Consider the following 47,101-nt stretch of genomic DNA (forward strand, 5'->3'; position numbering starts at 1 on the left):
GCACCCTGGGCCACGACCTGAGCGTCGCCCGGCAACCCACCGTGCTGGCATGGGGCATGACCGCCTATGAGCGGGCAGCACTGACCGAGGCGATGAACAAGCAGACCATGCCCGGCGGCAACACGCTTATGTTGCAGGCCCTGCAAGCCGCGGCCGAAGACATCAAGCCCCTGTCGGGCAAAACGGCGCTGATCATCATCAGCGACGGCATCGGTATCGACCCCCGGCCGGTGGCGGTGATTGACGGTTTGAAGCAGGAACTGGGCGACCGCCTCTGCGTTTACACCGTCCTGGTGGGCAACAACCCGTCCGGCGCCGCATTGATGCAGCGTTTGGCGGGCGCCGCGGCCTGCGGCTTTGCCACCACCGCCGACGAATTAGCCGGTCCGGACCGGATGGCCGACTTTGTCAAGCGGGTCTTCGTCGCCGATTATGTGCCGCCGCCTCCCCCGGCCCCGGCCCCGGCTCCCGCGGCCGATCCCGATTCGGACGGCGACGGCGTGCCCGACCGCCTGGACCGCTGTCCCGGCACCCCCAAGGGTGCACGGGTCAATGCGCAAGGCTGCTGGGTCCTGGCCGACCTGAACTTCGACACCAACAAGGCGGAGATCAAGCCGAACATGATGTCGGTATTGAATGAAGCCGTAACCGTGCTGCAACAGAACCCCACCTTGCGCATCGAAGTGCAGGGCCATACCGACAGTGTAGGCGCCGCCGCCTACAACCAGCAACTTTCGGAACGGCGGGCGGATGCGGTGAAAAACCACTTCGTCCAGAACGGCATTGCCGCCTCGCGGGTGACCGCCAAGGGTTATGGTGAAGAAAAACCCATCGCCGACAATGCCACCGCGCAAGGCCGCGCGCAGAACCGACGGGTGCAGCTGCAACCGATCCAATAGCTGACCCCTGAACGCACACTCAACAATCCACCGGCCGCCGCGCACATGCATGTGGCGGCCGGTTTTTTGCCCTGGCGCGCGCCGGCCTGTGTGATTGCCGGCGGATTGGATTCCCCACCCCCTGGTGCGGAGACAGCGCCCTGTTCAGGGGCGCGTTGCACGCCAAAAGACCGGTCCGGATTCGTTGCGCCATCGAATTCGCTTGCTTTCGCCGCCCGAATGTCGGATCATGGAAAATCAATTAAGCGCCACCCGCCGGGTGGAGCGATTTTTCGCTGAAGGACAAAACCATTATCCGCGGCACCATCCTCCAGTAAAAAATTTTGAACATCCCACAAGAAAGGAGGATATCCACATGCCCAACGGAACAGTCAAATGGTTCAACGACAAAAAAGGGTTCGGCTTCATCGAGCAAGAGAGCGGACCCGACGTTTTTGTCCATCACTCGGCGATCAATGCATCAGGCTTCAAAAGCCTCAAAGAAGGCGACAAGGTCACCTTTGAAATCGAGCAAGGACAAAAAGGCCCTTCCGCCACAAATGTCACTTTAGCCTAATCTGCCCGACAGGGGGGCATCCGCATTGCCGGATTGGCCCCCTGTCTTTTTATGAAGCCAGCGCTTCTGGAAATGAGAGACAATGACGGATGAACTCAAATTCGAAGTGGGAGGGGTCTACAAAAACATGAAAGGCCCCTTTGAGGTCGTTTCGATTCACAGGGACGACATGGTCATTCGCTGGGGCAACGGGACGGAGATCACAACCACCGTCAACCTGCAAAAGCGCATCATCGAAAGAATGGCCCACGAAAAAACCATCAAGCAACAGCAAGCCGAGAAGCTGAAGAAAGCCAAGGCCCCGAAAAAGAAAAAAGCGGCGCCCGCGAAAAAAAAGTAGCCGCCCTCAAGGCCGACGGCCGGCGTCGAGAATGTTCATCTCGCAAATTCTCCTGAAATGGTGCCCGTAGATGGTGAGGGTCACCGCCAAAGGCAACTGCCGGGGTTTGCGCAGCAATGTCCAGAGCAGCAGATACCAGTAGTGCAGCCGCTCCTTTCCCAGCACCCCCAGACGCAAACAGGATCGCCCGAACGCCAGGCAGCGCTGAAGATCCAGGGGGGTCCTGACCCGGGGCGCGCCGAACGCTTTGAGCAGGGTCCGCACCCGCTGGTAATAGTGGCGGGGCGCATATATATGGGCCATGATCGATCGGTAGCCTTCGATCAAGGGGGCCATCCCCATTTTGGGCACGATGTTGGTGGTGCCGTCCACGTTGTCCCCTGAAATCGGCCCCGTCACCCGGTTCTCCCGCAGCAGACGATCGAACAGGCGGGTCCCCGGCGGGGCCTGGAGCAGGCCCACCATGGCGGTGACGATGCCGCTTTGCTGAATGAAATCGATGTGACGCTGGAAAATGGACGGCGTGTCGCAATCGAAACCGACGATGAAACCGCCCGACACCTGCAGGCCCGCCTTTTGAATCCGCCGCACATTCTCCAGCAGGTCTCTGTCCCTGTTCTGTGTTTTGCGGCATTCCGCCAGGCTCTGCGCGTCGGGCGACTCGATGCCGATGAACACCGAATCGAAGCCCGCCCGGACCATCATTTCCATCAGCACCGGATCGTCGGCCAGATTGATGGAAGCCTCCGTAAAAAAGACGCAGCCCCGCTTGCCCTTGCGCCAGTCGATCAGCGCCGGCAGCAATTTTTCCTTGAGGTAGCCCCGGTTGCCGATGAAATTGTCGTCCACAAAGAAAATGTTGCCGCGCCAGCCGGCCCGGTACAAGCTGTCCAACTCGGCCACCACCTGCCGGGGCGACTTCATGCGCACCCGATGGCCGAACAGGGCGGTCACATTGCAAAAATCGCAATTGAACGGGCAACCCCTGGAAAACTGGATGCTCATGGAAGCATAGCGTTTCATGGAAACCAGCCCCCAGTCGGGCACGGGTGTCCGGCCCAAATCGCAGAAACCGGATGACCGGTAAATCTTTCGGGTGTTTCCCTGGGCCAGGTCGGCCAGAAAAGGTGCCAGGGTGAGTTCGGCCTCGTCGAGGACCAGGTGGTCCACATCCGCAAAGGCCTCCGGCTCGGCCGTGAACAGCGGCCCACCCGCGACCACCTTCACGCCGTGGGCGCGGCAGCGCCGGATCACCTGCCGCGCCGACACCCGCTGTACGGCCATCGCCCCGATGAACACCATGTCCGCCCAATCCAGATCGGCGGCCGTGAGGTCGGTCACATTGATATCCACCAGCCGTTTGCGGAAACCTCGCGGCAGCATGGCCGCCACCGTGAGCAGGCCCAAGGGTGGATAGGCCGCCTTCTTGCCGATGAACTGCAGCGCATACTTGAAGCTCCAGAAGGTGTTCGGATAAGCGGGATTGATCAGCAGCACGTTCATTTTGCATCCTCTCGTTGCGGGTGTTTTTCCATTGAGGAAAAGAGGTGCCCAGCGCAGCCAAATCGAATCGAGGATACGGCGAATCGACAGCAGGAAGCAATCAGGGAGGGCAACGGCAATGATCCGCATCCGTTGCTTTATTATTGCAATCAAAGCCGCTGAATGCAACGATCTTTGGTCAAAAGCCGAAAATCAGCCGGATTGACACCCTGCCCCGCGGCTCCGTATGATGTGCGATGGACCGCTATGCAAACTTCGATAACCTCATGCTCAACGCGCGCCGGGGGATCGACTATCGTATCCGGCTGCGCCGCGGCGGTTCGGGCGTCGCCATCCTGAGCATTCACGGCGGGGACATCGAGCCCGGCACCACCGGCATCGCCGACGCCATCGCCGGGCCGGATCACACCTTCTACACCTTCGAGGGCATCAAGCCGGCCGGCAACTTCGCCCTGCACATCACCAGCGCCAACTTCGACGAACCTTCGGCCATGGAGATCATCTGCGCCGCCGAGACCGTCGTCTCCATCCATGGGTCGGCCGGCGCGGCCCCGATGGTCACCCTTGGCGGATTGGATGTGCGACTGCGGGATCGCATCCTGCAGTCGCTGCGGGCGGCCGGGTTTCAAGCCGTTATAGCGACGGGACGACGTTTGGAAGGCATCGACCGCGAAAACATCTGCAACCTCTGCGGCCGGGGCATGGGGGTCCAAATGGAGATCAACCGGGGCTTGCGCGCACGCATGTTTCGTGATCTCACCCCTGCCGGACGACGCTTTCCCACCGCCGTGCTGGATCGCTTCTGCCGGGCGGTGAGAGCCGCCATCACGCCTGATGGCGCTGGGTGAACCGGCCGGTGTGCCATCCCTGCAGCCGTATCCTTCGACACCGCCCGTTGATCGCCCTGTTTGCCACCCCGTGCCACGCCGACAGGCCGAACCTGCGCATCGAACACGGCGCCCCCATCAGGCCCCCGGCCACACCAATGAACCGGCCTATAGCTGCTAGACAGCACCGACGAGCAACCAAAAGGGGATGCAAAACACCAGGATGAACACGATGTTGGCCACCATGCGCACACTGAAATAGCCGATGAAATGTTTCAGGGAGATGTATCCGTACCCGAAGGCCAGCAGTATCAGCGCGTATTCATAGGGCAGAATGATCTGCTCCAATCCTTGGTTCCAGGCATACATGACCGGCACGATGGCCGCTTCCGGATTGGCGCTCACGATGCCGGCAAGGGGCCCTGAAAGACAGGCCACCGCGGCAAGGGGGGTCATTACAAAATTGAGGATCACCGCCATCAGCCAGGATGCGGCCACCGTGTGCACCAATCCGCCGCTGATATAAGGCTGCAGTATTTCGGCGATGAAAATGCCGGCGCCCAGTTGATTGGACACGGCACCAATGGCCATACAGGACGCCACGAAAATCACCAGGGCGTAATTGGCGTCCTTGTAGGAGTGCTCGGTGCCGAGGTTGATACCGGGCAGATAGCAGATAAAAACCGCCGCCACAAAACCCCACCCCACGGCTATCCCGTGATAGGATTCCAAAATCACGAAAAGGGAAAGGGCAAGGGAAAGGACCGCCAGTTTCTTTTCCTTGGCATTCAGCCCGCCCATTTTACGGTATTCTTCCTCGAAGTACACCTTGTAGTTCTCCTTCTGCGCGCCGCCGAACATCAGTTGAATCATCAGAATCGTCACAAAACACCACACCAGGGTGGGAAAACCGTTGTACAGCAGATATTGCAGCCAGGAAATGGAAAAGCCCGCCGCTTTGGCGGCCTCCCAGGCGATCAGTGTCTGGGCGGCGGAGGTGTAATAAATGTAGGACGGTGTCAGCGCGGACATAATTCCGGCCAGCATCACGGCCGAGGCGCGTTTGGATAAAGGCGGAAGCTTGAGGGCCTTGCATATGCCGAAGGAGATGGCCACGAAAAGCACGGCCCTGGAAGCGATATCGGGTAGAATCAGGGCGATGATGATCCCGGAGATCATAAGCCCGTAGAGAAGACCGCTGAAGCTTCCCCCGGTTTTGAGAATGGCCCAGTAGCTGATGCGGCGCAGCAGGCCGGCATCGTCGAAAATGTGGGTCAGGATCATGCCTGCCAGCAGCATCCAGGGGATGTAGTGCCCCCAGGGTGCAAAGGCGGCTGCCGGCGTTGCGATGCCGGTGACCAGATAGAGCACCGGGAGCAGAATGGCCGGTATGACGAAAGGCATCAGCTCAAAGGCCCAGAGAAAAATCACAAACAGGGTGACGGCGAAGAAACATTTCATTTCCTGGGTAAAGGATCCGGTCAAAGGAATGGTCATGATGAGAAGCGGTAAAAACAAGGTTACCGCCCACATGATCGTTTTCCGGGTACTGACGGCGGAGTTGCGCATAATTTTCTCCTTGCCCGAGTGTTAGTTCCCCGGGGTCGCTATTTGAGCGATTCAATATAGCGCGCGGCTGCCTGGGCGGCCAGCGCGCCATCGTTGCATGCCGTAACGATCTGCCGCAGGTTCTTGCTGTTGATGTCGCCGGCTCCGAAAACACCCTCCGCCCTGGTGGCCATCCAGGCATCCGCTTCAATGTATCCGTGCACATTCAGGATGCCCAGGTTGGCGAAGGCCCCGGCTTCGGGCTCCAGACCGATGTATTCAAAAACCCCCTCGGTTTCCACGACGACCTCCGCGCCGGTTTTCGTGGAACGGGCCCGCACGGCCTCCAGGTGATCGCTGCCGATGAATTCAAGAATCTCCTGAAATTCATGGATGGTCACATTGGGCAAGGCCCTTAATTTGTCGCAGGCCCTTGGATCGGCGGTCAGGTCGAAAAGGGTCAACACGGTCAGGTGGTCGGCGATGCTCGCCAGGTAGAGGGATTCCTCCACGGCCGAGTTGCCACCGCCGATCACGACCACCTTTTTGCACCGATACTGGGCGCCGTCGCAGATGGCGCACCAACTGATGCTTTCGCCGGCGAACCGGTCCTCGCCGGGTACGCCGAGCCGCCGGGGATTAGTGCCGGTGGCGATGATCACCGCCTTGGCCTTATATGTCGGGCCTTCCCGGCAGACCACTTCTTTCAGGCCGCCTTTTTCGCGGACCTGTGTCACCGTTGCGTATTCAAAGGGAACGCCCAGTTGCTGTGTCTGCTCGAACATCTGAATGGCAAGCTCGGCGCCGTTGATGGTTCCGGTACCGGGATAGTTCTGAACTTCCAGGGTGTTGATCACCTGGCCCCCCGGTGCCAGTTTGTCCAGCAGCAGCAGGCGCAGGTTGGCCCGGATGGCATAAATGGCCGCCGTCATGCCCGCGGGACCGGCGCCGATGATGACCAGGTCGTATTCATTGGTTTCTGAAAAACCGGTATTGTCCTTTGTCGGGTCGCATTGTGTCATTCTCTTCGTCCCCCTTCTTTTGTTCTGATGCCTGCAAACGAGATCGGACGGATTTCACAAGCGGTCATGGGCAGAAAAAGCTGACGCCGGTATCGAATTTCTTGTCGTTGATGATGATCTTGACGGCAAACTTTCCTTTGAGGCCTTCCTTGCTGATGTTCATTTTGATATCCCGGTCATCGTCTTCCAGAAAGGCGCCGGAGCACATGGCCAGGTGCCAGGAGGCCGAGGTGTTGAGAAAATAATGGTGACTCTCCTTGTCGTTCTCGAGGCAAATCATGGCAAGGGTACCCCGTTCGAACCGACCGTGGAACACCATGCGGTCTTCGTCTTCTTCAATGACGATGTTGTGCCATGCATCGGGCTGGGCATCCACGGGCTCGGCGTCGGGAACCGTATCGAACTCGGGGGTCACATCCAGGCGGCCCAAGAGCTTGCCGGGACCAAAGCAGAGATTTTCGCCATGATGGTAGATGGACAGTTTCTCGGCGCGGTAAAAATTGCCCTCGGTTTCCAGCTCATAGAGAACGGTGCCGTCTTTCTCCTCGACGGTTACGGATCGAAGCGCAACGGCCGGGTCCTTGGCATCCAGGAACGGCCCCAGCATATCGGCGGCATATCCGTCCTTGAAGCCGATACCGCCGGAGTGAACCATGTAGTGGCCCTCTTCATAAAACTCCACATTGCAGATATAAGGTGAGAAAAATTCCTGGCCTCGTTCCTTGCCGTACTGCCAGACCTGTTCGATTTCCATTTTTTCCGTATCGATGCGGTATCGGACCCCCCTCGAGAAGTTGTCACGGTTTTTGATGTAGTTTTCTTTTTTCTTGGCGCGATACTGCCCGTTGTCAAAGCACATCACATCGCCGTTGGGGCATATCAGCGCCGCATGCTGCTCATACTGCCAGTCGAAGTTGGCCACATCCCCCACCGGCGTGAAGAAATATTTTTGCACCATATCCTGCGGCCATCCTTCCGGATCACCGATGATCCAGTTCAGCTTGCCGGAATCGAAATCGATATTGACAATGGCGTCCTGGTGGCGTCCGGAAAAGGTCAGGCTGTGGGTCGCCTTGTCGTACCAGACCGAATTGTTGTGAAACCAGTCGTGGGCGTCCTGTGAGCCCGATCCGGCCACATCCTGGGGCAAGAAGGTGGTGTAATCCCACTGCTTGAGAATTTCGCCGGTATTGCGGTCGATCAGCACACACATGTCTTCCACGGTTTCCCTGTGAAAATCCTGGGTGAGCACCAGCAAATTGCCGTCCTCCATTTCGAATTGATCGTGGTGGTAATTGCCGGGCAGCCGGTATTCCTTGTAGATCTTGCCCAGCATGTCCAGTTCGACCAGGCCGGTGGAGTTGTACGGCATTCTGCAGAACCGGCTGGATCCGGTGAGCAGGTTGCCGTTGGCCGCCCGTTTGATGTCGAACATGGTGTTTTCGGTCAGAAGCCACCGTATATCCCCTTTGTAGTCATACGCCGTGGGCAGATTCTTGCCCGCCGGCGTCAGAAACATGAAGTTGTCCTGCATATAATCGGCCGAGGTCATGATATTCAGGCAACGGCAGACATCCTGCGGCAGCTTTGCGGTCTGGATGACGATTTCCTTCTCGGTGCCGTCGGGCAGGGAGATGATCACCCTGTTGGCAAAATCTTCATACAACCCCAAGACCGGCAGTTTGTGGAAAGTGTCGGCGGCAAAGGTGTGCCTCAGGTCTTCCCTTTCAAAGCGTTTGCCGCAAACGGTGACGGTGGGTGCGGTTTCCCGGGGCGTGTGGAACAGGATCAAGGCGCACAATGGATTGATCAGATAAGGGTTTTGGACCACGAAGGGGTTGTCGATGGTGTATTTGTTTTCTTCGAATTGGGCCAGGAACTCTTTTTCGGCGTTTGCCTGGCGGGTGATCAGATGTTCGGAGCTGGTGTATTTGACTTTCTGGGACATGGGATCCTCCTTGGAATGAAATTATAAAATGTCCTCGATGGCTTTTTTAATGACCGGTTTTTGCTTTAGCCCGGCGAGGCGATCCATCTCCCGGCCGTCCTTCATCAACAGGATGGTGGGGAACCCCTTGACGCCCAAGCGCTCCTTCAATTCCTGGTTTTCATCGTAATCGATGGTGTACATCTTGAAATCCGGCAGCGTTTTGTCGATGTCGCGCAAAACAAACGCCAGCATTTTGCAGGGCCCGCAGGTCTTCGAATAGAATTCCACCAGCATGGGGCCGGATTTGTCGAGTTGATCATAGGTTTGTGTGTCGATTTCCTGAATCATTGGTCTCCCCCCTGTTTGTATTTTGCGGCTGTGTTTGTGCCCGCGGCACGGTTCGCGTTGGGTTGCTTCCGGTGACGCTTTTCCCTCTCGGGAATGTTCAAATCTGGCTTTGATCTGTTGTCCATAAAACAGGGTTTTGAAAAACCGTTCCATGACGGCCGTCATGTACGAACCATTTTTCTTACAATTTTATTCGGAATCGAATTTGAAAAGCCCGCGGAAAATGGACGGCAGGGGGGAATTAGGGCGGTTGTTTCTATGGTGGGGTCAAATCTTGATGGCACCGAACTCCGTATCTTTGAGGGCCGGAGGATCATGGATCCAAATCTTGCCGCGCTGCGTGGAAAGGATGCCCATTTCCCGCAGCAGGCCCATGGTTCTGAGGGTGGATTCCGGGGTGGTGCCCGCTATTTCCGATATTTCCTGGCTGGTAAACAACAGGGGAGAGCCGAATTTCTGGTGCAGTGTGCTCAAAACCCTCAGAATTCGGGTTTCCACCTTTTTTTCCATCAGGTCGAGCAGGCGGGAGTTGGCACTATCAAGGCTTTTGCCGATCCATTGGAGGATGTTGTGGACGATTGCAGGGTGCTGTTCCACGAACTTGAGATAGTCGCGGTCGCGGATTTTCAGGCAGCGGGTTTTCTCAAGTGCCTGGGCCTCAAGGAATCGGGAGCGGTTTAAATAGGGCCCCAGCAGGTTGTAAGGTTCTGCCTCTTTGACCAACAGGAAGGTGATCCGCCGTCCGCTGGCAGAGCAGACACTTACGCGCAAAAGACCTGAAATAACGAATAAAACAGTGCCGAAATTGTCTCCGATCGAAGAGATGAGGGTGTCTTTTGCAAAGGTTGCGCAATCGCCCACGGCAAAAAGGCGCTCTACGGTCTGCCTGGCAAGCCCCTTGAAAAAGGGTGCCCTGCAAAAAGTATCCATATCGTTTTTGTCAAAGTCCGCCATAACCCCATGAGGACACCACACAGACGTGTGTGATATCAACCGTTATCGGATCCGGCCCCCAAGTGATCACGATCTTCAAGCGCCTTCCGGTTGCCCATACAGTTGGTTGATCGCTGCCTGGTAATTTTCGATCACCACGCCACGTTTGAGCTTGAGTGTCTGCGTGAGCATGTTGTTTTCCACCGAAAAGTCATTTTCGAGGAAAATGAACTTTTTAGGCACCTCGTAGCCGCCGAAGGTCTTTTTCAGGTGCGCAGTAATGTCACGCGCCATCATAGCGGTGAACGCTTCATTGGCGACAAGGTCCGCCGGCCGTGCCGAAACGCCATTTGCCGCGGCCCAGCGTGCAGCCACCTCGTAGTCGGGATAAACAAGGCTCACGTTGTAGGCTTTGCCGTCTCCGTACACCATGGCGTTGGTCACATGGGGCATAAGCTTCATTTCTTCTTCTATTACGGCGGGGAACACGTACTTTCCGTTTTGGAGCTTGTACTGTTCCTTTATGCGGCCGGTGATCCACAAAAAGCCGTCTTCATCAAAACGGCCGCGGTCACCGGTGCGGAAACCGCCATCCGGCATAATGACTTTTTGGGTCTCTTGCGGCATGTTGTGGTAGCCTTGCATGACATTGGGGCCGTACACCACGATTTCACCGTCGATCGGGTCGCCCTCGACAACCGATTTGTCAATCACGACCCTCTGCCCTTCGAGCACTTTGCCGACGCTGCCCAAGCGCCATGCGGCACTGCAGTTCATCGTCACCGCGGGCGAGGTTTCGGTGAGGCCATAACAATCGTAGATGGGGATGCCGATGTCAAAGAAAAACTCGCCGATTTCACGGTTCATTACCGCGCTTGCGGTGAGCGCGCCGGTCAGCCGGCCGCCGAATGCGGCACGGATTTTTGAAAATACAAGCTTATCGAGAATCGCCGTTTTTATGTTCGTTATCAAACTTGACCGGCCTTGTGCGGCAAGCTCCCGTTTTTTCTTCGCGTTTCTGCAGGCCGCGTCAAAAAGCGCTTTCTTTGCGCCGCCGGCATCGTTCATCTTACTCCGGATGCCATCATAAATCTTGTTGAAAACGCGGGGCACGGAAATCATATAGGTCGGGCGAACGCGCTGCAAATCTTCCGCGAGCGTGGTCACGTCGCGCATGAATCCCAGCGAACCGCCAAACTGGATCCAGTTGTTGAGCTCTCCGCTGAGCGCATACGAGTGGGCCCAGGGCAACATGGAAATCCCCACCTGGGTTTCGTTCAGCTCGGGATAGATCTTATACCCGCCGCGCGAGCAGTAGGTGAGGTTTCCGTGCGACAGCAGGACGCCCTTGGGCGCCCCGGTCGTACCCGAGGTGTAAATCAGCACCGCGATATCGTCATGGTGTGGAATAAGCGGCTCGGCAGGGTTCTGCATGCCCAGCTGTTCAAGCGCCGCAAGGCTTTCGGGGCCCTCCGATTCAATGATGTAGATATTTTCGAGCGTCGCGATTTCGTCTTTGAAGTGTTTGACTTTTTCGTATACTTCAGGTGTGGACACCAGCAGGAACTTGATCCGGCTGTCTTTGATGATATACTTCCAGGTCTGCACAAGTTCTTTTTCGTACATGGGGATGTATCGCGCATTGCGCCCGTAGGTTGCAAACGCCAAAACCACCCATTCGGGCCTGTTGGCAGAGATGATGCCGACGGCATCGTTTTTCTCGATACCGAGCTTGGCAAGCCCGCCGCGGGCATTTTTGATGCGCGTGCCGATTTCGCCGTAGGTCATCGTGTCAAGCGCACCCGCGCTGTTTCCGACCCGGAAAAGGACGTTCGCGCCGAACTTTTTCTCGCTTTCCAACCACCATTCAACCAGATTGTCCGGCTTCTCGTAGGTCCACATATATGTCTCCTCGATGGCTTTCGCCTGGATCAAAACCGTTCTACATCCCCGTTCGGATTTTCGCCTCGATGTCGTTTACGGATTCATTGCATACGTATCCTTCAGCGCGTACACCTGCTGTTCCCAGATACGTTGGAAACGTTCGGTATCCACTACGGGCCGCTTGATCATCTTCATGCACAACGCCATCTGTTTGTCGGTGCTGTCCGGCTTGGAATAGATCTGGAGGGCGAATTTTGAAAAGTCCCGCACCATGAAGTCAAAGATCTGCTCAACGAGATCATTATCCAGGTTGTCCATCCGATACTTTTCCAGCAGAAGCTGGCCGTAGGCCACCAGGGTGAACAGCTCGCCCAGGGAGAGCAGAAAGTCGATATTTTTCGCCTGTGCCTCGCTGGGGGTGGCGGTGGCGAGAAATTCCTTCAAGGTGCCGATCTGTTCCTTGAACAACGACACATTGGGCAGATCCACGCCGTCGTAGGCCAGGTTGTAGTCGTGAAACTGGATTCGGCCCAGCCCCTTGGTGGGGCCCTGGTTGAACAAAAAGGCATCGTCCGCCGGGTCGTCGCGTTTCGGAATCTCCGGAAACGTGCCCGGATTGAAAAAATAGTTGGCCATGAACTTGATGATCAGGGCCATGTTGACATGCACCGTGCCTTCCAGCTTGGGCAGGGAGCGGATATCCTTGACGGCCATTTCGAAATACATGTCCTTTTCAAATCCCCGGGCCGCGATCACGTCCCAAAGCAGGTTGATCACTTCTTCTCCCTGGGTGGTGACCTTCATCTTGACCATTGGGTTGTACAGCAGATAGCGCCGGTCTTGCGCACCGGCGCAGCGGAAATAGTCCGTCGCCCGTTGCGAAAACAGTTTCATGGCCACCAGGCGGGCATAGGCATCCACGAAAAGCTGTTTGATGTGCGGAAAATCGGTGACCCATTTGCCATACAGGTTCCTCTGGGCGGCGTGGTTGAGGGCCTCGTAAAAAGCATGGGTGGCGATGCCGATGGCGCCCCAACCGAGGTTGAATTTGCCCACGTTGACGGTATTCAAGGCCGCATCCCAGGCATCCCGGCCCGTTGACAGAAGGTCATCGTCGGTGATGGGATAGCCGTTCAACGCGTATTCGGCCACATAGCCCTCCCAACTGACCACGTTCTGGATCAAGTCGTAATTGGGATGCTCGGGGCTGACCGCGAAAAAGACATATTCATCGGTTTCGGAATTTTTGCCGAAGGTGGAAACCAGCGCCGCCTTGTTGGCGTTGCCGATATAGTATTTGCCGCCGTCGGCCACATACTTGCCTTCCGCAAGCGGGGTCAGGGCCATTTCCGATGAATAGAGGTCCGCGCCGTGGGCCCGCTCGGACAAGCCGAAGGCAAAGATCCCGCCCTCTTTGAGCAGGGTCGCGGTTTTCTTCTTGATGGCCTCGTTGCCGCTCATCCAGATGGGCCCCAGCCCCAGAATGCTCACCTGCCAGGTGTACCAGTGGGACAGGTTGTAGAATCCGAGGATTTCATTTAGATCACAGATCCGCAAGGTGTCCCAGCGGGTGTCCGGGTCGCCGTCGGCATAGGCCGCCGGCGTCAGCAGGGTGGCGAACACCCGGTTCTCCTTCAAAAAATTAATGAAATCAGCATACCATAGCCGTTCGTGACTGTCCGATTTGAGTTTTGCCTTGCCTCGGGACTCGAAATATTCAACGGTTTTTTGCATGATTTCCCTGGATCGGGGATCCAGGTGGGCGAACGTCTCGGTTTTCGGATTGAGCAGTATCATGGGTATCCCCTTTTCAGAAAAGTGAAGTGCATATTTGCGGTCCATCGGCGACCGAATTCAAAATGCCGCGGGGGCGGTTTTGGCCAAACCTGCACCCGGGTGGTGGATCTCGGAACCGGAGGGTCGTTGCCCGCATTGTGTTGCAAGGGCAACGGCCCTGATAAATGAATGAACACTCATTCATTTATCAGGGCCGTTGCCCCAGGTCAAGCAAATACGGCGGAGCGATAGCCTTACGGGAAACGCATTTCGGGATTTTTTCACACACAGCGTCTCGGACGGACCATGAAAAACAAAAGGGGCCCGGCCGGAAAGCCGCAACCCCTTGATTTTAAAGTGGCTGAGGGACCAGGATTCGAACCTGGGCTGACGGAGTCAGAGTCCGTAGTCCTACCGCTAGACGATCCCCCAGCGAAAATTCACCCCGTTATTAATGAAGATGACCGTTCGAGTCAAGGGGTTTTGTGCACAATGTGGTCGATGGCCCGGTCGAGCCGAGCCACCACCCGTTCGCGCCCCAGCACGGTGATGATCTCGAAAATGCCCGGGCTGACGGTGGTGCCGGTGAGGGCCACGCGCACCGGTTGGGCGATTTTGCCCAGCTTGAGGTCGAACTGTTCCATGACCTGCGCAAAGACCTCTTCCAGGGCCTTTTCGTCGAAGGTCGCCAGGGCGACGAGCCGGTCGCGCAGTCCGCGCAGGGGGTCGAGCACATTGGCCTTGAGAAACTTGGCGGCGGCCTTTTCGTCCAGGGCGATGGCGTCGTTGAAATAGAAGTGGGCCTGCTCGGCCATCTCCACCAGGGTTTTACTGCGCGCCTGGAGCGTGGCGATGGCGGCCTGCAGGTAGGCGTCGTCCGCGGCGTCCCAGCCCCGGGCGGCCAGAAAGGGGCGCAGGTGGGGCGCCAGGTCCGCCGGCGCGGCGGCTTGGATGTGATCGGCGTTGAGGGCGGTCATTTTGACCGGGTCGAAGACGCCGGCCGATTTGCCCACCCGCTCCAGGGTGAACTTTTCGATCAGCTCGCTGCGGGTGAAGAACTCCTGGTCGCCGTAGGACCAGCCCAGGCGGGCCAGGAAATTGATGAAGGCGTCGGGCAGCAGCCCCATGTCCCGGTAAGCGGTGACCGAGGTGGCGCCGTGGCGCTTGGACATGCGGGTGCGGTCATGGCCCAGCACCATGGGTACATGGGCGAATTCGGGCAGGGGGTGGCCCAGGGCCTGATAGATCAAGATCTGCTTGGGGGTGTTCATCACGTGGTCATCGCCGCGGATGATGGTGGTGATGTTCATGGTCATGTCGTCCACCACGGCGGCGAAGTTGTAGGTGGGCATGCCGTCGCCGCGCCGCAGCACGAAATCGTCCAACTCCTCGTTGGCAAAGACGATGGCGCCCTTGATGCGGTCGTTGACCACGGTGGTGCCGGTGAAAGGCGCCCGCAGGCGCACCACCGCGCCGGGGCGCGGTCCCAACCCCTTGTCGCGGCAGGTGCCGTCGTAGCGCGGCTTGGCCCCGGTGGCGCGGGCCTTTTCGCGCATGGCCTCGATGGCCTCGGGGGCGCAGGTGCAGTAGTAGGCGTGGCCGGCGTCCACCAAGCGGTCGATGTGGGTATTGTAGGCTTCCAGGCGGTCGCTCTGATAAAAAGGGCCTTCGTCGTAATCGATGCCCAGCCATTGAAGGGCCTCGAAGATGGCTTGCACCGATGCGTCGGTGGAGCGCACCCGGTCGGTATCCTCGATGCGCAAAATGAAATGCCCGCCGGTGTGACGCGCGTGGAGCCAGTTGAACAGGGCGGTGCGGGCCCCGCCCACGTGCAGGTAACCGGTGGGGCTGGGGGCGAAACGGGTGCGAACGGTGCTCATGGTGTTTTTTCCTTATGTATAGTCAAACAGGACTAGTCAACCAGCGGCCGGCACTCCTTGCCGGCGATTTTTGGCGGGTGTTGCTGCGAACCGGCGCGCTTTTGGATGCCCCCGACGGGCCGTCGCACCCGGTCCGGACGGACTTCCCGGGGCGACTTTCCATTGAATATTCAGGCTATTGCCCATCACGTGGGTCGGCACTGAAACAACCGTTATGCATACCATATCCCCCAGGCCGGCACAAGCCGCATGAAAGCCGGACGGCCGGATAAAAGCCTTGACAAGGTCCGGGAATTTAATTACTAGATGCCACAGCCTGAGACTGGGAAGTTATTTTAAATATATAATCTATAATTACAAACAGTTGGGAGATTACTCATGGCACTGCCGAAACGCAAGATATCCAAGTCAAGAAGGGACAAGCGACGCACCCACCAGAAAGTCGATGTGCCCGCGCCGTCCACCTGCCCGGAATGCGGCGAACCGATCATGCCCCACCACGCCTGCCCCAAGTGCGGTGTTTACAAGGGTCGCACGGTCACCGAGACGGAATAGCCTTTTTCGTTCCTTATATTCATCCGCCATTCAAATACAAGGAAACGCATTGATGAGTGCCGACATGTACCGGGGTTTGGATCTCAAATCACGGCAGATGGTGGTGGACACCGTCCACCAGTTGCGTAAAAAGTTGTTGAACAAGGAGAACATCCTGACCTGGGACAAGGACGAGGTGTTTCCCGAAAAGGCCATCCGCCAGATGCTGGGCCCGGACATCGGCCTGCAGCTGCTGTTCATTCCCGAGGAATACGGCGGCGCCGGCGGCGGCGCCCGGGACTGTTGCAAGGTGACCGAGGAGATGGCCAAAATCTGCCTGGGGGTGGCCACCGGCTTTTTCGCCATTCAACTGGGCACCGACCCCATCCTGGTGGGCGCCACCGAGGAGCAGAAGCAGCGCTGGCTGACCCGCATCGCCGATGGCGACACCCTGGTGGCCTACGCCGTCACCGAACCGGAGGCGGGCAGCAACCTGGCCTCCTTGAAAACAACGGCCGATCCGGTGACCGACGGCGACGGCAAGGTGACCGGCTACACCATCACCGGCAACAAGCAGTTCATCTCCACCGGCGGCTACGCCGACCTGATCACGGTGCTGGCCCAGACCCCCGACGGCCCCTCCTTTTTCGTGGTGGAGAAGGGCATGAAGGGGTTCACGCCCCTCAAGGGCGAGGAGAAGCACGGCATCCGCGCCTCCAACACTTCGCCGCTGAGCTTCGACGAAGTGTTCGTGCCCATCGAGAACCTGGTGGGCGGGGTACCGGGCAAGGGCCTCAAACAAGCCAATGTGGTGTTCGGCTACACCCGCCTGATGGTGGCCTCCATGGCCCTGGGCGCCGGCAAGGCCGCCCTGGAGATCGCCATTCCCTATGCCAAGGAGCGGATCCAGTTCGGCGGCCCGCTGTCCGAAAAACAGGGCTACACCCACAAGCTGATCGTGCCCAACGTGGTGCGCCTTGCCGCCGCCGATGCCTACATCGACCAGGTGGCCCACATGCTGGACGGCAGCGAGGAGGACTTGCAGGTGGAAGGCTCCATCGGCAAATACTTCGCCACCGAGGCGGCCGACCGCGCGGCTAACGACTGCATGCAGGCGCTGGGCGGCTACGGCTACATCCGGGACTTCGAAGTGGAGAAGATCAAGCGGGACGTGAAGATCACCTGCATTTACGAAGGCACCAGCGAAATTCAGCAGAACATCATCAGCACCTTCCGCTGGAAGGCCAGCCGCAAAAGCAAGGGCGCCTTCTACACCACCATGGCCGAGGAGATGGACACCCTGGCGGCCGAGGGGCCCGACGGCGGCTATCGCTTCTACGCCCAGGCGGCGCGGGCCCTGAACCTGACCATCGACCTGGCGCACAACAACCGCCTGACCCGCCAACAGGCCGTCATGTTCGACCTGGCCGACATGATGACCCACTTGGAGGTGGGCGTGGCCCTGGCCCGCAAGGCGTCCCGTCTGAACCGGGAAAAGGCCCCCGAGGCGGAGCGCTTCACCCTGATGGCCCGGGTGTTCGCCGGCGAGGTGGCCCGCCTGGTGAGCGAAAACGCCCTGCGCATCGCCATGTGCGGTGAGTTGGACGACCAGATCGCCCAACAGCATCTGGCGGCCATCGGCTACCAGGAGATGACCGCCGCCCGCGCGGGCTGGATGGGCGCCATGGACCGCATCGCCGACATGATTTTCAAAAGATAGTTCCAAGATACAATCAAGATACAATCAAGCACAAGGGGTTGAGATGACGGAGAACAGCGACCGCACAGTGGTGGTGACCGGCGGGTCGCGGGGGATCGGAAGGGCCATCTGCAAAGCCTTCGCCGAACCCGGCACCCGGATCTTTTTCAACTACTTTTCCCCGGCCGATCCCGAAGGGGAAAAGGCGGCCGCGGAAGAGACCATCGCCCTGGTGCGCCAAAACGGCGCCGAGGCCCAAGGCATGTGGGCCAATGTGGCGGTCCCGGCCGAAGTGTCCCAATTTTTCGATCAGGTCATGGAAGCCACCGGACGTGTGGATGTACTGGTCAACAACGCCGGCATATTGCGCGACGCGCTCATGGCCCGCATGAAAGAGGCCGATTGGGACGCGGTGCTGTCCGTCAATCTCAAAGGCCCCTTTCTCTGCACCCAGGCGGCCGCCCGCATCATGGCCAAGCAGCGCAGTGGTCGGATCGTCAACATGGCGTCGGTGGTCGGCGTCATCGGCAATATCGGCCAGGCCAATTATGTGGCCGCCAAAGCCGGCCTGATCGGCCTGACCAAAACCGCGGCCAAGGAGTATGCCTCCCGCGGCGTGACGGTCAATGCCGTGGCGCCGGGTTTCATCGACACCGACATGACCGCCGGGCTGCCGGAAAAGGTCCGCACCGCCATGCTCGCCTCCATCCCCCTGGGCCGCTCCGGCAGCCCCGAGGATGTGGCCGGGGTGGTCCGCTTTCTGGCATCGGACGCCGCCGCCTATTTGACCGGCCAGGTGCTGCATGTCAGCGGCGGGATGGTGATGTAATACCCAAGGTATTGTTAAAAATAGCTGTTTTGTCGATTTCTTATAGATATATTTCATTTTTCAGGACGCCCTGTTGTGTTTCGGGGGCGTGCCTAACTTCCGGAAAGGAGAAGGTCGATGTCTGTCGAAGATAAAGTCAAAAAGATCATTGCGGAAAAACTGAGCGTGGATTTGGAGGAAGTGGTGCCGGAGGCCTCGTTTGTGGATGACCTGGGGGCCGACTCCCTGGACCTGGTGGAGTTGATCATGTCCATGGAAGAGGAGTTCGACATCGACATCTCGGACGAAGATGCCGAAAAGCTGGTGACGGTGCAAAACGCCATCGACTACATCAAGGCCCATTGAACCGGTACGGCGCACCCGGCGTCGTGTGCCGCGGTACGTCCGGCAGGAGCGCCAACTCTCTGCCGGACGCACCCGGGGACGCCGGACGCTGAACCTTTACCGGGTCGCACCCCTGCGACCGAATGCAACGCAACGCTTTCCGCTGCTGCCGGAAATGCGGCACCTATCGATATTGTTTCGCTCCAATGCGAAGGACGTGGTGACAAGGAGGTACATTTGGAAAAACGGGTAGTGGTAACCGGAATCGGTTTGGTCACGCCCTTGGGCATTGGCGTTGAGGAGACCTGGTCGGCGCTGGTGGCCGGCAAATCCGGCGTGGGCGAAATCACCCGGTTCGACGCGACGGGCTACAACACCCGCATCGCCGCCGAGGTCAAAGGCTTCAATCCGGAAGATTTCATGCCCAAAAAGGATGCCAAGCGAACCGAACACTTCATCGCTTACAGCATCGCGGCCTCCCGCATGGCCCTGGAGGATGCCCGGCTGACCATCGACGCCGCCAACGGCCCGCGCATCGGCGTGCTCACCGGCTGCGGCCTGGGCGGTTTGAACATGCTGGAAATCACCGCGCGCACCGTGGACACCGCCGGACCGAAACGGGTCAGCCCCTTTTTCATCCCCATGCTGATCGGCAACATGGCCGCCGGCATGATCTCCATCCAGTTCGGCGCCAAGGGCCCCAACGCATCGGTGGCCACGGCCTGCGCCGCAGGGGCGCACGCCATCGGCGACGCCTTCGACCTGATCCGCTACGGCAAGGCCGACGCCATGATCACCGGCGGCGTGGAATCGGTGGTCACCCGCACCTGCATCGCCGGCTTCGGCGCCATGAAAGCCCTGTCCACCCGCAACGACGATCCCCGGAAGGCCTCCCGCCCCTTTGATAAGGATCGAGACGGTTTCGTGGTGGGCGAAGGCAGCGGCATACTGATCCTCGAATCCTTGGAACACGCCTTGGAACGCGGTGCCCACATATACGCAGAAATGGCCGGCTACGGCATGAGCGGCGACGGCTACCACATGACCTCGCCGCCCCCCGACGGCGAAGGCGCCGCCCGCTGCATGCAAGCGGCCATCGACGACGCCGGCATTCAACCGACCCAGATCGACTACATCAACGCCCACGGCACCTCAACGCCGCTTAACGATCTGTACGAGACGCGGGCCATCAAGATGATGTTCGGCGACCAGGCCCACAAAGTGCCCATCAGCTCCACCAAATCAATGACCGGCCACCTGCTGGGCGGCGCCGGCGGCATCGAAACCGTCTTCACCGCCCTGGTGATCCAGCACGGCATCCTGCCGCCCACCATCAACCTGGACAACCCCGGTGAAGAGTGCGACCTGGACTACGTGCCCCACACCGCCCGCAAGAAGGAGGTCACCTACGCCATGACCAACTCCTTCGGCTTCGGCGGCACCAACGCCTCCTTGATCTTAAAAAAGTTTACACAATAGCCTTCACGCAAACCCGTCGGGCGCCTGTGCTGTAAGGCTGGCGCCCGACGGGCCGCGTGGCCCTCCTCGACCATACTGGTCCCACACCCGGCCTGCGGCTTGTCCGCCAACCCTTCGATGGCCGGCGATGGCCGGACCATGAATCTTAAAAACGTCACCCCAATACCAAACTGCGTCACGCCATGTTCTAAATCCGTCACATCACACCACAACCAGCCGTTAATACTATAATTATCAAACGCCAAAACTACACTGACGCCGTATTCCATGCCCGCTGGGCCAGCCGAACCTAAAATTTTTTTATAGCTTCGCCTTCACCCGTCGCCAATTCAGCCCACCACTCTGCAAGCACCAACAGAGATTCTGAAACGTGGCCGACCAATCCATCAATCTGCTGAATTATTTTCATATTCCGCCGACCACGACCCGCCGCCCCAAAGAATCCGAAACCACCCTCGCAGAATGCTGGTACGACTATTGCAGTACTCCTGAACACAATTCATCTATCCCCATACACACGAAGATAGAGGACCGTATGAACGGAAGCGAAGCCACTACAGCTTACAAGAAAGTGCCATGGCCCAATGGCAAAAAAGGGTTCACCCTGGTTGAATTGATGGTGACCATTGCGATCATCGCCATTTTGTTGGGGGTGGCAACTCCCGCGATGGTAAGCTACATGCAACAAAAAGGGGTGCGCGATGCCGCCGACCAATTGGCAATGGATTTTCAACGCGCCAAAATGTTAGCCATATCCCGCAGCGCACCATGCTCGATTATCTTTGATACCGCCAATAATCGTTACACCATATCGCTGACCAACCAGACCATCGATCTGGTCAACTACCGTGGCGGTGTGACTTTTGCTGCGCCGTTTCCCGATCCGCCACAAGTTACATTCAATCCCCAAGGCACTTGCTTTCCTGCCAGCCAACTTTTTTTAACGAATGCGGCCGGTTCCAGAACTTTGGGGGTCAGAACCTCAATCGCCGGTGGCATCACACAGTTTTGAGTTTTTGCCAATGGGTGGCTGCCGTTTCAAGGAGATGCCCGATGAAAAAGTTGAATTATAAGAAAAAGTTTTTAAGTGTTTTTTGCCGCAACGAGGATGGGTTTACGCTCGTCGAGTTGTTGATCGCAATGGTCGTTGCGGCCATCGTGGGCGGCGCCATGGTTGCCAACTATGTCAGCCAGCAGCGTTCGGCAACGATGGTCCGGCAGGTGGCCCAAATGCAGCAGCAGTTGAGGGGGGCCTTGTTCATTATGGAAAGCGATATCCGTGTCGCCGGATTCAACCCTCAAAATATTACAGAGGTGTTCGGCGTTACGGATATCCGCCGAAGACTTATAGAGGATGGCACGCCTTCGACGGAGGGTATCCCCGCTCTGATGGTAGCCTATGACTGGTCACCCGGCAACCCATCGCCGGCAACCACCGGTAATGGTGTGTTGGACCCTGGAGAGTCACCGATCTATTACCTGCTGGATAACGGCAGAGGGTTGACCGACCTGATGCGTGATCTAGGTGGCGATCCCCAGTTAGTGGCCGAGAATATCGAAGCAATGGCATTTATTTTCGCATATCGCGACGATAACGGCGACATGGTGTGGGCGATGGATACCAACAATGACAACCGGTTGGACACGCGAATCGATGACGACGGCAATACCACGCCCCTGACTGCAGCAGTAGCACTTGATAATATTGTCGCCATCAGGGTTCAGCTACTGGCGCGTGCACCAAATCCGTCGCGGAACTTCTTCAGCCAACAGTTTTTTTTAGGTGATCTGCCGCCAATCGGTAACGATGCCTTTCGGCGTCGCTTGCTGGAGCGGGTCATCGAAATTCGAAATGCCGACCTTTGAATACTAATGATCCGCAATACTCAGGTACATTGGGGGCAACGCAATGAAAGCTGATCCTTCACACAAGAAAAAAATACATCGTGACGAAACGGGATTCACGTTGATCGAGGCCATGATTGCCATTCTCGTATTCACCATAGGCATTTTGGCCACCATCAGCATGCAGATCACCTCCATCCAAGGAAACGCCTTGGCCAGGAACAATACAGAGGCGGCGGCCATTGCCGCGAACCTGGCGGAGGAGTTGCGCTCTTTTCCCTACTCGGATGCTTCCTTGCAGCAGGGAAACCATGCGTTGCCTGATGTGGGGAATTACAGCGTTTCATATACGGTGCAGGATGACGCGATCCTTGCAGATACGAAATCGGTCCGTATCACGGTGGGTTGGACGACTCGCGCCACCCCGCGCAACGTCATCGTTGATTATTTATTCTATGACACCATCTAACTAAAAAAGGGATCAAAAAATGATAACCCGTCCGCATCTTAACGATCTTAGCGATGAAAGGGGTTCGGCCCTCATAACGAGCATTCTGATTCTGATGGTCGTCACCGCGATCGGCATCATCGCTACTCGCACTGCCGACATGGAAATTCAAATCGCCGCTTTTGATAAATTCCATAAATCAACCTGGTTTGCCACGGAGTCCGTCGTGGAGGCGATGGTACCTGGAATGGCGGAACAGGCTATTGATATGCGCCTTCAAGAAGGCGACGATGTTGAAACCGTCTTTCGTGTTTTATCGCCCCATATTACGTTGAATCCAGATTTTTTCTGGAACGAGGCCACCGGTATCTGCGCAGAGGATACGCCTACCGCCGCAAATGCCGACATCGCCTTGACCAATCGGACCATGGGCTCCGCGGATATCTTTGTTCGCACCTATGGACCGGGCGCCGATTTCATGCACGGCGCTGGCGTCGCTCTGCCCGAAGGCTACCATGGTTTTGGAAAGAGTTTGGCCAGAGGCGGCGCCCACATCACCTATACCAACAGGGGGCTTGGAGAGGGAGCAGGTAACAGCGTGGCCAGAATCTCAACCCAATGGAGATACGTCATCCAGTAAATCCTCCATGGGCTCGCCGCAGCACAATCGGTGAGCAACCGTTCATTCGGGTTCTGCGAAGGGAGTTTCGAAAATGCAACGATTACTGAAATCGAAATACGGCAAGACCAATAACAGCGTCGGGAATAGGCCCCGCACTGCAGCGGCGGTATTCTTCTTGGTTTGTTTGCTCATCACCGGTGGGGTCGCAAGTGCTAATAATGACTGGCAGGCACCGCGCATGGCCGACTATGTCAAGCTGCCGCCGTTCGTTTCCTTTGATGCCAAACCCAACATCATGATCCTTCTGGACAATTCCGGCAGTATGAACGCACCGGCATACGACATGGATTACTATGCCGGCGAGCCTTATAATAGCCAGGATGAGAGCCTGGGCGTTGAGGAGAGTCTCCGATCCTATTTTGTTGTACGGGAGATCGATGACGTGCACCAAATTGGCAGCGACCTGGTCGATGGGGAAGTATTGAACATCGGCGACCGTCAAGTGGGCATCCGTTTTCAGAATGTCGATATCCCTCAAGGATCGATTATCACCGAGGCCTACATCCAGCTTACTGCTTATGCCGATGGCTTCGATGATCTGACAGTGACCATCAGGGGCGAGGATGCCGATGATGCGGCGTTTTTCAACATTGATGATCCCAACAACCTTACCGACCGCACGTTGACATCCGCTTCCGCCGATTGGACCATTGGTCCGTGGCAGGCGGGAGAAGCATATGACACGTCCGATATTAGCGCTGTTCTGCAAGCCATTGTGTCGCGTCAAGAATGGCGCTTGGGCAACGCATTGGTGCTGACCTTGGAGCACAGCCTCGATGCCGGCTATAGGCGGGCTGAGGCTCACCTGAGGGATGAAGACGATGAAGAGCAAATCGTCAACTACGGCCCGGTTTTGCATGTCAAATACCAGTCGGTCAAGCCCGGGGTCAGCTATTACGGCTACTTCAATCCGAAATATTTCTACGAATACCGGGCAAGCGACAACACCTTTCACCCGAAATATCAAAAAATCAACTACGATTACTCTGCAGGGCGCTGGAATGTCAGGAATCTCAGCGGCACCTCTCTCACATTGAACAACACCGATATCGCACCTGTGTATAACAGTCAAAAGCAGTCCCAAGGGCTGTGGGACGGCAATTGGGCCAACTGGCTTAGCATGCGCCGCATCGATGTCATGCGCAAAGTGCTGGTGGGCGGCAAAGCGGATCCACCTCTCGGAAACAACAACGGCTTGCAGAAACTCATTGCCGAAAGCCCGCCGAGCGGGTCCTTTTCCCGTCAATATTCAAAAACCTTCAGCAGTCATCTCGGTCCGCCGACATCTCCCTACCATGGGAACTTTACGTACGACTTATGGCAAGCTACTGACAACCGGCCGTTGATAAGAGTAAGATACAGGTCAGGCTGGACCACGTATACCCACACCTACACCAACCACATCCAGAAGGACAGAACCATCGAGCCCCAGGACTTCCTCGGCGGCAATCTGGCCGGTATACTGCAGAGGGTGGGGGACCGGGCGCGCTGGGGCAACATGTGGTTCAACCAAGGCGGAAGCTACGCAAGCGGCGGCAAGGTAGCAAACCCCGTCGACCACGGTTTTAGCAATGCGATGCTGCAGGATTTGCAAACCAAGGGCTGTGACACCTGGACACCGCTGGCGGAGACTTTTTACGTTGCCTTGCAATACTTCAAGCAGCAAAGCATTCATAGCAACTACCAGTATCCAACCGATTTATTTCAGATCAATCAGGATTGGGATCCCTACTATGACAAGGAAGCAGGCGAACACGTGCCCTGCGCCAAGAGCTTCGTACTGCTGTTGACCGACGGCGCCTCCACAATGGATGGCAGGGTTCCCATACACCGCGGGTACGCAAGCAATGCCAACAACTTTCCCGAAGGGTGGCAAAAATACCTGGACAGCGAATACACGAGTGCCCATTTCAATCCCATGACCTCCGGCAACACCTGCAATGAAGGCACCGGCGCCGGCTGTATTTACCCTTCCAGCGGTACAGACTATCTCGCCGACCTGGCTTTGTATGCCCGACACAACGATCTGAGGCCGGACTTGTCCAGCTGGGAGGACAATAAATACCTCACGCTTTATACGGTGCTGGCGTTCGGCGGCTTGACCGACGTGGAAGCCGAAAATGCGCGCGCATTGCTCAAGAAGGCATCACTGCTCGGCGGCTACGGCGATTCCAACAGCGATGGTATTCCGGACACCTACTTTGAAGCCGATGACGGTTATCTTTTGGAAAAAGAGCTGCTGCGCGCCATCAGCGACATGCTTTCGCGCACCTCATCGGGTACCGCCGCCTCGGTGGTTTCCGGGACGCGTTCCGGCGAGGGCGCGGTCTATCAAGCCATTTTTCAACCCCAGGACTACGACGGTACCAATACGGTCTACTGGACCGGACAGGTCAACGCCCTATTGGTCGACGCTTATGGGAATATGCGGGAAGACACCACCGGCGACCAACGGTTGGATGTCGCCGAGGACCTCTTTCTGGTCTTCTGCGATGCTGGTTCATGTCAAGATGATCCAGACGGTCCTTGTTGCGGACCCCAACCCGATTTTTCCCCCTTCGTACGAAAATTCAGGGATATCAACGCTGATGGGCAATTTGACGCGGAGGAACGCGCCGCCGACCCTGTCAGCTCGGGAGGAACGGAAAACTTTGCGCTGCATGAGGTCAATTATTTGTGGACCAGCAGCCAATGGCTGAACTCAAATGATTTGAATCCGGTTTTTCAAAGAAATTACACTTCCAACGACCACCGGCGATACATTTTCACCTTCGTGGACGCAGATGGCTCCATGGTGCCCAACAGCACCAATGCGGTCAAAGATTTTATTGCCTATAGCAGCCCGGAGTGGATGCAGTTGACCGATCCGCAAGACTTCTTTGCCTATCTGCATACTTACGAACCGTTCACGCCGCCGGCGCCCTTCGATCCAGACGATGCCGCCTCGGTTCCCGAATTTCGTACAATGGTATCGCGCCAGGCCGAGCGTGTGGTCAACTTCATCCGTGGCGAGGACCAACCGGTGGAATTCGTCGGAGGGGTGAAACAGGAGTTTCGCAGCCGACAAATCGTCCCCAAAACGGGTAACACGGAGGTCACTTGGCGCCTGGGGGACATCGTTCATTCCTCACCCACTGTGGTCAGCCGCCCGGCGGAAAACTTCGATCTGCTCTACGGCGATAGAAGCTATACCGATTTTTATCGCAAATACCGCTTTCGCCGCACGGTGCTTTATGTTGGCAGCAACGGCGGCATGTTGCATGCGCTCAACGGGGGCTTTTTCGACGAATCAAACAAGCAGATCGTGACGCGTCCGGTGGACAACCTCGGCAATGAAATTTCAATGCCCAACGGCTCGTCTTACAATGATTTTCCCCTTGGAGCGGAGTTGTGGGCATACGTGCCCTTCAACTTGCTGCCCCACCTGTACTGGTTGACGAAACCCGACTACGAGCACGTTTATTTCATGGATTTGGAGCCCCGGATCTTTGATGCCCGCATCTTTGCGCCAGACGCCGACCATCCCAACGGATGGGGCACGGTGCTGGTGGCCGGCATGCGATTCGGCGGCGGCAAGATCGCCGCGGATATGATCAAAGGAACCGGACCGTACAACCCGGATGTGGACCGGGTCATGAGTTCCGCTTATGCCGTTTTCGACATCACCAACCCCGAAATGCCGCCACGGTTGCTGGCGGAATTGACTTTTCCCGAATTGGGATTCACCACCTGTCATCCCGGAGTGATTCTGATGCAGGGTGCCGATGCCGATAATGACAGGACGAACCAATGGTACCTGATTTTCGGCTCGGGCCCGGCTTCCCGGGACGCTTTCGGCGACAATGGAGCCAACACGGTAGCGCTCGTGGATGGCATCAGCACCCAAAACGCCTCGATGTATGCCGTCGATCTGGTTGCGCTGGCGCAAGACGGCCAAGTCAGAATGGTGACTCCCACTGGATTGGAGAACTACTCCACCGCCTCCGGTTCGGGACCATATTATATGGTTCGGTTCGACGAACCCAACAGCAGTGTTTCCAAGCCCATAGTGGTCGACTGGGATCTGAACTACAATTCCGATGCGGTCTATTTCGGCACCAGTTCCGGTGACCATGATACCGGCTGGACCGGAAGAATGCGACGCCTGGTGCTGGATGACGGTTCCAATGATCCCACCGATCCCAAACAGTGGCAGGTCGACAGCATTTTGTTGGATTCCGCCCAACCGATCATGGCGGCGCCGACGCCCGCCGTGGATGGTAACCGTAACCGTTGGGTCTATTTCGGCACTGGGCGCTTTTACTCGCAAAAGGACAAGGCCGATTACATGCAACAGTCCTATTACGGCGTGAAAGAGCCCTACACCCTTTCCAGCGGTGAAATGCGCTGGACCTTCAATACAGTAAGCAAGGACAACCTGTTTGATGTCAGCAACATCGATGTCTTCCAGACCGGCCATCATCTGGACGGCTATACCGGCACCTTCTGGGATCTGGCTGACGAAATCGAGGATGACTATTCCGGCTGGCGCCTCGATTTTCCGGATCCGTTCGAACGCAATTTGGGCCAGGCGACATTAGCAGGGCAAGCTTTGACCTTCACCACCTTCTCTCCTGCCGATGCAATTTGCGCCAGTGAAGGCCAGAGCCAACTGTATGCGCTCTATTACCGCACCGGAACAGCCTATATCAACCCGATTATCGGCGCCAGCGATTCGATTTTTTCGGATGGTAATCCGTTGATGAAGAAGCGACTTGTGCTGGGACCCGGCATGACGATCACGCCCAACATTCATGTTGGGCGCCAGAAAGGCGCCAGTGCGTTCGTTGCAACCGAGGGGGGCCCCATCGAAGTTATGCAACAGCAAACCCCTGCTTCCGTCAAAAGCGGGCAACAGGGCTGGATGCCTGACAAAGAATGTGACTGACCAGGACCATGCGGCATGCTGAAAAGTTTGCTGTATGATAGCAAAGTGAATCATGGGACCACTATCAGGAGTGAAACGATGAACCCAAGCGTAATATGCGAAACCCATAGTAAATGGTTAAAGTCGCGAACATACCGTCGGATAGGCGTGTTGGCCTTCCTCCTGCTACTTGCAACATTGATTGCTCCAGCCTTATCTTTGGCGCAAACAAACTATCACCAGGGACCGGAGGCCGCACCGGCAGAGCAAGCCGTACCTTTGCCCCAAGTCGAGGTCACGCTTCAGAACAAAACCTTGCAAAGCGTCATCTCCAGCATCGGTGACCGCTTCGTCATCAATAGCCGGACACTCATCGTAGGTCCGGACGGCAAGGAACTGGGCACCGCCAACCTTGCGGTGCCATGTGAAGCAAAGGTAACCTACAGTACCCATAAAAGGAAGAAAACGGCACGGCGAATCGATGTTATCAGGGTAGGTGCCAATGCAACAACCCGGATGACATCGGAGGTTCCGCATTAAGAACGCTTGGGCTACTATTAGCAGGTATTGCTTTTCGTGGCTTTATTATAAAGGTCCATGTTCTATATGACCGCCTACAGCGATGTGACAAAATTTGTCACATCGCTGATTCGTGCTGAAATAACAAGTCTTTTTCCAATAACAGCAGAACCCTTAGCTCTACGCACGACGCACACGGACCCAAGCTTAAAAAAAATTAATAGATAACAGCCCAAACCTCGCGAGGTGCCGGGGCTTATTCTTGTCCTGCCGACATACCGGTACGGTATTTACACCAACCTCCAACAACCTGATAATCAATCATTATAAACCAACTTGCGGGCCACCGCACACCCCCACCAACCATCCTCCCATGAAAAATGGCGTATTTTTTGCTTATAATTTGGGCGGCTTCAGTACTTCTTAATATACAATTGAATTGGTAACCGATCCCGCTGCGCTCCCACTTGGCTTCTGTTGATCCTGACAGCAGAGGCCGACCGAGGCCGCAGGATCATCCGTTTCGGTTGATGTCGGATCTCAAGCTCAACCCGACGCCCTGACGAATTGAGGAAGAGATGAATATCACAAACATTATTCCCAGCGCCAAACCCACGCCCGTCGCCCGATCAGGTTTTACCGTCGTAGAACTTCTGGTGGTCATTTCCCTGATTGCCATTTTGCTGTCTGTGGCCACGCCTTCCACAATGGCCTACCTGCGCCAACGGGGTGTGCGTGAAGCCGCCGACCAATTGGCCATGGACCTGCAGCGGGCCAAGATGGCGGCTGTTTCCCGTAATGCCGACAGTTCCATTGTGGTGGATACGGCGGGTAACAGCTATCGCACCCAACTGCCCGGCAGGGCCGACGAAACCACTGCACTTTCACGCTTCCGCGGAGGAGTGGCTTTTGCGAACATCGACGGGCAGGTCAACACCCCCAGAATCACCTTCAATTCCAGGGGGATCACCAATCCGGGGGCCAACGGCAGTATTTTTCTGACCAATGATGGCGGCGCCGTGACGATACGTCTGACCGTGAGTGCGGCAGGCGGCATTTCCCAATCCATTGTTACCCCATGAAAAGAACCACCAGGAGGTCCGTCATGCAATCCCCCGGTCCCCATAACTGCGCCTTTTCACGACATCACGCACGAGCTGGTTTCACCCTCGTTGAATTGCTGATCGCCATGGTGGTGGTCGCCATCGTGGGTGGGGCCGTGATCACCAACTACATCAGTCAACAGCGCGCCGCCGTCCTGGTACGGGAGATGGCCCAGTTGCAGCAGCAGTTGCGCGGGGCCATCTATGTGATGGAAGACGATCTGCGACTGGCCGGCTTCGATCCGACCGGACGGGGCGGTGCGGGCTTCGGCATCACCGACATCAAGCCTGTCGCCCTGACCGGCAATGGAACGGACGCAGAGTCGCGCCCTGCGCTGCAGGTGGCCAGGGATTGGTTGCCCCGCCGTATCGTGCGCGCCATCCACCCTAACGCCGGGGAGGACACCAACGGCAACGGTGTACTGGATGCCGGTGAACAAGCCACCTATTTCCTGCGCCTCAACGACCGGGGGGCCACCGATCTGATGCGTCGACTCAACGACTGGGGCGGTGCCGAACTGGTGGCTGAGAACATCGAACACATCTTCTTCGCCTTCGCCTACGAAGACGATGCGGGCAACATCGCCCACCAGGGCAACGACATCATCTGGACCGCCCCCGGCGCCAACAGTGTTAATGAAATCAACATGCGGTTGACGGCCGATCTGACCCTGCAGCCCATGGCCGTCCCGGTGCCGCTGGACCGCGTGCGCATGGTGCGCGTGTGGTTGCTGGCCCGCGCCCCCCACCCATCGTCCCGTTTTGTCAACACCGAGCCCTATGCCATGCCCGGATTGCCGGAGGATGTCCGCGCCAACGGTTTCGGGGACGGGTTCCGGCGACGGATGCTGGTGCGCACCATCGATCTGCGCAATATGAACCTTTAGGGCGGGGCGGCGGGGCGCAAGCGTCCGGCATCCATCGATCACCGAACCGAAAAACCGCGAGAGAGGATGTATGGCAACACACCACAGACAACCCGGCACCATCGGCGGTCCCGGTCGCCAGGGGGGCTTCACCCTGATCGAAGCGCTGATCGCCATCTTCGTTTTCACCGTCGGCATTCTGGCTACGGTCAGCATGCAGATCAGCTCCCTTGAAGGCAACAACCTGGCCCGCAGCAACACGGAGGCCGCCGCCGTGGCGGCCAGTGTGGTGGAAGAGCTGCGCGCTTTGACCCACGAACATCCGCTGTTGCAGCCGGGAAGTCGCGATTTGGCTCCCGTGGGCCGCTACACGGTTTCCTATGCCGTCACCGATGAAGATCTGATCCGCAACACCAAAAACATTGCGGTAACGGTGGGCTGGGCGGACGGCGGCAATCAAAGAAGCGTGGAGATCCACTATCTACTGGCCACCTTGATCTGACAAAAATGCACAAAACCTTCAATTCAGAGGAAACACATGCAACCCTGCTACGACCGCCACACCGGCCCATCGGGGCAAAGCGGGTCCGCCCTGATCACCACCGTGCTGATTTTGCTGGTGGTGACCATCATCGGTATCCTTTCCACCCGCACCGCCAACATCGAGGTGAACATCGCCACCCATGACAAGCTGTACAAACGCACTTGGTTCGCCACCGACGCCACGGTGCAGGAGTTCGTGCCCGAATTGACGGAACAGGCCATCGAGCTGCGGCTGGCGGCCGAGGATGTCGAGAAGGAGCTGTCGGACGCCCTAGACGGTGGATTGACCCTCAACGATGCGCAATTTTACCTGAACGAATCGCCCGGGCCCGACAGCGTTTTGACAGCGTGCTATGACAAAATTCCCGAACCGGACAATGCCGATATGGTTTTGGCCGCCGGCGCCATCGGGCCCACCGACCTGTATGTGCGGATATACGGCGACACGGAATTTTCGCCCGGCAACGCCTTGCAATTGACGGAAGGCTATGAAGGCGAGGGCCTGGGGGCGGGCCGCGGCGGGGCCATGATCATTTACGACATCCGCGGATTGGGTGTCTCCAACAGCGAAGTGCGGATCATGAACCGCTACCGGCATGTCATTCGATGAACCCCCGCGATGCCCGCTCCCGCGACCCGCTGCCCGACGCGCGCCGCCGTTCGCCGGTCGCCGCAGCCGTAGGCATGTGCACCATCGCCCAATACCGGGAACGACCACCGACCGTCGGCCTTCCCGTCAGACCAAGAGAGGACTAAGCCAGCGATGAAAACCAACAGGCGCACCATCAGGGCCGGCCGGGCGGCCGGCATCGCCCTCGCCCTTCTGTGGGGCCTTCTCGGATCCGGCATGGTCGCAACGGCTGCGGCCGGCAACGACTGGACCAAGCCGAAAATGGCCGATTATGTGCAACTACCCCCCTTCGTGGCCTATTCGGTCAAGCCCAACATCATGATCCTTCTAGACAACTCGGGCAGCATGAACGAAACGGCCTACGGGGGCAGCTACCAAGGCGAACCCTACAACGGTCCGGATCAGCCCGCTGTTCGCTACTACGGCTATTTCAATCCCGATTTCTTTTACACCTACGACAACGCCAACGATCTGTTCGTGCCCACCCACCGCAGAGGCGACTACAACACCGCTTCGCGCAGCTGGCAGGTGGCCGAGGTGCTGCGGTCCGGTGCCGGCAGCGGACCGCTGGACAGCACCGCCATCGTGGAGCGCCGCCTGTGGGACGGCAACTGGCTCAACTGGCTGACCATGCGCCGCATCGACATTCTGCGCAAGGTGCTGGTGGGCGGCAGGGTGGAGGATTCTTCCGCGGGATCCGGTACCGGTGTCCAGGACCTTGTCGGGGAAAACAACGCCATCATGGGTGTCATCAACAAAACCAGCACCCCCGGGGCCGACATCGCGGTATCGCCCCACGCCAACGACCAAAACTATCGGGTGAACCTGGACGGCACGCTGGAGGCGGGATCGGCGCGCTACCGGGTACGAGTGCAAAAAAACAGTCGTTTCGAACCCGATGAATTCCTGGATGGCGAATTGGTAGGCGTGCTGCAGCGGGTCGGCGATCAGGCGCGCTGGGGCAACATGTGGTTCAACCGCAGGATCACCGACCGCTGGGGGGTTGAAGACGTGGCCGGCGGTTATGTGGCCCATCCCATCGACAACGGAGTTACCCCCGACATGGTCCTGGATCTGCGGACCAAAACCTGCGACACCTGGACTCCCCTGGCCGAAACCTTCTATGTGGCGCTGCACTATTTTCGGGGCGATCCGGTCACCCACTCGGCATACACCAACACTTTCGCAACCGGCAGCAATTATGTGGATCCCTTTGTCGACACGGAACTCAATCAATTGGTCCCCTGCGCCCCCAACTTCGTCCTGCTGCTCACCGACGGCGCCTCCACCCAGGACCAGGCCATCCCGCGCAGCAGCGCCGGCAATCTCATGGGTTACGGCTACGCCCGCCAAACTGCGGGCAATATTCCGGAACACTTGCTGAATTACGACCCCGCGCCGTGGACGGTCGAGAATCCGGGCTATGCCAACAACGGCACCGACTACCTGGCGGACCTGGCCCTCTACGCGCGATACAACAACCTGCGCGAAGAGGGCGCTTTCGCCTGTTATGAAAACAACATCGTTCTTTACACCATCGTCGCCATGCTGGACGAGCAGGACAGGGAATACGCGGCGACCCGGGAACTGCTGATGAAAGCCGCCCTGCTGGGCGGCTACGGCGACAGCAACGGCGACGGCATCCCCGACACCTATTACGAGGCGGCGGACGGCTACCAATTGGAGCGGGACCTGATGCAGATTTTCGGCGACATGGTGGCCCGCGCCGCAACGGGCACCGCCGCCTCGGTGGTGTCCAACCCCCGATCCGGCCAAGGGGCCGTTTACCAATCCCTCTTTTTCCCGGCCCTCAGCGATGACGCGGGCAACACCATCAAGTGGGCCGGCCAGGTGCACGGTTTGCTGATGGATCGCCATGGCAACCTGCGAGAGGACACCAACAGCAATGCACGGCTGGATCTGAACCGGCCGGCCGGTGGGACCGCGGACCGCTTCCTGGTGTTCAACACCGAAGCCCCGGAACAGCAGGATGGCTGCCCGCCGCCGGAAGGCGAGCGGGTGACGGTCAGCCGTTACAGCGGTACCGACGCCGACGGCAATCCGCTCAACGCACCGGACTTGGAAAGCGATCCCGTGGACACCGTCGAACCCCTCGCGATCCATTATCTGTGGTCCTCCAGCGACTGGCTCAACGCACCCGACTTGCAACCCACCGCGCAACGCGCCTACGACGCCAACGAGCCCAAGCGACACATCTTCACCTTCGTCAATGCAAACGGTTCCATGGTGGTGCAAAACGACAGCGATATCAGACCCTTCGTCGCCGATGCGCAGCACCCCCCGACCTGGCGGGAAATGACCACCCCCGCCGACTTCTGGGCCTATCTGCATGTCCACGAACCTTTTTCGCCGCCTGCGAACATGGTCGAGAACCCGTCCCGATTTCAAGAAATGGTCACCCACCAGGCCCGACGGGTCGTCAACTTCATTCGCGGCGAGGATCAAGACGCCACCACCACTCCCGGCGGTGTCCCGCTGGCAACCTTTCGCAGCCGCCAACACAATGGCCGCACCTGGCGCCTGGCGGACATCGTGCACTCTTCGCCCACGGTGGTGGGCCGACCGGCCGAAAACTACGACCTGATTTACCGCGACAGCAGTTACAGCGCCTTCTACCGCCGCTACCGCCACCGCCGCAACGTGGTCTACGTGGGCAGCAACGGCGGTATGCTGCACGCTTTCAACGCCGGTTTTTACAACGATTTCAACCGGCAATTTTCCACTGTGCCCCTGGATGATGCAGGCGAACCGATTCCGCCGCCCCAAGGGGCGGTGCCGAGACAGTACAATCCCCTGCCCCTCGGCGCCGAGCTGTGGGCCTACGTGCCGTTCAACCTTTTGCCCCACCTCTACTGGTTGACCCGGCCCGACTACGAGCACATCTACTACGTCGACCTGGAACCGCGCATATTCGACGCCCGCATTTTCGACGCCCGCGATCCCGACTATCCGGGGGGCTGGGGCACCGTGCTGGTGGCCGGCATGCGCCTGGGCGGCGGCAAGATCGGCGCGCAGATCGTCAAGGGGGATAGCGATTTCGATCCGGAAAACGACCGCGCGCTGAGTTCGGCCTATGTCGTCTTCGACATCACCAACCCGGAAAAGCCGCCCCGCCTGCTGGCCGAGCTCACCTTTCCGGAATTGGGCTTCACCACCTGCCATCCGGGGGTGATCCTCATGGAAGGGACCGATGACGAAATGGCCGATGGCGGCGACAGCCCAGCGGCCAACCCCCAATGGTACCTGATCTTCGGCTCGGGCCCCATTTCGCCGGGCAAGGACGACATCAACGGCCCAAACACCACCGCCCTGACCGAAGGCACCAGCAGCCAGCGGGCGGTGATGTATGCCGTCGATCTGGTCAAACTGGCCGCAGGGCAACTGGTGATGCTCACCCATGGCGCGGCCGGGGGGCCCGGCATCACCACTCTGACCGCCGCCGCCAACCCGGCGTCGCGCTACATGGTGCGGTTCGAAGAACCCAATAGCAGTGTCTCCAGGCCCATCGCGGTGGACTGGAACCTGAACTACAAAACAGACACCGTCTATTTCGGCACCAGTTCGGGCAACCATGATGACGGATGGGGCGGCAAACTGCGGCGCCTGGTGCTCAACGCCAACACCAACCCCGGACATTGGCAGGTGGACAACACCATGCTCGACCTGACACCCGGCGCGCCGGGCAACACGCGCGCCACTGGCCAACCCATCACGGCCCGGCCCACGGCCGCCATCGACCGTGAAGGCAACCGTTGGGTCTTTTGCGGCACGGGGCGCTTCCTAACCGCCGGCGACAAGGGCAACATCGACCGACAATCTTTTTACGGCCTCAAGGAGACCCGGTCCGACGACGGCGCCTTCAATTACGAACCGGTATCGTTTTCTGATCTGGAGAATGTCTCCAACGTGGTGGTTTACGAATCCGGCAACCGCCTGGACGGGTTGGCGCGGAGTTACACCCCGGTCGGCGGCGGAGACGACTTCACCTTCAACGATTTCCGTGATTTGATTCAGGGTGCCGAGCGTTCCGGCTGGCGTTTCGACCTGCAGGACATCGGCGAGCGCAACATCACCCGGCCGGCGCTGGCCGGCGAAATTCTGACCTTCACCACCTACACCCCGTCGGCGGATGTGTGCTCCAGCGCCGGGTTGGGCCGCTTTTACGCCCTTTACTACACCACCGGCACCGCCTTCCGCCATTCGGTCATCGGCACCGCGTCCACCGGCGACGGCACCGTGGTGCTGAAATCGCGCATCCTGGGACCGGGCATGCCACCGCCCGCCAGTCTCATGGTGGGGGCGGGCCACGGCACCAAGGCCCTGGTGGGCGGCGAAGGCGGCGATTTCCAAACCATTTCCCAGGAAACCCCCGGCAAGGTCAAGAGCGGCCGGGTGTTCTGGCGCATCGATGAAGGTAAATACGAGTGTGAGGACGAGCCGTCCTCCGAGTAGGAGGCATCTGCAATGAAATAAGCGTTTCTTGACGAAATCACAATACGCGCGTGCCGCATACAGGCACGCGCGCATTTGCTTTCTGGCCGCAAAGGAGAGCCGGCCGAAGACGCCCCTGTCGACCCGACACTCCACGCCCCTCGCCCTGTAAGAAATTTACCTAGCCCAGAATCAGAAATGGCCCGATTGACCCTGTCCAGCCTGCTCGTTACATATTAAACAGGACCATTGCCCCGATCATGATACACGATTTGTGCAAAAGCGGCGGATCGTGGGCGGTCCGGCCGGTTTTCCGATATGGATCCGTCCCCAAACGGTGCCACTCATCCCAACCCAAAGGAGCGTGTCATGAAAACGAGAAACAGTTTGCTTTGTGCGGCAATAACCCTTGTTCTGGCCGTCACCCTGCTCTGGCTGCCGCCTGTGGGCGAAGCCCAGCGCCGGGCGCGGTTGGCCTTTTCCGGCGGACCGGACGGCGGTACGTTCCAGTATTTTTCCAACGCCATCTCCAGCCGCCTGTCCAAGAACCTACCCAACGTGGAAGTCTCCAACATGGCCTCGGCCGGCTCGGTGGAGAATCTGCGGCGGGTCAACACGGGCGACGCCGATTTCGGCATTGTTTACGCAGGCGACCTCTACCTGGGGCTCAACGGCAAGCTGACCGGCGACACCCGCATTTACGCCAACAATTACAGCATGGCATACCTTTATGGCGCACCGGCCCATCTGCTGGTGCTGGAAAGCAGCGGCATCAAGTCGGTCAAAGATCTGGCCGGCAAACGGGTGGCCGTGGGACCGGCAGGCTCGGGGGCAGCCGCCTCTTCGCAGCGGTACTTTACAGCCGTGGGCCTGTGGGACAAATTCACCGCGGAATACATCGGCTACAGCCAGGGCGCTTCGGCCCTGGGCGACAAACTGATCGACGCCATGTGGGTCTTCGCCGGATACCCCAACGCCTCGGTAATCCAGGCGGCGGCCAGTAACCGCATCCGGCTGTTGAGCCTGGTGGAGCTGGGCAAGGAAACGGGCTTTTTCGATGAGTATCCCTTCTACTCCGAAGTGACCATTCCCGCTGGCACCTACCAGGGTGTCGATTACGATGTGCTGACGGTCCAGGATTCGGCCATCTGGACGGCCGGCAAGCATGTGAGCGACGAGATCGTCTACAATGCCCTCAACGACATTTATTCCGATAAGGGCTTGGAATTCATGTACAGCGTCACCAAGGCCGCCAAGGCCATGAAGATCGCGGACGGCCTCAGAGGCATCGCCACGCCGGTGCACCCGGGCGCCGCCAAATTCTGGCAGGAAAAGGGGTTGTCCCTCAGCGATCGTCAGAAACTGGAATAACCGCCATTGCCATGCAGGGGGAGGCGCGATCAAGGGCCTCCCCCTGCCTTCGTGCCTGATCCCCGGGGGAGCCCGCCATGTCGGATGAAATGAAGGATCTCGAGGGCCTGGACGCTGAAAAGCAGCAAAAGGTCAAGGAGCTGATGGCCAAGGAAGCCAAGACGGTGCGGACACCGGAAGGTTTCTGGAAAATCGTCACCAGCGCCATTGGCGCCTTTTTGGTGCTTTTTTACTTCTATGCCGCCGGCATCTCCACGGTGGGCACCCAATACCATCTCGGGGTCTATGTGCTCATCACTTATGTTCTGGTGTTTTTGCGTTACCCCGCCGGCACTGCGCGGGTACGTGTGGGGCTGAACATCGTCATGGGCGTCTTCATCGCCTGCACGGTGGCCATATGGCTCTTTTACGACAACGTGGAGGCCTTCCATGCCCACATGATGGGCATCGACGACCTGTGGGCCGACGAGGGGTTCTTGCGGGCGGTGGTCCGCAGCCCCGTGCTGTGGTGGCTGGCCCTGGCCGCCGTGGCGCTGGGAATGGGGGTCTGGGTGGTGGACCGCGCCATGCTCAAACGCTGGGGGCGAAATCCCACCCTGTCCGATGTGCTTTACGCCCTGACCGCCAGCGCCGTGGTGCTCTACTGGATGACCCAGTTCGAGGCGCTCAACTACCGTGCGGGCGCCGAGACCGAATTGGATTCGCTGATCAGCATCGTGGGCGTCATCGTCTCCATGGAGGTGTGCCGGCGGGTGCTGGGGTGGTCCATGACCCTGATCGGCGCCGGCATGCTGGCCTTCGCCTATTTCGGTCCCTACCTGCCGGAGATCCTGGCCCACCGCGGCTTCGGCGTGCAGCGCCTGGCCAACGCCCTTTTCCTGACCACCAACGGCGTTTTCGGCGTCATGGCCGGCGTGCTGGCCACCTACGTGATTTTGTTCATCTTCTTCGGCGCCTTTCTGCACAAGTCCGGCGCGGGCCGCTTTTTCATCGACCTGCCCCTGGCGGCCGCCGGCCACACCACCGGCGGCCCGGCCAAGGTGGCGGTGATGGCCTCGGCCCTCTTCGGTTCGGTCTCGGGCAGCGCAATCGCCAACACCGTCTCCACCGGCGCCTTCACCATACCCTTGATGAAGCGGGCCGGTTTCAAGCCCCACGTGGCGGGCGCCATCGAGCCTGCCGCTTCCATCGGCGGCATGTTCCTGCCCCCCATCATGGGCGCCGGTGGTTTTCTGATGGCCGAACTGACCGGCATGCCTTACACTTATATCATGGGCATCTCGGTGGGACCGGCGCTGCTCTACTTCTTTTCCGTGTTCTGCATGATCCATTTCGAGGCCAAGAAGCAGGGCCTCAAGGGCATTGACGATCCTGATTTTCCGCACTGGAAGATTGTACTGAAACGGGGCTGGTATTACTCGCTGCCGCTGATCATCATCACGGTGATGATGATCATGGGCCGCTCACCAGGCTATGCCGCCTTCTGGGCCACCATTTCCTGCATCGTCATCAGCTGGGTCAACAAAGAGACCCGCATGGGCATTCCGGAAATATGGGATGCCATCCAGACCGGCGCCCGCAACACCCTGATCGTCGGCGCCACGGTGGGCGTCATCGGCATCATCGTGGGCACCATCTCCCTGTCCGGCATGGGTCTCAAATTCTCCGACCTGATCATCACCCTGGCCGGCGGCAATCTGCTGGCGGCCGTCTTTCTGATCGCCCTGGCCTCCCTGGTGCTGGGCATGGGCGTGCCGGTGACCGCGGCCTACCTGATCGTGGCCGTGCTGGCCGTGCCGCCCCTGGGTGTGCTGGGGGTATCGGCCATCGGGGCCCACATGATCGTCTACTGGTTCAGCCAGGATTCCAACATCACGCCGCCGGTCTGCGTGGCGGCCTATGCCGGGGCGGCCATCGCCGGCTCCGACCCCTGGAAAACCGGCTGGACCAGTTTCAAGTTCGCCAAGCTGCTCTACGTAATGCCCCTGCTGTTCGCCTTCACCCCGGCCATTCTGTTCGACGGGACGCCCATGCAGATCTTCATGTCCTTTCTGTCGGCCACAATGGGCACCCTGGCCTTTTCCGCCCTGACCATGGGCTACCTGATCCGCCGCACCTCCATCGTGGAGTGGATCATTTTCGCCGTGGCCACCCTCCTGCTCTACTGGCCGACCCTGGTCAGCGACCTGCTGGGCCTGGCCCTGGTGGCGGTGGTGATTGTGATGCAGAAAGCCAAGAACAAGCGGGCGGCGGCGTTGCAGGTCGCATGACCTGGGTATCGCCAGACCTATTGAGATCTGCAGACAGGCCGTTGGGGCCGCAATCCAGCGGGTCCAACGGCCTGCCCGCGCCATCCACGGCGCCAAAGCACTTTACAGCAGCAGCGCCGTAATCAACCCTCAGTCATCACCTTGCAGTAGATCGCCTTGCCGTCCCCCGGCCCGTAGTAATCGGCCAGCAGGGCTTCGCGCCGGTACCCGTTGGTTTCGTAGAAGATACGGGTGCTGGCGTATTCAGTCCGCTGGGAAGTGTCCACGTAGATCCTGCGGCCGCCGGCCTTGCGGATCAGCCGTTCGCTCTCCCGCAACAAATGCCGTCCCAGGCCGCGCCGTTGAAAATCGGGATGCACGGCGATCCAATAGAGATCGAAGCTGTTTTCCGTTCCGGCGATGGGGCCGTAGCAGGTGTAGCCCACCAGGCGGCCGTAATGTTCGGCCAGCACGAAGTGGTAGCCGCCGGCCTCGCCCTTGTCGAGCCGCTCCCGGACCAGCTCCTCCGCCACATCCACCTCGGCGGGATTGAAAAAGCCGGTGATGGTCACCAGGCGCCGGATCCGCTCCGGGTCGGCCGCCTCCGGCGCGTAGCGCCAACGCAGGCCGTGCAGGGCCTCCCGCACGGGGTGGCGCCGTCCCACGGTACGGGTGTTGGCGGTCACCAAGCCTTTGAAGAAGCGCATGGCGCTGGTACCCAGTGCGCGCGTGCGATAACCGCCCTCTTGCACCACCAGGGTGGGTAGTCCCAATCCACCGATCATGCGACCGTTGGCTTCGAAATCGCCGGCCTGCAATTGCCAACTGCCGGTGGGGTCCCCTTTGGCGGTATCCAGACCCAGGGCCACCACTAGAAAGGTCGGCTTGAACGCCTGGATGCGCTCGATGGCACGGGCCAGGGTTTTGGCATAGGCGGCACCGTCCAGCGCCTCGGGCAACGGCAGATTCCAGTTGAAACCTTCCCCCTCCCCTTCCCCCTGCTCGTCCTCGAACCCGGTGAAGTAGGGATAGGCGAACTTCGGATGGCCGTGGATGGAGATGGTCAGCACGTCGGCCCGGCGATAGAAGATGTCCTGTTGGCCGTTGCCGTGGTGATAGTCGATGTCCAGAATGGCCACCCGGCCGTGGGCGCTCAGGTAGTGGGCGGCAATGGCGTTGTTGTTGAAATAGCAGAAGCCGCCGAAGGCCCGCCGTTCGGCATGGTGGCCGGGCGGGCGCACCAGGGCGTAGGCGATGCGCCGGCCGGCCAGAATCTCGGCGGCCGCCGTCAGGGCGCAGTCCACCCCCCGCCGGGCCGCCGGGTAGGCATTGCGGTTGATGGGGGTGAAGGTGTCGATGCAGTAGTAGCCCGAAAGCACCGACGGCTCCTTGGGCGGCCGGGTCTTGTTGCGGATGGGGAAGATGTAAGGATAGAGCGATTTGCCTTCCGGGATCTCCTCGCAGGCGCGGCGCAGGTAGCTGACCAGATCGGCATCGTGCACCGCCGTCAGGTGTTTTTCGCCGAAGGCCCGCGGCCGGCTGGTGGTGAACAGACCGCTGGGTTCCAGGGCGGCCAGGATGGAAGAGACCCGCACCGGAGCTTCCACATAGCCCCGCTCATGGACATGGTGGATATCGTGCTTGTCGTTGACCACCAGGGCCACCTGTTCCGTGGAACGGCCGTCCACCGCGCTGCGCACGGCGGCGGGTTTGACATAGCGATGGGGCCGCAGCCGCACCGGATCGTCTTGAAACGAAGCGACCACCCGGTCCACGTAATCGGGGGGGCAGTAATCGGCATATTTGCGCTCCAGAACGGCGCGCACCACCTTGCGCACAAACGCCCGATTGGGCGCAGGATAGCGCTCCAGGCCGTCGTAGACCAGGTGCGGCATGCAGGTGTCGCCCGTCTTGACGGCTGTTTCGTAGCCGGTGTTGATCACCGGCCGGGCGCCGTAGCGCTCGTAGAAACGCAGGCGGGCACGGTTTTCTTTGAGCAGGGCCGCGTCGGGGCAGTTTCGGGCATCGTCGGGCAAGCATTCGAAAAAGAGTCCCTTGGCGTCCATGGCGGCGGCTTCGGCCCGCACCCGATCGTACAACGCGCCGCCCAACCCGCCACCGGTGGTGCCGGTGGCCAGGGCGATCCAGTCCAGGTAGCAAAAACCGATTTCCGGTTCATGCAGCACCATGGCAAAGCCCAACACCCGCCGACGCAGGGTTTCGGCCACCAGCAAAATGGTGCGGAACCGTTGCTTGAAGGGGTTGCGCAGCTTCTCGGCGATCTGGTCGATCTCGGCTTGGGGCACATCGCTGAAGCGGGTGCGCATGATCTGCTGCACCTGGCGCAGCATCTCCCGGTTGATTGGCAGCACGTCGTCGTATACGCGGCGGATTTTCAGCATCGCACGATCCCGTCGATGGCTTCATCGAAGGCGATGCCGGCCTGCGCCAGGGCGGCGGCGAAACCGGCATCCGGAGCCAGGCAGGGGTTGGCGTTGACCTCCAACACCCATGGCCGGCCTTGGTCGTCCACCCGAAAATCGACCCGCGCGTAGCCGCGCAGATCGAACACATCCCAGCACTGCAGGGCCAACGCCGCAAGGCTGGTCAGCAGCGGCCGGTCCGCGTCGCTAAAGTCGAAACGCCGCGGCGTGTGGTGGTATTGAGGGGCCGTGGGATCCCATTTGGCCCGGTAGTCCACAATGCGGGGCTGATCGGCGGCGAACCCCTCGAAACGGATTTCCGCCGCCGGCAGCAGCCGGGGGCCTCCCGGTCCTTGCAGAAGGGAGAGGTTGAATTCACGGCCGTCGATGAATCTTTCGGCAAAGCAGGCCCCGCCAAGCAGAGGGGCCCGTCGCGCCAGCGCCGTCCAAAGGGCCTCCTCGTCCAGGCCGGTCAGCAGTGAACCGGCATCGATGCCCACGGAGGCGTGCTCCCACACCGACTTGACGATCCAGCGGTGCGACCGAGCGTCGGTTCGGCCCGCCCGGTGCGGCCGCCGGGCATCGTCGGGACCGATCCATGGCGGGGTCGGCACTCCGGCGGCGATCATGCGCTGCTTGGCCAGGATCTTGTTGGAGGTGAACAGCAGCGCTTCGGCCGACGCGCCGGAATACGGCACCCCCATGGCTTCCAGCAAAGTGGGCAACAGATGGATCAACCGCCCCGTTCCGGCCAGGGACTCCACCAGGTTGAACACCATGTCCGGGGCGGCATCGATCAGTTGGCGCCGCATCCGCTCCAGGTCCAGGTCGCAGGCCAGCACCTCCGCCCGGTGGCCGCGACGGCGCAGGGCCGCCTCGACCGCTGCGGCCTGGACCTTCACATCCGCCTCATCGGGTGTGCTGTCGCCGGTCAAGGCGTTATGGACGATGGCAATGTGCATGGGCCTGCAACACCTGTTTTCGCGGCAATGGGCAAGCCTTGATCCGCACGGCAGCGGATGCCACGATCTGTTCGATCAACTGGACAAAGGGGATCCCCAGGGCGGTGCACAGGATCGGCAAGTCGGAGTGCACCGGATGGAGACCGGCCAAAGGGTTGACCTCCATGAACTGGGGACGTCCCTCGGCATCACAGCGGATGTCCACACGCCCACCGTCCCGGCAGCCAAGCAGCCGCCAGGCGCGCAAGGCGAGCTCCTCGGACCGGGCCACCACCCAATCCTCGCCCGGCCGCACCAACCGATAGGCGACCCGCTCCTCGTACTGCGCCTTATTGGTGTAAGAGTAGACTTGCGGTTCGGCGCCGGCCAGCAGGCGCACCTCCATGGTACCCAACACCCGCGCCTCGCGGCCACTGCCGAGCAGCCCCACCGTGAACTCCCGTCCGGGCAAAAACCGCTCCACCAGCACCGGTTGTTGAAAGGCCGTCTTCAGGTTGCGGCAGGCCGCCCCCAGATCCTCCCGGCGCCGCACGATGGAGGCCGCGGAAACCCCCTTGCCCGTGCCCTCGGCCACGGGCTTGATGAAATAAGGCGGTGGGAAGGCCAGGGCGCGCACATCCTCGGGGCCGGCGACCACGGCGAACTCGACGGTGGGCACACCGGCATCCCGCAGCACCTGCTTGGTCATCCCCTTGTGCAAAGTCAGCGCCATCACCAACGGATCGGAAAAAGTGTAAACCAGTTGGAAGGCGTCCAGGATGGCCGGCACCTGGGCTTCGCGGCCGATGCCGTGCAGCCCTTCGGCGATGTTGAAGACCAGATCCCAGCGATCGCCGGCGGCCAAACGGCCGACCAGTTGACGGGCATGCCCGATGCGGTCGGTCAAATGGCCCAGATCCACCAAGGCCGTTTCCAAGGCCGCGATGGTGTCCTCCCGATCGAACTCCGCCGTCGCCTCTTCTGAATAACCGGCAGCCAGATAGTCCGAACGCAGATCATAGGTGAGTCCGATTTTCATCGCCACGCTCCTCCAACATCCGGATAACGATAGATCTCCCCTTCGTAGTTGCGTAACAGCACCTGATCGCCGTCGCGCCCCTGGCAGTAATCAGGCATCAAGGGAATCTTGCCCCCGCCGCCCGGCGCATCGATCACATAGGTCGGCACCCCGTAGCCCGTGGTGAACCCCCGCAACCCGCGAATGATCTCCAGGCCTTTTTCCACAGGGGTGCGAAAATGGGCCGAGCCGCGAATGGGATCGCACTGGTACAGGTAGTAGGGCCGCACCCGCATGCGCAGCATATGGTGCATCAGGTCCCGCATGGTTGCCACCGAATCGTTCACCCCGCGCAGCAGCACGGTCTGGGACCCGAGGGGAATGCCGGCATCGGCCAGGCGTTGGCAGGCCCGGTAGGCCTCGGGGGTGCACTCGTCCGGATGGGTGAAGTGCAAGCTCATCCACAGCGGGTGGTGGCGGCGCAGCATGCGCACCAGTTGCGGCGTGATCCGCTGGGGCAGGACGGCGGGCACTTTGGTACCGATACGGATGATCTCCACATGCTTGATCTGCCGCAACCGGGTCAGCAACCAGTCCAGGCGTGCATCCCCCAGGGTCAACGGGTCACCGCCCGACAACAGGACATCCCGGATGGCAGGGGTGCGCCGGATGTATTCCAATGCGTTCTCCAGCCGGCGCCGGTTGAAAAACAGCCGTCCGTGGCCCACCACCCTGGAACGGGTGCAGTAGCGACAGTAGGTGGAACAGAAATCGAGGACCAGAAAGAGCACCCGGTCGGGATAGCGGTGCACCAGCCCCGGCACCGGGCTCTGCAGCTCTTCGCCCAAAGGGTCGTCGGCCTCGCCCGGCGAGGTGATGAACTCGTCGATGACCGGCACCACTGTTTGCCGCAGGGGGTGGGTTGCGTCGCGGCCCACCAGCAAGCTCAGGTAGTAGGGTGTGATGGCCAGGGGCAGCTTGGTTTGCAACCCTTCGGCGGTCATGCGCTCCCGGGGCGTCAATGGTAAAAAGGTTTCCAACCGGGACAAGCTGCGGATGCGATTGGCGATCTGCCACTGCCAATCGTTCCATTGCCGGTCGGAAACCGCGGGGTAATAAATCCGTTTGAAGCGCCGCCGCGGGGTAGGTGTTTCGGAAGGGGTGACGTGCAACGTCAATGAACGGCGCGAAAGGGGGTTGGTGGTCTGCTGCGCAGCCGCCGGCGCGCATGTCGGACAACTTGGCGGTTCTTCTTCCACCTCCATGCCCGCTGCTGTGGTCCGTGGGGACGCGGCATCGGTTTTGGGACAAATCGGGTGACAGCCTTTGTGATGCATCGTAAGGTACGCTCCTCTTGTTAGCGATCCGCGGGTATGCGCAACGGCGCGCGGGCACCAGGTTCAAGGAGAGGCGCAGAGCAAGAGGGGTGCCATACGTAAAACCATTACAATATCAGAAACTTGTAAAACCGGCCGAATATCGTATCGGAACACCGGGTTCCGCTTTTCGGAGTCTTATCGGAGACAACCCCCCCCACTTTTTGTATTGATCGGCAACCCATTTGAATCAATAGAAAAAAAGAAAGCGGACGGGGCCGTCGGAAGGCTTTGGGAAAGGATGCGGCAGTTCCTGTTTTCAGCCACAGGCGGCCTTGTTGGATCCCCTATCGGGCATCGTCTTGCCGGGACGCTTTGTGAATGTCGATGATGCGGGTGTTGTCGCCATAATCCAAGGTTTCATAGCGCGTGATGCGCTGCAGATTGGCGGTGATGGCGCCCATGCGGTCCACTTGTTGCCGCGCGTTTGCCACAACATCCGCCATTTCGCGGCCGGGACCGTCGGCCACCTGGACCGCCAAAATTTCCAAAAAGCCGGACAGCACCTGCAACGGCTGGTTCATTTCGTGGCAGACGCCGCCCGCTGTTTCCAGCACGCCCTCCAGCCGTTCCCGGGCGAGGCGGTCCCGGGCGGCCCGGTTCTTTTCCGTCAAATCGGACAAAACGGTCACGCTGCCGACGGCCTCGCCTTTCGGATTTTTGATGGGCGCCAGGTTGAACAAAAAATCGCGCTGCACGCCATCGGCACATTGCACCATGGCTTCGAAGGCGTGGAAGCCGCCTTTTTCCAGCATCACCATCTCTTGCCGTTGGTAGGTGGCCGCCAGATCGGGGGGGATCTGCCGCGGCAAATCCTGGGCCCGGCGGCCGATGATACGGTCCCGCGTCAGCCCCAGCACGGTCTTGGCATAGACCCGGTTGCAACCTTGAAAAACCCCCTCGCCGTCCTTGAAACAGACCGGATTGGACATGGTATTGAGCAGTGCGTCCAGCAGTTGGAGGTAGCTGCGCAGCTTCTCTTCGGTTTTGCGGCGCTGCGTGGTTTTCTGCGCGTGATCGGTTTCCAGCCGATGAATGGTGTGCTTGGCTTCCCGGACGGCCCGTTGGAGGGCACGGATCCGCTGTTTCTTGCGAAAAAGGGTGTAACCGCATCCAATGGCCAACCCGATCCAAGCAAGCACCAACAACCACAGAAAGACGGGCATGAAACGGCTCCTCGCAGCATGACGAATAAGCGTCTCCGGCCTGATAAAACAGTGCCGGCAACACCTTGAGCGGCAACTTAACACAGGTCCAATGCGGGCAAAAGGGCCATTCGAACGGGGTCGATTGGTCCGCTTGCACCATCGTCGGCACTTTCCAAATTCGAAATCCGATATCGGTTGTCCTTAGCGCTCGTATGGAGCACGTAGGGTACTCGAATTAGGTTTGTATGGAGCTTGTATTGCGCGTTGAG

35 protein-coding genes, 1 tRNA gene and 1 pseudogene (1 of these 37 only partly in view) are annotated in these 47,101 nt (G+C 59.2%); 22 read left to right on the forward strand and 15 right to left on the reverse strand.

What is annotated here, in order from left to right; all coding sequences use genetic code 11:
• The 3 genes from MRX98_RS01750 to MRX98_RS01760 all read left to right on the forward strand — a co-directional run.
• A protein-coding gene (locus MRX98_RS01750) for an OmpA family protein (RefSeq protein WP_246902472.1) crosses the window boundary here: on the forward strand, positions 1–899 show its 3' portion. The gene continues 280 nt to the left of window position 1, outside the view; the window shows 899 of its 1,179 coding nt (coding positions 281–1,179); the start codon falls outside the window, past its left edge; the stop codon is at positions 897–899.
• A gap of 355 nt (positions 900–1,254) precedes the next feature.
• A complete protein-coding gene (locus tag MRX98_RS01755; RefSeq protein WP_246902546.1) occupies positions 1,255–1,455 on the forward strand; it encodes a cold-shock protein in 201 nt (66 codons plus the stop codon).
• 82 nt (positions 1,456–1,537) lie between these two features.
• The gene (locus MRX98_RS01760; RefSeq protein ID WP_246902474.1) at positions 1,538–1,795 is read left to right on the forward strand and encodes a hypothetical protein; all 258 of its coding nucleotides are present in this window, start codon (positions 1,538–1,540) and stop codon (positions 1,793–1,795) included.
• A 6-nt stretch (positions 1,796–1,801) separates the two neighbouring features.
• Here MRX98_RS01760 and MRX98_RS01765 read toward each other — a convergent pair whose 3' ends face one another.
• Positions 1,802–3,298 carry a B12-binding domain-containing radical SAM protein gene (locus tag MRX98_RS01765; protein WP_246902476.1) on the reverse strand — a complete coding sequence of 499 codons (1,497 nt, stop codon included), beginning with the start codon at positions 3,296–3,298 and terminating at the stop codon, positions 1,802–1,804.
• A gap of 236 nt (positions 3,299–3,534) precedes the next feature.
• Here MRX98_RS01765 and MRX98_RS01770 point away from each other — a divergent pair, with 236 nt between their 5' ends.
• Positions 3,535–4,146: a poly-gamma-glutamate hydrolase family protein gene (locus MRX98_RS01770; protein ID WP_246902478.1), complete on the forward strand. Its 612-nt coding sequence runs from the start codon at positions 3,535–3,537 to the stop codon at positions 4,144–4,146.
• 156 nt (positions 4,147–4,302) lie between these two features.
• Here the strand turns inward: MRX98_RS01770 and MRX98_RS01775 are convergent, their stop codons facing one another.
• The 9 genes and pseudogenes from MRX98_RS01775 to gltX form a co-directional block, all read right to left on the reverse strand.
• Positions 4,303–5,694: an SLC13 family permease gene (locus MRX98_RS01775; RefSeq protein WP_246902480.1), complete on the reverse strand. Its 1,392-nt coding sequence runs from the start codon at positions 5,692–5,694 to the stop codon at positions 4,303–4,305.
• A 38-nt stretch (positions 5,695–5,732) separates the two neighbouring features.
• On the reverse strand, positions 5,733–6,695 hold the full coding sequence (locus MRX98_RS01780) for an NAD(P)/FAD-dependent oxidoreductase (RefSeq protein WP_246902482.1): 963 nt from the start codon (positions 6,693–6,695) through the stop codon (positions 5,733–5,735).
• 64 nt (positions 6,696–6,759) lie between these two features.
• Positions 6,760–8,643: an aryl-sulfate sulfotransferase gene (locus MRX98_RS01785; protein WP_246902484.1), complete on the reverse strand. Its 1,884-nt coding sequence runs from the start codon at positions 8,641–8,643 to the stop codon at positions 6,760–6,762.
• A gap of 21 nt (positions 8,644–8,664) precedes the next feature.
• Positions 8,665–8,973, reverse strand: coding sequence for a thioredoxin family protein (locus MRX98_RS01790; protein ID WP_246902486.1), 309 nt, complete (start codon positions 8,971–8,973; stop codon positions 8,665–8,667).
• 267 nt (positions 8,974–9,240) lie between these two features.
• Positions 9,241–9,927: a Crp/Fnr family transcriptional regulator gene (locus tag MRX98_RS01795; protein WP_246902488.1), complete on the reverse strand. Its 687-nt coding sequence runs from the start codon at positions 9,925–9,927 to the stop codon at positions 9,241–9,243.
• A 669-nt stretch (positions 9,928–10,596) separates the two neighbouring features.
• A pseudogene (locus tag MRX98_RS01800) lies at positions 10,597–11,808 on the reverse strand (AMP-binding protein); the annotation flags it as partial.
• Positions 11,809–11,883: 75 nt separating this feature from the next.
• On the reverse strand, positions 11,884–13,587 hold the full coding sequence (locus MRX98_RS01805) for an acyl-CoA dehydrogenase family protein (protein WP_246902492.1): 1,704 nt from the start codon (positions 13,585–13,587) through the stop codon (positions 11,884–11,886).
• Between the two features lie 337 nt (positions 13,588–13,924).
• Positions 13,925–13,998 (reverse strand) — tRNA-Gln (locus MRX98_RS01810).
• A 41-nt stretch (positions 13,999–14,039) separates the two neighbouring features.
• Positions 14,040–15,446 carry a glutamate--tRNA ligase gene (gltX, locus tag MRX98_RS01815; protein WP_246902493.1) on the reverse strand — a complete coding sequence of 469 codons (1,407 nt, stop codon included), beginning with the start codon at positions 15,444–15,446 and terminating at the stop codon, positions 14,040–14,042.
• Between the two features lie 378 nt (positions 15,447–15,824).
• Here gltX and rpmF point away from each other — a divergent pair, with 378 nt between their 5' ends.
• The 18 genes from rpmF (at position 15,825) to MRX98_RS01905 (ending at position 39,947) form a co-directional block, all read left to right on the forward strand.
• Positions 15,825–16,001: a 50S ribosomal protein L32 gene (gene rpmF / locus MRX98_RS01820; protein WP_246902495.1), complete on the forward strand. Its 177-nt coding sequence runs from the start codon at positions 15,825–15,827 to the stop codon at positions 15,999–16,001.
• 52 nt (positions 16,002–16,053) lie between these two features.
• A complete protein-coding gene (locus tag MRX98_RS01825) occupies positions 16,054–17,700 on the forward strand; it encodes an acyl-CoA dehydrogenase family protein (protein ID WP_246902497.1) in 1,647 nt (548 codons plus the stop codon).
• A gap of 43 nt (positions 17,701–17,743) precedes the next feature.
• Positions 17,744–18,508 (forward strand): 3-oxoacyl-[acyl-carrier-protein] reductase, encoded by a 765-nt coding sequence (fabG, locus tag MRX98_RS01830; protein ID WP_246902498.1) that lies wholly within the window; start codon positions 17,744–17,746, stop codon positions 18,506–18,508.
• A gap of 117 nt (positions 18,509–18,625) precedes the next feature.
• On the forward strand, positions 18,626–18,853 hold the full coding sequence (gene acpP, locus MRX98_RS01835; protein WP_246902500.1) for an acyl carrier protein: 228 nt from the start codon (positions 18,626–18,628) through the stop codon (positions 18,851–18,853).
• A 216-nt stretch (positions 18,854–19,069) separates the two neighbouring features.
• On the forward strand, positions 19,070–20,311 hold the full coding sequence (gene fabF / locus MRX98_RS01840) for a beta-ketoacyl-ACP synthase II (protein ID WP_246902502.1): 1,242 nt from the start codon (positions 19,070–19,072) through the stop codon (positions 20,309–20,311).
• A gap of 370 nt (positions 20,312–20,681) precedes the next feature.
• The gene (locus tag MRX98_RS01845; RefSeq protein WP_246902504.1) at positions 20,682–21,323 is read left to right on the forward strand and encodes a GspH/FimT family pseudopilin; all 642 of its coding nucleotides are present in this window, start codon (positions 20,682–20,684) and stop codon (positions 21,321–21,323) included.
• A 41-nt stretch (positions 21,324–21,364) separates the two neighbouring features.
• Positions 21,365–22,177 (forward strand): prepilin-type N-terminal cleavage/methylation domain-containing protein, encoded by an 813-nt coding sequence (locus MRX98_RS01850; protein WP_246902505.1) that lies wholly within the window; start codon positions 21,365–21,367, stop codon positions 22,175–22,177.
• A 43-nt stretch (positions 22,178–22,220) separates the two neighbouring features.
• Positions 22,221–22,625 carry a type IV pilus modification protein PilV gene (gene pilV, locus MRX98_RS01855; RefSeq protein WP_246902506.1) on the forward strand — a complete coding sequence of 135 codons (405 nt, stop codon included), beginning with the start codon at positions 22,221–22,223 and terminating at the stop codon, positions 22,623–22,625.
• A 19-nt stretch (positions 22,626–22,644) separates the two neighbouring features.
• The gene (locus MRX98_RS01860; protein WP_246902507.1) at positions 22,645–23,244 is read left to right on the forward strand and encodes a pilus assembly PilX family protein; all 600 of its coding nucleotides are present in this window, start codon (positions 22,645–22,647) and stop codon (positions 23,242–23,244) included.
• 73 nt (positions 23,245–23,317) lie between these two features.
• Positions 23,318–28,213 carry a pilus assembly protein gene (locus MRX98_RS01865; protein ID WP_246902508.1) on the forward strand — a complete coding sequence of 1,632 codons (4,896 nt, stop codon included), beginning with the start codon at positions 23,318–23,320 and terminating at the stop codon, positions 28,211–28,213.
• Between the two features lie 15 nt (positions 28,214–28,228).
• Positions 28,229–28,732, forward strand: coding sequence for a hypothetical protein (locus tag MRX98_RS01870; protein WP_246902509.1), 504 nt, complete (start codon positions 28,229–28,231; stop codon positions 28,730–28,732).
• A 557-nt stretch (positions 28,733–29,289) separates the two neighbouring features.
• Positions 29,290–29,793, forward strand: coding sequence for a GspH/FimT family pseudopilin (locus MRX98_RS01875; RefSeq protein WP_246902510.1), 504 nt, complete (start codon positions 29,290–29,292; stop codon positions 29,791–29,793).
• Positions 29,794–29,816: 23 nt separating this feature from the next.
• Positions 29,817–30,701 (forward strand): prepilin-type N-terminal cleavage/methylation domain-containing protein, encoded by an 885-nt coding sequence (locus tag MRX98_RS01880; RefSeq protein ID WP_246902511.1) that lies wholly within the window; start codon positions 29,817–29,819, stop codon positions 30,699–30,701.
• Between the two features lie 70 nt (positions 30,702–30,771).
• The gene (locus tag MRX98_RS01885) at positions 30,772–31,182 is read left to right on the forward strand and encodes a type IV pilus modification PilV family protein (protein WP_246902513.1); all 411 of its coding nucleotides are present in this window, start codon (positions 30,772–30,774) and stop codon (positions 31,180–31,182) included.
• A 36-nt stretch (positions 31,183–31,218) separates the two neighbouring features.
• Entirely contained in the window at positions 31,219–31,833 is a 615-nt protein-coding gene (locus MRX98_RS01890) for a pilus assembly PilX family protein (protein WP_246902515.1), read from the forward strand.
• Positions 31,834–31,986: 153 nt separating this feature from the next.
• Complete coding sequence (locus MRX98_RS01895) at positions 31,987–36,327, forward strand: pilus assembly protein (RefSeq protein WP_246902517.1); 4,341 nt, start codon at positions 31,987–31,989, stop codon at positions 36,325–36,327.
• Between the two features lie 348 nt (positions 36,328–36,675).
• A complete protein-coding gene (locus MRX98_RS01900; RefSeq protein WP_246902519.1) occupies positions 36,676–37,677 on the forward strand; it encodes a TAXI family TRAP transporter solute-binding subunit in 1,002 nt (333 codons plus the stop codon).
• Between the two features lie 77 nt (positions 37,678–37,754).
• Positions 37,755–39,947 (forward strand): TRAP transporter permease, encoded by a 2,193-nt coding sequence (locus tag MRX98_RS01905; protein ID WP_246902521.1) that lies wholly within the window; start codon positions 37,755–37,757, stop codon positions 39,945–39,947.
• Positions 39,948–40,069: 122 nt separating this feature from the next.
• Here the strand turns inward: MRX98_RS01905 and MRX98_RS01910 are convergent, their stop codons facing one another.
• The 5 genes from MRX98_RS01910 to MRX98_RS01930 form a co-directional block, all read right to left on the reverse strand.
• Positions 40,070–42,328: a GNAT family N-acetyltransferase gene (locus MRX98_RS01910; protein WP_246902523.1), complete on the reverse strand. Its 2,259-nt coding sequence runs from the start codon at positions 42,326–42,328 to the stop codon at positions 40,070–40,072.
• Entirely contained in the window at positions 42,322–43,311 is a 990-nt protein-coding gene (locus MRX98_RS01915) for a D-alanine--D-alanine ligase family protein (protein WP_246902524.1), read from the reverse strand. Before MRX98_RS01915 ends, MRX98_RS01910 begins: the two co-directional genes overlap by 7 nt.
• Positions 43,289–44,329 (reverse strand): D-alanine--D-alanine ligase family protein, encoded by a 1,041-nt coding sequence (locus MRX98_RS01920; RefSeq protein WP_246902526.1) that lies wholly within the window; start codon positions 44,327–44,329, stop codon positions 43,289–43,291. Before MRX98_RS01920 ends, MRX98_RS01915 begins: the two co-directional genes overlap by 23 nt.
• Complete coding sequence (locus MRX98_RS01925; RefSeq protein WP_246902528.1) at positions 44,326–45,645, reverse strand: KamA family radical SAM protein; 1,320 nt, start codon at positions 45,643–45,645, stop codon at positions 44,326–44,328. Before MRX98_RS01925 ends, MRX98_RS01920 begins: the two co-directional genes overlap by 4 nt.
• 326 nt (positions 45,646–45,971) lie before the next feature.
• Positions 45,972–46,850, reverse strand: a complete 879-nt coding sequence (locus tag MRX98_RS01930; protein ID WP_246902530.1) for a PAS domain-containing protein — start codon at positions 46,848–46,850, stop codon at positions 45,972–45,974.
• Positions 46,851–47,101 lie beyond the last annotated feature (251 nt).

The organism is Desulfatitalea alkaliphila (assembly GCF_022968795.1).
Classification (GTDB): domain Bacteria; phylum Desulfobacterota; class Desulfobacteria; order Desulfobacterales; family Desulfosarcinaceae; genus Desulfatitalea; species Desulfatitalea alkaliphila.

Coding starts and splice junctions, on each gene's coding strand:
- MRX98_RS01875 (WP_246902510.1), top strand. CDS start 29,290: ATGAATATCACAAACATTATTCCCAGCGCCAAACCCACGCCCGTCGCC.
- MRX98_RS01880 (WP_246902511.1), top strand. CDS start 29,817: ATGCAATCCCCCGGTCCCCATAACTGCGCCTTTTCACGACATCACGCA.
- MRX98_RS01760 (WP_246902474.1), top strand. CDS start 1,538: ATGACGGATGAACTCAAATTCGAAGTGGGAGGGGTCTACAAAAACATG.
- MRX98_RS01890 (WP_246902515.1), top strand. CDS start 31,219: ATGCAACCCTGCTACGACCGCCACACCGGCCCATCGGGGCAAAGCGGG.
- MRX98_RS01850 (WP_246902505.1), top strand. CDS start 21,365: ATGAAAAAGTTGAATTATAAGAAAAAGTTTTTAAGTGTTTTTTGCCGC.
- MRX98_RS01755 (WP_246902546.1), top strand. CDS start 1,255: ATGCCCAACGGAACAGTCAAATGGTTCAACGACAAAAAAGGGTTCGGC.
- gltX (WP_246902493.1), bottom strand. CDS start 15,446: ATGAGCACCGTTCGCACCCGTTTCGCCCCCAGCCCCACCGGTTACCTG.
- acpP (WP_246902500.1), top strand. CDS start 18,626: ATGTCTGTCGAAGATAAAGTCAAAAAGATCATTGCGGAAAAACTGAGC.
- rpmF (WP_246902495.1), top strand. CDS start 15,825: ATGGCACTGCCGAAACGCAAGATATCCAAGTCAAGAAGGGACAAGCGA.
- MRX98_RS01780 (WP_246902482.1), bottom strand. CDS start 6,695: ATGACACAATGCGACCCGACAAAGGACAATACCGGTTTTTCAGAAACC.
- MRX98_RS01910 (WP_246902523.1), bottom strand. CDS start 42,328: ATGCTGAAAATCCGCCGCGTATACGACGACGTGCTGCCAATCAACCGG.
- MRX98_RS01925 (WP_246902528.1), bottom strand. CDS start 45,645: ATGCATCACAAAGGCTGTCACCCGATTTGTCCCAAAACCGATGCCGCG.
- MRX98_RS01905 (WP_246902521.1), top strand. CDS start 37,755: ATGTCGGATGAAATGAAGGATCTCGAGGGCCTGGACGCTGAAAAGCAG.
- MRX98_RS01790 (WP_246902486.1), bottom strand. CDS start 8,973: ATGATTCAGGAAATCGACACACAAACCTATGATCAACTCGACAAATCC.
- MRX98_RS01885 (WP_246902513.1), top strand. CDS start 30,772: ATGGCAACACACCACAGACAACCCGGCACCATCGGCGGTCCCGGTCGC.
- MRX98_RS01805 (WP_246902492.1), bottom strand. CDS start 13,587: ATGATACTGCTCAATCCGAAAACCGAGACGTTCGCCCACCTGGATCCC.
- MRX98_RS01900 (WP_246902519.1), top strand. CDS start 36,676: ATGAAAACGAGAAACAGTTTGCTTTGTGCGGCAATAACCCTTGTTCTG.
- MRX98_RS01795 (WP_246902488.1), bottom strand. CDS start 9,927: ATGGCGGACTTTGACAAAAACGATATGGATACTTTTTGCAGGGCACCC.
- MRX98_RS01865 (WP_246902508.1), top strand. CDS start 23,318: ATGCAACGATTACTGAAATCGAAATACGGCAAGACCAATAACAGCGTC.
- MRX98_RS01785 (WP_246902484.1), bottom strand. CDS start 8,643: ATGTCCCAGAAAGTCAAATACACCAGCTCCGAACATCTGATCACCCGC.
- MRX98_RS01770 (WP_246902478.1), top strand. CDS start 3,535: ATGGACCGCTATGCAAACTTCGATAACCTCATGCTCAACGCGCGCCGG.
- fabG (WP_246902498.1), top strand. CDS start 17,744: ATGACGGAGAACAGCGACCGCACAGTGGTGGTGACCGGCGGGTCGCGG.
- MRX98_RS01895 (WP_246902517.1), top strand. CDS start 31,987: ATGAAAACCAACAGGCGCACCATCAGGGCCGGCCGGGCGGCCGGCATC.
- pilV (WP_246902506.1), top strand. CDS start 22,221: ATGAAAGCTGATCCTTCACACAAGAAAAAAATACATCGTGACGAAACG.
- MRX98_RS01920 (WP_246902526.1), bottom strand. CDS start 44,329: ATGAAAATCGGACTCACCTATGATCTGCGTTCGGACTATCTGGCTGCC.
- MRX98_RS01860 (WP_246902507.1), top strand. CDS start 22,645: ATGATAACCCGTCCGCATCTTAACGATCTTAGCGATGAAAGGGGTTCG.
- MRX98_RS01765 (WP_246902476.1), bottom strand. CDS start 3,298: ATGAACGTGCTGCTGATCAATCCCGCTTATCCGAACACCTTCTGGAGC.
- MRX98_RS01915 (WP_246902524.1), bottom strand. CDS start 43,311: ATGCACATTGCCATCGTCCATAACGCCTTGACCGGCGACAGCACACCC.
- MRX98_RS01825 (WP_246902497.1), top strand. CDS start 16,054: ATGAGTGCCGACATGTACCGGGGTTTGGATCTCAAATCACGGCAGATG.
- MRX98_RS01775 (WP_246902480.1), bottom strand. CDS start 5,694: ATGCGCAACTCCGCCGTCAGTACCCGGAAAACGATCATGTGGGCGGTA.
- MRX98_RS01930 (WP_246902530.1), bottom strand. CDS start 46,850: ATGCCCGTCTTTCTGTGGTTGTTGGTGCTTGCTTGGATCGGGTTGGCC.
- MRX98_RS01870 (WP_246902509.1), top strand. CDS start 28,229: ATGCTGAAAAGTTTGCTGTATGATAGCAAAGTGAATCATGGGACCACT.